This is a genomic window from Pantoea sp. JV6 (assembly GCF_025910055.1).
In the GTDB taxonomy this organism is placed as follows: Bacteria; Pseudomonadota; Gammaproteobacteria; order Enterobacterales; family Enterobacteriaceae; genus Pantoea; species Pantoea agglomerans.
In genome coordinates this window covers 57,442-115,112 of the sequence record NZ_JAPCIM010000018.1, presented here as the reverse complement: position 1 = coordinate 115,112, position 57,671 = coordinate 57,442, and the positions used below count along the sequence as shown (strand labels likewise).

The following is a 57,671-nucleotide window of genomic DNA, read 5'->3' as shown; positions in this document are numbered from 1 at the left end:
GCATGACCAGGTACCGGCGCTGATGATCGCGCACTCAACGGTATACGAACCGGTCAGCAAGAAAGTCTCCGGGTACAAAGTCGATCCGCTGGGCGGACACTACTTTGCTCAGGTAGACATTAAAGAATAATTGTCGCCTTTTCCGGGGCGGCTGCGCGTCGCCCCGGCTTTATCTCCCTGTTTTACTGGAAACGGTAGAGGCGCAGCCTGTCTGCGTCGCGGTCGGGCCTACCCGATCGTCAGATGTAAGCAATAACTACCCTCGCGGCGACGGTCGCGCGGACAAGAGAGAACCCGGATTATGCTGCAGTTCATACTCCGACGTCTGGGCCTTGTCATCCCAACGTTTATCGGTATTACATTACTCACCTTCGCATTTGTTCACATGATCCCCGGCGATCCGGTACTGATCATGGCGGGCGAACGCGGTATTTCTCCTGAACGCCATGCACAGTTAATGGCGCTGTTAGGTCTGGATCAGCCGCTGTGGAAACAGTACCTGAACTACATTAACGGCGTATTACATGGCGACCTGGGCATTTCACTCAAGAGCCGCATCCCGGTCTGGGATGAGTTTGTTCCGCGCTTCAAAGCGACGCTGGAACTCGGCTTCTGCGCCATGATATTTGCCGTGGCCATTGGTATCCCGGTTGGGGTCATGGCCGCCGTGAAGCGGGGGTCGATTTTCGATCACACCGCCGTGGGGATCTCACTGACCGGCTACTCCATGCCGATCTTCTGGTGGGGCATCATGCTGATCATGCTGGTCTCGGTACAGCTCAACCTGACACCGGTTTCCGGGCGGGTCGGCGACACCGTCTTCCTGGATGACACCATGCCGCTGACCGGCTTTATGCTGATCGATACCTTCTTCTGGGGTGAGCCGGGCGACTTCCACGATGCGGTGATGCACATGATTCTGCCTGCCATCGTGCTCGGCACCATTCCGCTGGCGGTGATTGTGCGAATGACGCGCTCGGCGATGCTCGAAGTGCTGGGTGAAGATTACATCCGTACTGCGCGTGCCAAAGGCCTGACGCGGATGCGCGTGATCGTAGTGCATGCGCTGCGAAACGCCATGCTGCCGGTGGTGACGGTGATCGGCCTGCAGGTCGGCACCTTGCTGGCCGGGGCGATTCTGACCGAAACCATCTTCTCGTGGCCGGGCCTGGGTCGCTGGCTGATTGAAGCGTTGCAGCGCCGTGACTATCCGGTGGTGCAGGGCGGGGTGCTGCTGACAGCAGTACTGATTATTGTGGTCAACCTGCTGGTTGATCTGCTGTATGGCGTGGTTAACCCGCGCATACGTCATAAGAAATAAGGGGGCATCATGTCTGTTGTTGATCCCGGCAGCGTTACCGTTGCACCCAAGCCGATGACCCCGTTTCAGGAATTCTGGCACTACTTTAAACGTAACAAGGGCGCCGTTGTGGGCCTGGTCTACATCATCATTGTGTTGCTGTGCGCCATTTTTGCCGATGTGCTGGCCCCGCATGCCCCTGCTGAGCAGTTCCGCGATGCGCTGCTGCATCCGCCGGTCTGGCAGGAAGGCGGCAGCTGGAGCTACATTCTGGGCACCGACGATGTAGGCCGCGATGTGCTGTCGCGTCTGATGTACGGCGCGCGCCTGTCGCTGCTGGTTGGCTGTCTGGTGGTGGTGCTGTCACTGATTTTCGGCGTGATATTTGGCCTGCTGGCCGGTTATCTCGGCGGTGTGGTCGATGCCATCATCATGCGTGTGGTCGATATCATGCTGGCGCTGCCCAGCCTGCTGCTGGCGCTGGTGCTGGTCGCCATCTTTGGCCCCTCGATCGTTAACGCCTCTATCGCGCTGACCTTTGTGGCGCTGCCGCACTATATCCGTCTGACCCGCGCGGCGGTGCTGGTGGAAGTGAACCGCGACTATGTGACCGCCTCCGGCGTGGCCGGTGCCGGTATGCTGCGCCAGATGTTTGTGAATATTCTGCCTAACTGCCTTGCACCACTGATCGTGCAGGCTTCATTAGGTTTCTCCAACGCCATTCTCGATATGGCGGCGCTGGGCTTTCTCGGTATGGGTGCGCAACCGCCAACGCCGGAGTGGGGCACGATGCTCTCCGACGTCCTGCAGTATGCGCAAAGTGCCTGGTGGGTAGTGACCTTCCCTGGATTGGTCATTCTGCTTACCGTGCTGGCATTTAACCTGATGGGCGATGGTTTGCGTGATGCACTCGACCCGAAACTCAAGCAGTAAAGAGGCACCGAGATGGCGTTATTAAATGTAGACAAACTATCGGTGCATTTCGGCGACGATAAAGCACCGTTCCGCGCGGTTGACCGCATCAGTTATCAGGTTGAGCAGGGCCAGGTCGTGGGTATCGTGGGCGAGTCCGGCTCCGGTAAATCGGTGAGTTCCCTGGCGATCATGGGGCTGATCGATTTCCCCGGCAAGGTGATGGCTGAGAAGCTGGAGTTCAACCAGCGCGACCTGCAGAACATCTCCGAACGTGAGCGCCGCCAGCTGGTGGGCGCCGAAGTGGCGATGATTTTTCAGGACCCGATGACCAGCCTGAATCCCTGCTACACCGTAGGTTTCCAGATCATGGAAGCGATCAAGGTGCATCAGGGCGGCAATAAACGCACCCGGCGTCAGCGGGCGATCGACCTGCTGAATCAGGTTGGTATTCCCGATCCCGCGTCACGGCTCGATGTCTATCCGCACCAGCTGTCGGGCGGCATGAGCCAGCGTGTGATGATTGCCATGGCGATCGCCTGTCGGCCTAAGCTGTTAATCGCCGATGAGCCGACCACGGCGCTCGACGTGACCATTCAGGCGCAGATCATCGAACTGCTGCTGGAGTTGCAGCGGCAGGAGAACATGGCGCTGATCCTGATTACTCACGATCTGGCGTTAGTGGCAGAAGCGGCGCACCACATTATCGTGATGTATGCCGGTCAGGTGGTGGAAAGCGGTAAAGCGACCGATATCTTTAAGGCGCCGCGCCATCCTTATACGCAGGCGCTGCTGCGTGCGCTGCCGGAGTTTGCGGCCGATAAAGCACGCCTGGCCTCGCTGCCTGGCGTGGTACCGGGCAAGTATGACCGCCCGATTGGCTGTCTGCTTAATCCACGCTGCCCCTATGCGACTGATCTTTGTCGTCAGGAAGAACCTGAACTGCGCACCATTCCAGGACGCCAGTCCAAGTGTCACTATCCGCTGGACGATGCCGGGAGACCAACTTATGAGTCATGAAACCACGAAAGATCAGTTCCTGCTGCAGGCGATTGATCTGAAGAAGCACTACCCGGTGAAGAAGGGGCTGTTTGGTCAGGAGCGTCTGGTCAAAGCGCTGGATGGCGTCTCTTTTAATCTGGAACGCGGCAAAACGCTGGCGGTGGTAGGCGAGTCAGGCTGTGGTAAATCCACGCTGGGCCGCCTGCTGACGATGATTGAAACCCCGACCGAAGGGCAGCTTTACTGGCACGGTCAGGATCTGCTGAAACATGATCCCCAGGCGCAGAAGCTGCGTCGCCAGAAAATCCAGATCGTGTTCCAGAACCCGTACGGCTCACTCAATCCGCGCAAAAAAGTAAGCCAGATTCTGGAAGAGCCGCTGGTGATTAATACCCAGCTGACCCGCGCGGAACGCCGCGAGAAGACGCTGGAGATGATGGCAAAAGTCGGCCTGAAAACCGAGCACTACGACCGCTACCCGCACATGTTCTCAGGCGGGCAGCGTCAGCGTATCGCCATCGCACGTGGGCTGATGCTCGATCCGGACGTCCTGATTGCCGATGAGCCGGTTTCGGCGCTCGACGTGTCGGTGCGTGCCCAGGTGCTTAACCTGATGATGGATCTGCAGCAGGATATGGGGCTTTCGTATGTCTTTATCTCGCACGATTTGTCGGTGGTGGAACATATTGCCGATGAGGTGATGGTGATGTATCTCGGCCGGTGCGTTGAGAAGGGCAGCAAAGAGGCGATTTTTGCCAACCCGCGCCATCCTTATACTCAGGCTTTGCTGTCAGCGACGCCGCGGCTTAATCCAGACGACCGTCGTGAGCGCATTAAGCTGACCGGCGAGCTGCCGAGCCCGCTCAATCCACCGCCGGGCTGCGCCTTTAATGCGCGCTGCCACCGACGTTTTGGCACCTGCGTGCAGTTGCAGCCGAAGCTGAAAAACTATGGCGGACAGGAGATTGCCTGCTTCGCGGTTGATCAGGATGAGAATCAACCGGTCGGCGTGGCAGAAAAGGTCAGCTGAGGATTGGCAGCGCATTCTGGTGTTTACAGACCGCACAAAATTGAAAGCGATGGGAGCACAGGCCTGTAGCAAAACATTGCGCCCTCCGGACAAAAACGCCGGGAGCGTTTTTGAACAACGCAACGCGTTGGCCCGGCTACGGGCGCCCCTCAGGGATGAGGTGCGTACTAAAAACGCCGGGAGCGTTTTTGAACAACGCAACGCGTTGGCCCGGCTACGGGCGCCCCTCAGGGATGAGGGGCGTAATCGCCCGCGCTGAGCCTGCCAGGGATGGCGTCTTTTGCGTCTTTGCGTAAGGCGTATGCCCTCTGAGCCTGTTCGCGATCTTAACTCCCCAGCCGAAGGCTCCTTTCTGGAGCCTTTTTTTATCTCAACTCAGCTGCAAGCCGCACTGCTGGCAGGTCAGCGAGCACTTTCTGGTTATTCCTCCTCTTTTTCCGTTATCAGTCTTAACCTGTTTTCCTTCTGGCGATATTTGCAGTGAAAAAAGATAAATAGCCTCAATCACTTATGGCAGAAATGCGATTTTTTTGCGCCTGCGGCAGCCTGAACGCTCTTTGAAAGGCTGTTTACAGGAGTCAGCCTGGCAGTGCCAGAGGTTGTAAGAGCGGTATTTTCAGAAAAATTATTAAAACAGTGCTAATGAATTTAACTTAAGTATTACTTATTAATTATCAGCGGCAATGACTCAGAAAAGGCTTTCTTCCGCCACTATTGAATCTTTATGATTAAACAATTTGATTGAAATTGCTTTTTTTGTAATCAGGTTTTTCTGACTGATATTAAAGGGATGTGTTATATTCCAGGAAAATTCCCACCTTGTTGCAGGCCATGGCCAATGAAGAATAATTACGATGATTTGCAGCGTTTTAAAGAGAAAACGCAAACGCTCGACATCGACTTTAAAGATATGTCTGGCCAGACGCAGGAAGCGGCGGAACACAGTAAATGGGCATTGATTCGCCAGCTGGCGAAAGAAGAACATCAGACACCGTTTGGCGGCGGCGAGCGTATTGACCTGCCGCAACCTCAGCCGCTGCGTGGTGATGAGTTTACGGCTCCACCGCCTGGGGCACCGGCACGACATGCCGCACTCACTGCGCAACCGGCAATGGCAGCTCGCACCTCGATTCTCGATAGCCTGTCAGGCAGTAACCTGCCAGCAACCAGCACGACTGAACGTGGCCCTTCATCACTCTTTCCGCCACCGCCGCCACTGCAAAAAGTGGCCGTGGCTGAGCCTGCGACCATGCTGCGTGCTGAGCCGGTCCGGCCTGCCACCGTGGCGGAGCTTCAGCCCGTCGTCGCACCCACCGCCACCCATTCTGAGCCAGGGCGATTTGGTGCGCTGTTCCGCTCGCGCGAGATTAATCTGCCGAAAGAAACCTTACTCAAACCGTTACTGGAGAAGATTGCGCTATGCCATTAGTTTGTGTGTGCTCGCCGAAGGGGGGCGTGGGGAAAACCACGCTGGCGGCGAATCTGGCCTGGAGTCTGGCGCGTTCCGGTAGCAAAGTTCTGGCGATTGATTTTGATGTGCAGAATGCAATGCGTCTTCACTTTGGCGTGCCGCTTCATGATGGCCGCGGATTTGTGGCGCGCTCAGAAGAGCAGGCGGACTGGAGCCAGTCGATTCTTACCACCGGCGGCAATATCTTTGTGCTGCCCTATGGCGACGTCACGGAGCCGCAGCGCGAACGGTTCGAAGAGAACCTGATGAAAGATCCCCACTTTATTAAGCGCGGTCTGGATACGGTGCTCAATTATCCCGGTCTGGTGATCGTGGCTGATTTCCCGCCAGGCCCAGGACCCGCCCTTAAAGCAATGACGACGCTGGCCGATATGCATTTAGTGGTGATGTTAGCCGATACCGCATCAGTATCGTTATTACCGCAGATTGAAGAGAACCGGATGATCGGTAAGCCGCTCAATAATAAGCAGGGTCACTATTTTATCCTTAACCAGTGTGACAACCGCCGGAATATCAATCGCGATGTCACCGCGTTTATGCAGCAGCGCCTGGGCGATAATTTACTGGGCGTGGTTCACCGTGATGAAAGTGTGGGTGAAGCCAATGCTTCGCAGCAGTCTGTTTACGATTTCAGTCCCGCCTCCGCAGCGGCATTTGATATTGAACTGATCGCGAAAAGGGTCAGCAGCATTCTGAATATCACCGTGGGTAATGGCGAAGTTCAGGCTCCCATCCGCACAAACCACTTTTAGTCGGCTTTCGCCAGGCGACTGACTTATACAGCTCTTCTCAGGGTGAATCATGAGTAAAATCGGGTTTTACCTGCTGCTGCTGGTGCTTGCACCCGTTGCCGCGGTGATCATCATTACGCCAATGGACAGCCAGAAACAGTATATTTTTGGTCTGATCAGCATCGGCATGATGTTTTTATTGGGTTTCAGCAAGAGCCGCAAAATAACGGTGGTGATGGTGGTTCTCTCTGCGCTGATGTCCAGCCGCTATATCTGGTGGCGGACCACTGAGACGCTGCACTTTAATTCCGAAGTTGAAGCTATCTTAGGCATTGGCTTATATCTGGCGGAGCTGTACGTCTGGCTGATCTTAATTCTTGGCTTCCTGCAAACCACCTGGCCATTAAAACGCACCATCGAACCCTTACCGGACGACACCAGCCTGTGGCCGACGGTCGATATTTATGTGCCTTCCTACAATGAAAGTCTTGATGTGGTGCGCGACACCGTACTCGCAGCGCAGTGTATCGACTACCCGCGTGACAAAATCAGGGTCTATCTGCTGGATGATGGCAAGCGCAGCGAGTTTGCCCGCTTTGCGGCGGATGTCGGCGTGGGTTATATCACCCGTGACGACAATAAACATGCCAAAGCCGGGAACCTCAACCATGCGATGAAAATCACCAAAGGTGAGCTGATTTGCATCTTCGACTGCGACCACGTGGCGACGCGCACCTTCCTGCAGGCGACGGTAGGACCGTTCCTGAAAGATCCAAAGCTGGCGCTGCTACAGACGCCGCACTACTTCTATTCTCCCGATCCCTTTGAGCGTAACCTGCGCGCCGCACGCAGCATTCCAAACGAAGGCTCGCTGTTTTATGGCCCGGTGCAGCAGGGTAACGATAACTGGAATGCCACTTTCTTCTGTGGCTCCTGTGCGGTTATCCGTCGTTCAGCGCTGGAAGAGATTGGCGGTTTTGCCGTTGAAACCGTGACCGAAGATGCACACACCGCCCTGAAAATGCAGCGACTGGGCTGGGGCTCAGCCTTTTTGTCGATCCCGCTGGCTGCCGGTCTGGCAACAGAACGTCTGGGCCTGCATATCATTCAGCGTACCCGCTGGGCGCGTGGCATGACACAGATTTTCCGCGTCGATAACCCGCTGTTTGGCCGTGGCCTGAAGTGGCAGCAGCGTCTTTGCTATCTCAACGCCATGCTGCATTTCCAGTTTGGCCTGCCACGCGTTGCCTTCCTGACCGCACCGCTGGCTTACCTGCTGTTTAACCTGAATATTATTCACTCATCGGCCTCGCTGATCTTTGCCTATGTGCTGCCCCATCTGGTGATGTCGCTCTACGTTAACTCACGAATGAATGGCCGTTTCCGTTACACCTTCTGGGGTGAAATTTATGAGACGGTGATGTGCTTCCATCTGGTTATCCCGACCATTCTGACCCTGTTGTCGCCAAAACATGGCAAGTTTAACGTGACCGATAAAGGCGGCGTGCTGGATCAGGGCTTCTTCGATTTCCACATCGTGCGTCCGCATGTGATTGTGGCGCTGCTGCTGGGCATTGGCATTGTAGCCGGCGTGGTGCGTGCCGTGATGCATGACTATTTTGGCGTCGATCCTTACGTTATCGCGCTCAACGTCGGCTGGGCGATCTTCAGCCTGATCATTCTGATGGCGGCAATTGCCGTGGCGCGCGAAACCAAGCAGGTGCGTAAAACCATCCGTGTTGAAGTGCAAATCCCGGCGATTATTCATTACGCCAGCGGCATTTCATCGCGCACCCAGACCAGCAACCTTTCGATGGGCGGCGCGCAGCTTGATGCACCCGATGGACGTCATGAAACTGATGAGATTGAAGAGATTGATCTGCTGCTGAAATCCGGCGCGATCACTATCCCGGTCAGTCAGATTTCCGGCGATGATGAGAGCATCCGTCTGCGCTTTGAGGCGATGCCGCTGGCGCGTCGTCGCGAACTGGTCCGTGTGGTGCTGGCTCGTGCTGATGCCTGGATTCAGCCGGAGTATAAGCAGGACAACCCGCTGATTTCGCTGGGCACTATTATCCGTACCGTCTTTGAGCTGTTCTGGCTGACCTGGAAAGGCCGCCACGATAAACGTAAAAATGTCGACCCGGTTGCCGCGGCGGCGAAAGAGGATGGGGCGGCATGAAGATCCTGACGCAAACTTTGCTGGTCAGTTCACTGACCGCAGCGTTATGGCTGACGCCCGCTGGCGCGGAAACGCCGGTTACTGCTGATAACAGCAGTGCTGCGCCGGTAAACAGTTCAGCCCCGACGCCGCCTGATGCTGCTTCCACCACGCAGCCTGCCAGTGCGCCGGTAAACAGTCCGGCTCCGATGTCGCCTGATGCTGCTTCCACCACGCAGCCTGCCAGTGCGCCGGTAAACAGTCCGGCTCCGACGCCGCCTGATGCTGCTTCCAGCACGCAGCCTGCCGATGCCACCGTCATTGCACCCGCGACAAATCAGGCTCCGGCCAGCGATGCGGCATCTGTGGTGCCCATGAATAATGGTTCCACCCAGACGGCAGGTTCAGACCAGGTAGCGGTCCCGGTCAGCGGTGGAGAGTCTGCAATGCCGTCAGTGTCACCAGCGGCAAATGCGCCATCTGCGACACCGTCCGCAGAATCTGCACCGGCATCGGCGCCACAGAGTGCATCACCCAATGCCATGGCACCCCCGGTGAACGCCTCTTACGCCCCAGGTAGCGAGGCGACATCACAAACTCAGCCATCTTCAGTGACCGGTGACGCGACCTCAACGCCTCAGACCGCGTCATCGACCGGTGAGGCGGCGGCTTCTGCCCAGACCACCGTGCCGATGGCCGCCACCGGCGCGGTGACCCAGGACAGCAGCGCGCTGTCCGCGGTGCCCCTGCCGCAGGGCCTGAGCAGTGCCGATCCCGCGCTGGAAGCGGCCGCCAGTGCGCTGCCCTACGCGCCAGGTCAGGTAGCTGCACCGGTTGCAGAAGCGCAGCCGCCGATCGCGGCTGCCATCAATCAGCCAATCAGTAGTGTTATTTCAGTGGCCCAGATGGGCCAGTCGCGCGGCATCACGCTGACCGGCGGCCAGCTTCAGTCGGGCATCACCTTTACCCTGCCCGGCGATGAAGTCATCACCAATGCGCGACTTAATCTGACGCTGCGCGTCTCAGCTGCGCTGGCGGCACGCAATACGTCGCTGCAACTGATGCTGAATGGTCAGCCGCTCGGCACGCTGCCGCTGGGTGCGACGGACAGCGATGTCAGCGACTATGAGCTGGATATTCCGGCGGCGATGGTGGTGTCGGCGAACAATCTGAGTTTTAAAATCAATGATGCGGACAAGTTGCTGTGTGAAAGAGAGAGCGCACAGCAGTATCAGGTCACCATTCTGCCGAACACATCGCTGCACCTTGAGGGTCAGAAGCTCAATATCGGCACCAGCCTGCGTAATTTCCCGCGCCCCTTCCTGGATCCTCAGCGGATGACGGCGTCCACCGTGACGGTGGGCTTTGCCAGTCATGTTTCAGCCGATGCTGTCAGCGCGGCGGCACTGGTGACATCCTGGCTTGGCATTCAGAGTGATTATCGCGGCATCCGTTTCCCGGTGGTGCGCGGCGAACTGCCGGAACACAACGGCATCCTGTTTGGTCATCCTGGTGACCGGATCGGCACCCTGACTTTCCCGGCCAGTAACGGTCCGATGTTGCAGGTGGTGGATAATCCCAATAATCCGGTTTACAAATTGCTGCTGGTCAGTGGCAACAATGAGGAGCAGTTGCGTCAGGCGGCGAACCGTCTGACGACGCAGCCACTGACGACGGATGAGAGTCATCTGCAGGTCCCCGCACAGACTATTGCAAACCGCAAACCTTACGATGCCCCGCGCTGGATTAACACTGACCGTCCGGTACGACTGAGCGAACTGCTGCGTAAAGATCAGAGTCTGACCAGTAGCGGCATCTGGCATGATGCGCTGCGTGTTAACTTCCGCGCCGCGCCTGATTTGTTCCTGTGGGATGGCGACACAGTGCCGGTCAATCTGCACTATCGCTTCCCGTCCGAAAGCTGGATCGATGAGGATAATTCCTTCCTTAACGTCATGCTTAACGGCACTTTTCTGCGCAATCTGACGGTGAACAAAGTCGGCCTGCTGGAGAACGCCTGGCACCGTCTGGGCGGTGATGCGCGTCAGGAGCAGTATCAGCTTAATCTCGAACCCTACCTGATCTATGGCGATAACCAGCTGGCGCTCTACTTCAATATCAAACCGCGGGCTGATGCGCCCTGCGGTGTGTTACTGAACAACAACATCAAGAGCCGGATTGAAGAGGATTCATGGATCGATCTGAGCCATACCCGTCACTTCAGCATGCTGCCGAACCTCTCTTACTTTGTGGGTGCCTCTTTCCCGTTCTCACGTCTGGCCGATTTCAGCCAGACCACGCTGCTGCTGCCGGAAACGCCCAGCGATGCTGAACTGTCAACGCTGCTGGATCTGGCGGCGCGGGCTGGTAAAGCCACCGGTCTGGCGCTGACACAGAATCAGGTACTGTTTGGCCTGCCGACTGGCGGAACCCATCTGGCGCGCATACAGCAGAGCGATCTGCTGGCGGTGAGCACCACCGGCAACAGCGCCTTTAATCAGGCGATGCTGGCGGCTTCCCCTTATGACGCCACCAGCAGCACTTTTGGGGTGAAAGAGCCTGACACGCTGGAAAAATTACGCGGCTGGCTGACCGGTGACTGGAGCCGTCAGCAGCTGGATGCCGATCGTTACTTCTCCTCCAACGAAGCGTGGCGAGGCTTCCTCAGCTACCGATCGCCATGGAACCGCGATCGGCTGGTGGTGATGACGGTGGCAACCAGCGACGATCAGCTGTTGCGACTGCATAACGATTTGAGTTCAGCGCAGATTAACGCCGGCATTCGTGGCGATACCGCGATTATTACCGATGAAAACAGCATTCGCAGTTTCCGCGTCGGCGCGCAGTTTCCCAGCGGTGAGTTGCCCTGGTACATGATGGTGGTGTGGTATGCCAACCAGCACTCGGTGCTGCTGGCGGTGGCGGCGATGCTGCTCTCCGCGCTGGTGGGCAGTGCGGCCTGGGTGATGCTGAAGCGTCATGCATGGCGGCGTCTGAACCCTAAGCAGGGCCGTGATTCCGGCAGGAAGTAAGGATAATAATAATGAAAAAAAATCTGTTAAGTGCCGGTATCCGTAAGGCGTTGCTGCTGGGCAGTGCGCTGGCCCTGTCACAGCCGCTGCTGGCGGCGGAAAGCGCCAATCCGGCGTTGCAGGCGCTGTTCGATCAGGCCTCTTACTGGCATCAGAAAGCGCATGACGACCTGGCGACAGCCTCACTGCAAAAGGTGCTGATGGTTGAACCCAACAACACTCAGGCGCTCTACCTGCTGGCGCTCTATTCACAGCAGGGTGGCGACACTGCGGCGGCGGCGCAGTATCGCGCCCGTCTGAGTCAGGTCTCCCCCAACGATCCGCATCTTGGCGAGCTGGATAACGCGCGCCAGATGCAGACCATTCCGCAGGCGCAGCTTGCGCTGGCGCGTCAGCAGGCGCGCAGCGGCAATATTCCGGCGGCGTTACAGACCTGGCGCAACACCTTCAGCGGCAATGCGCCACCACCCAGCGTCGCGGCAGAATATTATCTCACTATGGCGGGCGACCGTACGCTGCTGCCGCAGGCGGTTGAGGCACTGCGCCAGTTTGCGGCTCAGCATCCGCAGGACACCGGCGCACGGCTGGCGCTGGGTAAAGCGCTGACCTATCAGGAAACAACCCGTCGCGAAGGCATTGAGGTGCTGAGTTCGCTGGCGAGCGGTAATCAGGATGCCGACCGCTCACTGCGTCAGGCGCTGCTGTGGCTCGGTCCGCAGCCGTCAGATGCGGCGCTCTATCAGACCTGGCAGCAACGTCATCCGCAGGACTCCGCCGTCATCGACTACTACCGTAAAAACGTCGGCGGCGCAGAAAAAGGGGCCGGATTCAGCGCGCTGAACAGCGGTGACGTCGGCGGTGCGCAGTCCAGCTTTGAAAAAGTACTGGGTGCGAATCCGCAGGATGCCGATGCGTTAGCGGGCATGGGCTATGTGGCCCAGCGAGCCGGACGTTATCAGGAAGCGGCGGATTATCTGCAGCGGTCTGCTCAGCTCGGCGGCGATCAGGGTTCATCGCGTCAGCAGCAGGCTGACGATGCGCGTTTTTATGCACAGCTGGCCAGCGCCCAGCAGGCACTGAAAAGCGGAGACACGGCGCAGGCGCTGACATTAAGCGAACCGCTGGTGCAGGCTGACGGCGAAAAAGGGCTGGCCGCCAGACTGTTCCGCGCCGACGTGCTGCGCCGCACCAATCAGCCACAGCAGGCGGAGCAACTCTATCGCACTATTCTGCAAAGCGATGCGGATAACCGCAGCGCCAAAGAGGGACTGTTCTACGTTCTGCGTCAGCAGAATCGGGGCACCGAAGCTAACACGCTGCTGGGTGCATTGCCGGACAGCGTACGCCAGAGCGTCACGCCACGGGCCAATGAAGCCGATGCGCTGCGTCAGCAGGCGAAGCGTCAACTGGCGGCCGGTAACAATGCCGCTGCCATCGCGACGCTGCAGCAGGGTATTCAGCGTTATCCCACGGATGGCTGGCTGCGGCTCGATTTAGCCCGGCTCTATCGTCAGCAGGGCGACACGCTGCTGGCGGCCAACGTGATGCAGCCGGTGATGCGCAACGGGGCCAGCACCAGCGAACTGTATGCCGGTGCGCTTAACGCCAGCGAAAGCGGCGGCTGGCAGCAGGCCAGCACGTTGCTGTCGCGTATTCCCGCTAACGCGAAGACGGCGGCGATGCGTGAACTGGCGCAGCGGGTTAATTTCAATCTGCAGATGAGCACGGCCGACCAGTATCTGGCGCAGGGCGCGACGGCTGCCGCCGCCAATACCCTGAAGGCGCTCACGGTTAATCCACCCACCAACCCGGTTGATGCCGGAAACCTGGCGCAGAAGCTGGCGCAGGCGGGCGATCTCACCAGCGCCGTTTCGGTGGTGCGGACTAACCTGCAGCGTGGCGTGCAGGGCAATGCGGGCGATTATGCCGCGCAGATGACGGTACTGAATCAGGCGGGCCTCGGCAGTGAGGCGCAGCGCTTCCTCAGCAACCCGGAACTGCAGGCGCGCAGTACACCAACGCAACTGGCCGGTATTCGCAATGGCTATCTGATTAACGAAGTGGATCGTCTGCGGCAGCAGCGTCAGTACGCGGTGGCGTATGACAAGCTGATTGGTGCACTGCAGCAGGATCCGCAGAACCGCGATCTGATGTTCGCGATGGCCCGTCTCTACCAGGACGGCAAGATGAACCGGGATGCGGGCGTGGTCTATGACTACCTGATGACCCAGGATACGCCGACGCAGGATGCGCGCGTCGGGGCCATCAACGTCGCGCTGGCGCAGAACAATGTGCAGCGCGCTAATGAGCTGAGTCGCGGCCTTAACAGTACGACTCAGACACCGGATCGTCTGCTGCTGCTGGCGCGGGTCGCGGAAGCCAATGGCGAGCATTCTCAGGCGATGGCTTATCTGCGTTCAGCGCGCGGTCAGCTGATTGGCCTGCAGGGCGCGCAGCCTGGCAGCGTGCCGACCGTGGGCGGACTGGCGCTGGCGGATAATCCGTTTATCAACCGTGATACTTCGCCGGTGGGACGTTCACCATCCAGCTACGGCACCGTGCTGCCGTGGCAGGCGGCACCGGCGGGCGTTGCCGCTGGCGTGACAACGCAGGGCGAACCGGCCGCGGGCAGCGAAACCGTTGCTCAACAGTCACAGATTCTGCACGACGTCGACACCATGATGGATTCGCTGCAGGAAAAAACCGGCAGCTGGAGTCAGGGCATGGTGCAGGTGCGCGGGCGTGATGGCGAGTCGGGCCTGAGCAAGCTGACGGAAGCCAAAGCGCCGCTGACCTTCTCTACCGTGCCGTTTGAAACGGCGCGCCTCGACTTTACCGCCACGCCGGTCTCACTTACGGCGGGCAGTGGCGCAGCCGATGCCTGGCGCCGTTTTGGCACCAATGCGCTGAGTCAGGGCAGGGTGGTGGCTGCAGGCGGTGCAACGGTGAATGACCTGCCGAACGCCACCACCGATTCGCAAACCGCTTCGGGCGTGGAGCTGAATCTGGCGCTGAAGGGCGACAGCTATAAAGTGGATATCGGCAGTACGCCGCTGGGCCAGGATCTCAGTACTCTGGTCGGGGGCGTACAGTGGTCACCGAAACTCACCGACTTCCTGACGCTGATCCTGACCGGTGAACGCCGCGCGATTACCGACAGCCTGCTCTCTTACGTCGGCGCAGAAGATAAAGCCAGCGGCAAACGCTGGGGACGCGTCACCAAAAACGGCGCTAACGCCCTGTTAAGCTACGACAATGGCGATGCAGGCTTCTATGCTGGTGCAGGCGCGTACAGCTATCTCGGCGAGAATGTCGCCAGCAACAACAACCTGCAGGCGACGGCCGGTGCCTACGTTCGTCCGTTCCACACTGAGGATCGCGAGCTGAAAGTGGGCATGAGCCTGTCGTGGATGGACTTCTCGAAGAACCTCAGCTACTTCAGTTACGGACAGGGCGGCTACTTCAGCCCGCAGAACTACGCGTCGGTCTCCTTCCCGATAGAGTTCTCACGCAAGTTTGACGATTTAAAAGTCAATATTGGCGGTGCAGCCGGTTATCAGACCTACAGTCAGGATAAGAGCGCGTACTTCCCGTCGGATGCCAGCCTGCAGTCAGAGCTGGAATCCCTTGCCGCCAGCGGCAGCGTGAAAGACGCTTACTACTCCGGCGGCAGTAAAAACGGCATCGGCTACAACCTGCACGCCGGGGCGGACTACAAACTCAATAAAGATGTGACGATTGGCGGCCAGCTGGGTTATGACACCTTTGGTGACTACAACGAAAGCAGCGCACAGCTCTATGTCCGTTACCTGTTCGGAGAGAAGTAATGAGTGAGCATTCGGGGGTATCGCATCCGTATCAGCCGGGCTGGTTTGACCTGGTCAGCGTGCTGATTGACGGGATGATCGCCAACGCCGGTCAGCAGGAGGCGGAAGCCTTTCTCTATAAGATGGGGGAATCGCTGGCGACCCGCTATCCTTTGCCAGAGTCGCGTACCGTGCAGGATCTGGAGCGCGAGTGCAATCTGCAACTGGCGCGGTTTAACTGGGGCTTTGTGCAGCTTCAGCCGGAAGAGAAGGCGCTGCTGATTGCCTGTCACGCCTTACCGGCAGGCGACAACATCCACTCTCCGGCTGACTGGCAGGCGGCGTTTGGTGCGGTGATGGCCGGACTTTTTTCGGGCTGGTTGCAGGGCCAGGGCGGCAGCAGCATTGTGCCGGTTACGCTTGAACTCAACGATGGCAGCACGCTGCACTATCGATATCAATAGGATCGGAAATGAAACGTAATCCACTCTGGCGGGTCTGGCTCTGCTCTGTTTTACTGCTGGCCTGCAGCGCGCAGGCGAGTGCCAGCGGCTGGGAGACTTTTAAAAGTCGCTTTGTGACCTCAGAAGGGCGGATCACTGACACCGCCAATAACAACGTCAGTCATACCGAAGGCCAGGGTTATGGCATGTTGCTGGCGGTGGCCAACGACGATCGCGCCACCTTCGATCGGCTGTGGCAGTGGACGCGCAGCCAGCTGCGTAATCCGCAGACCGAGCTTTTTTACTGGCGCTACGTGCCGGGCAGTGACAACCCGGTCGCCGACAAGAATAACGCCGCGGATGGCGATGTGTTGCTGGCCTGGGCACTACAGCGTGCTGCACAGAAATGGCAGGTGGAGAGCTACCAGCAGGAATCTGACCGTATTCAGCGCGCCATTATCAGGCTGGATGTCACGAGCTTTGGCGGCCACACCGTAATGTTGCCGGGTGCGCAGGGCTTTAACAAAGTCAGTTATGTGGTGCTCAATCCCTCTTACTTCCTGTTTCAGGCATGGCGCGAGTTTGGTGAACACAGCCATCTTCAGGTCTGGGATAAGCTGATTAACGATGGCTTTGATCTGCTGGGTAAGCTGAGCTTTGGCAAAACCGGGCTGCCAATGGACTGGGTCGCACTGAATGCCGACGGTTCGGTTGCCCCGGCCGTCGGCTACTCGAACCGCTTCAGTTACGATGCGATTCGCGTGCCGCTGAACATCTGGTGGTATGACCCGCACAGTCTGGCACTGGTGCCGTTTCAGCGCGTCTGGCAGGGTTACAGCCGCATGCTGACACCCGCCTGGTTCGACGTGCTGGCGAATGCCCCAGCACCTTACCATCTTGAGGGCGGGCTGCTGGCGGTACGTGACCTGACGCTGAATGAAACCGGCTATCTGAGCGATAAGCTGGCTGCGGATCAGAACTACTTTTCTGCCAGTCTGCAGTTGCTGACCTGGCAGGCGTTTCAGGAGAAGCGCTGATAACTGGCAGAATGGCGGCACTGGCCGCTATTCTGCCATCGACAGCCACGCGCTCAACAGGGAGCAGGCGCCGCGCCTGACCCGCCTTTAACTGCCGGGTCACGGCTCTGCAACCCGGCGGTTACGCGTTACTGCGGATAGGCGACCCAGTCGCCGCCGTTCAGCCTGATCCAGGGTTTGCCCTGATACATCATCACCACTGCACCGTCATTTTCCGACACCACCGGCGTCTGTGGCAGCTTGTCAGTCAGCACCGACATATTCACATTCGGGGCATTAAATACCTGCCCATCTACGACGCGCGACACAATCTCTGACAAGGCCAGCAGGCTGGTCGGCGCATCAATGTTCAATGGCTGAGCCTGATGCGGCGCCTTCATTCCGACGAACTTAATGCCCACCGGTACGTGAGTAATATCCGGGCTGGGAATATCGCGCAGGCCGGACATCTGCATTTTGTCTCCCTGCAGCGCGGCACCGTGCTCGGGCACTACCAGTACCATGACGCGGCGGCCCGACTTCTCCAGCTGCGTCATAAAGGCATCAAGCTGATCGAATAGTAGTTGCGCGCGCGGTTTCCACGGTGCCGTTTTGGTGCTGCCGAGTTCACGGGTGCCGTCGTGCAGCGGGATCAGATTGTAGAAAGTGGCGCTTCGTGCATCGCTGCTTTGGCTGCGATCCTCAAGCCAGCGCTGCATCAGTTGCGCATCGTTGAATACCGGCGAGCCGTCGAATGATGTCAGTTCTGGTGCGATACCTGCCTGTGACATCAGCGGTGCCTGAATATCGCCGCCCTCGCGCACCTCCTTCAGGTAGTTACCGAATACGCCGGTGTGATCCATCATCAACTGCTCTTTAAAGCCCAGCTTCGCCAGATTGTCGAACAGATAGCAACGCGGATCGGCAGGTTTATAGAGATCGCTATGCGAAGTCTGGCCACAACTGGCACGCAGCAGTCGGATACCTGCCGGTCCGCTGTAGCTGGTCGCGGCGTTGTAATTGCTCAGCATGATGTCGAAATGCTGCCACAGCGGATGGTTACGCAGCTGAGAAGCATCCATATCAGACCAGGCGAGCGAACAGATATTGATTACCAGGATGTCGAAAGGCTGCGAATCGGCGGGCAGATTGTCGGGAAAATGCGTCACGCGCTGGCGTTCACTTTCATGAAAGCGGTTCAGCCAGGCGGTGAGATTCGCGCTGGTCGGCGGCGCAGACTGCTCCAGTCCATCCGGCGTGGCGGCTGGCTGGCCGCCGCTGGGTGTCTGATTCAATACGACCTGTGGCGTAGCCGTCCGGGTCGGCAGCAGCGACATCGCCGGGCCAGCAATCGTCAGCACGTTAAGCCAGATCAGCATCAGGGAAACCAGCACCGTGATGCGAATCCATTGTGAAACAAACAGATAGAGAACCAGCAGCACAAAGGCGGCTCCCACCATTTGCCAGTTAATAAAGCGATCGGCCAGGTCGAGCAGATAGGCCGCAGAGAAGCCCGCCAGCTGATCGCCCTGGCTGAGTATGCTGCTGAGTCCTGGCAGCCAGGTGTCGTGCCAGAACAGCGCGATGCCAACCGGAATCGAGATCAACTGGCGGATGCGATGCAGGCGCGCCGAGGGTAACGGAAAAAGCAGCCAGGCGAGAAACACCAGATTGCTCAGGGCGTGAAAATTGAGATAGCCATACCACAGCAGGCCGAACTTCAGTAAAAAGTAGAAATTCCAGCCGCCCAGTCCGCGCCAGGAGGACCAGAAGCGGGAAGAGGAGGCCGCCGCGGGTTGATCAGTATTCATTAATTTTTTCTATCCGTTTCAGAGGATTGACGCTGCCAGTGACCTTCCGATTTAAGCGCGCGCGCTGGCAACAAACGATTCATGATGCCGTTCCAGCGACGGGGTAGCCATTTTTGATATAACGGCTTTAAAAACAGCAGGATAACCAGAATAAGTAGCGCAATTTGTACCCAGTCCATCAGATTCATCAGGCTTTGTTCTCCGGCAGTAAAGTGATGGGCTGCGGTGCAGGGCGTTCATGTGTTTCAGGCCGGCTCTCAACGGCGGCGCGGGCCGTCTCTGATACCGGAGCCAGATCCTGAATTGCCATCGGCGTCAGTTTCTTAATATTGCTGACTTCCGCGAGGATCTGATTATCCTCAAACCAGACCATCCGGTTAGCAAACAGCTCGTCGTGAGGCAGGGAAAAGATATATTTCAATGCCTTATCAAGGTCGTTATAGCGGCAGGAAGAGAGGAAAAGGATGACACGATCTTCCAGCACCGTGACCAGGTCGCCAAAGCGGCGCGGTTTACAGAGCGTCAGGATTTGCTGAGGCTTAAGCTGTGGCACAGGCCGCAACGCGACCAGCAGGCCCTTATCATTTTCCGGCAGCAGGGTATTGCTGATCAACTGGCCGACTGACTGACAGAAGGCATCGAGACGCAGGTAGCCTTTCTCATGCAGAGGCTGCAACGAAGCGGTTAACGCCTCAAGACTGGCGGGAACGCGACGGTTAAACACCTGTCCCTGAAGGCCCTCCAGCGTGGTCAGAAAGCGCGACATTGTGGCGTTGGTCGGGACGATGGCGTTTACACCGCAGGCCAGCAGCAGACGTTCGTCGCTATAACGCAGGCTGGCACCCATCTCGCGCACCACAATTTTCAGGCCGTTGCCGCGTGTACGACGCAGGCTGTGCACCATCTTCGCCAGTTCGTTGATATATTCGCTGCGGGTCAGGCTGAAAATCACCGTTGCGGCATTGGCCTGCTGCGCCCGCAACCAGACCTGCTCATTATCCTCGAACAGTTGCCACTGGCGTGAAAGCGGCGGCGCGCCCTCGAGCACGATGTTGTCCGCAAGATAATGCTGCTCATCGTTGAGGCTCAGCGGTTCCTGCTTTTCATTTAAGGTAAAAAATCGCTCATTTTCACAGCCCAGACGTATTGCCCGATCGGCAAGCAGGCGTTCCGCGGCATACCACCAGTTAATTCGATACTGCCAGCTATCCTGCTGAAAGCTCAAATGCGCAACGCCATCCAGCTGACGAAAATAACGCTGAAGATGATTACTCAGATTTATTATTGTGGTGCCGGAGGTCACGATTAAAAGGGTGAGCTTTCTTTTATGCAGCGTCTGACGCATGCCCTTTATCCAGCGGGATAATTCTGCGTCATCAAGCTTATCCCATTGCGCTGCGTTGCTATTAAATATCACTAACCCATTTTTACTGCCGAGCGTGCGCAGAAAATCACTTTCCAGCTGCAACAAACTGCCTTTGCTTTTGGAAAGAGAAAACAGCGGAATACGATCGGGTCCGCCAAGTGGGTCGGGCGTCAGCAAATCACGCGGCGGCTGGTCAGCGCTGATCAGCGTTACGGCCTGCTGATGTGAAATTACCTGTCGAATAAAAGTGCGGGCGTCATCCTGCCGCGCACAGGTCACCCAATAACAGCCAGGCGTTTGCAATGCCGTTAATTCAGGCTGAACATGCAACAGCCCCAGCGAAAAAGAATTTTTCATATTGAATTCGTTATTTTTCCAGTCCAGGCTAGCTTATTATAGACAGGCCGGGATGTAACCTGAGAAATTTAAACATTGCTAATCACAGGCCGGCTCACATTGTTCTGCAATTGCCGCGTTTCTGGAAATATTTTTCAACTTTCCTTTACGCGTACGCGCAGTCGGTCATCCTGAGTGTGACGTTGTTTTATTTTTGGCGAACAGTAATGAAAAACCACAATCTCTATAACCCTGTTGCCGCTGATGGCGATCGTCAGGATGATATTAGTGCGTTGCGTGATGCGTTTTCTTTGCACTCTTTCCGCTATGTCGACATTGCGCGGGAAGAGCGCCTGAAAGCGATCGTGTCGCGCTGGCCGCTGTTAGCGGAAACCCTTGCCAGCCAGTCTGAGACCGATCGCTGATGCCGCAGATCGCGCTTCAGGGCGTACGGGGCGGCGTCGGCACGACTTCTCTTTGTGCCGGATTAGGCTGGGCGCTGGCGGCACTCGGCGAACGAGTATTGTTGATCGATGGCTCCCCGGTCAGCCAGCTCGGCGTGCATTTTAATCTGCCCGCTCAGCAGGATAATGGCTGGATGAAAGCCCTGTGCGAGGGCGGTGACTGGCAGCACAGCGGGTTTCGCTATCCCGATGGTCCTGATTTGCTGCCTCACGGGGTGCTTTCCCATCAGCATGCTTTGACTATTGCCAGACAGAATGAGGCGATCGCCGCGCCGCTGCTCCAGGCATTACCGGACCTGCGGGCGCGCTATCAGTGGATTATTTTCGATCTGCCTGCCGATACCCTGCCCTGGCATGAAACGCTCTATCCGTCGCTGGACAGCCTGTTGTGCGTCACTCAGCCAGACGCGAATTGCCATTTACGGCTTAGCCAGCGCCAGTTTCCGGCGCGCACTCGTTTTATTATCAATCAGTTTAATGCCAACAGTCGTCTGCAGCAGGATCTGCATCAGCTCTGGATGGCCTCGCTGAATCCGCTGATACCGCTGCTGATCCACCGGGATGAGGCGCTGGCAGAAGCGCTGATGATGAAGCAGCCGGTCGGTGAATACCGGCCACATGCGTTGGTCAGTGAAGAGATCATCACGCTGGCAAGCTGGCTGCTGCTCAATCTGAATGGAGTGAGCTCTTGAATCCGTTGTGCTGGCTGTTAACAGCGCCCGCCTGGCAATCGCTGCACAGGGGCTATACCACCGCGCGAGGCAATGGCGCGTCCCGCTTCGCCAGTGCACTCCATCTGTTCTGGTCGGTGCTGGGCCTGATGCTGCTTCGCTTCGAAACGCCGGGCTGGCAGCGGATTATTCAGCAGCGCCGCCGGCTCTATCCGCACATTTCGCCGGAGCGGCCGCGACCGCTGGATATCCTGCGTTATCTGATCCAGACGCTGTGGCTTTTGGTGATCCTGCCGCAGAGCGATCGCGCTCGTGGCGGTTTCCGTGGCCTCGGTGCGCTGTCTGGCTGGCGCCACCATGGCTACCACTGGCTGGACAAGGCCGTTGCCCACTCACAGACCCAGGGAATCGATGTGCGCATCGAACACTGGCTGAAGCGGCTGTCGCCGCTGGTGCGACGCAGCCTCTTCGCCGTCACTGCCCTGTTTGCCACGTTGCTGGCGCTGCTCTGTATCAGCCAGCCGTTTGGCCTGATGACGCAGTTTATCTTTGTGGTACTGCTCTGGAGTCTGGCGATGCTGGTACGACGCATCCCGGGGCGTTTCCCGACCATGATGCTGATTGTGCTGTCGCTGACCGTATCGTGCCGCTACCTCTGGTGGCGCTATACCTCGACGCTGAACTGGGACGATCCGCTGAGTCTGGTGTTTGGTCTGCTGCTTATTGCGGCAGAGACCTACGCCTGGGTGGTGCTGGTGCTGGGCTATTTTCAGACGCTCTGGCCGCTTAATCGTCAGCCAGTATCGATGCCTGTCGATCGGGATCAGTGGCCAGGCATCGATCTGCTGGTGCCAACCTACAACGAACCGCTCAGCGTGGTCAGACCCACCATCTACGCTGCCATGGGCATCGACTGGCCGAAAGACCGCCTGAATATCTATCTGCTCGACGACGGCGACCGGCCGGAATTCCGCGACTTTGCCGCCAGCGTGGGTATCAACTATGTCGTCCGTCCCACCCATGAGCACGCCAAGGCCGGCAATATCAATCACGCGCTGAAAAAGTACTGCCGCAGCGAATTTGTGGTGATTTTCGACTGTGACCATGTGCCGACGCGCGCCTTTTTGCAGATGACCATGGGCTGGTTTATTAAAGATCCCCGGCTGGCGATGATGCAGACGCCGCATCACTTCTTCTCGCCTGATCCGTTTGAGCGCAATCTCGGGCGGTTTCGTCGTACGCCCAATGAGGGTTCGCTCTTTTATGGGCTGGTGCAGGACGGTAATGATACCTGGGACGCCACCTTTTTCTGCGGCTCCTGCGCCGTGCTGCGCCGCAGCGCACTGGATGAAATTGGCGGTATTGCGGTGGAAACCGTTACCGAAGATGCCCATACCTCGCTGCGTCTGCACCGGCGCGGCTACACCTCGGCCTACATCCGCATTCCTCAGGCGGCCGGACTGGCGACCGAAAGTCTGTCAGCGCATATCGGACAGCGCATCCGCTGGGCACGCGGTATGGTGCAGATCTTCCGCCTTGATAACCCGCTATTTGGTAAGGGGCTGAAGTGGGTACAGCGGCTCTGTTATGCCAACGCCATGCTGCACTTTCTCTCTGGCATTCCGCGGCTGGTCTTCCTGCTGGCGCCGCTGGCGTTTTTGCTCTGTCATGCCTACATCATCTACGCGCCTGCGCTGGCGATCGCCATTTATGTTTTGCCCCATATGCTGCATACCAGCCTCACCAACTCGCGTATTCAGGGACGCTGGCGACACTCTTTCTGGAGCGAGGTCTACGAGACGGTGCTGGCCTGGTATATCGCCCGGCCTACCACCGTGGCGCTGTTCAATCCTCATAAAGGGAAGTTTAACGTCACCGCAAAAGGCGGGCTGGTAGAGGAGGAGCATCTGGACTGGGTGATAACCAAGCCCTATATGCTGCTGGTGCTGCTCAACCTCGCAGGGGTTTTGATGGCGTTCTGGCGCATGCAGCACGGTCCGGCCAATGAGGTACTGACGGTATGGGTGAGCCTGATTTGGGTGCTCTACAACATGATTATCCTTGGCGGTGCGGTAGCGGTTTCGGTTGAAGCACGGCAGATCCGTGAGGCGCACAGGGTGGAGATCGCCATGCCGGCCGCCATTGCACGCGAAGATGGTCATATGCTGCCCTGTACGCTGCGTGACTACTCTGACGGCGGCGTCGGGCTGGAGATGCGCGAGCCGGATGCGCTGCGGGAGAATGAAAAAGTGTGGCTGCTGCTGCGTCGTGGACAGCAGGAGTTCAGCTTCCCGTGCCAGGTGCAGCGGGTCTTTGGCCACCGGGCTGGCGTGCGTCTCCATCAACTGACCACTCAGCAGCATATTGAATTTATCCAGTGTACCTTCGCCCGCGCCGATACCTGGGCGCTGTGGCAGGACGGTTTTCCGGAAGATAAACCGGTCCAGAGCCTCGCCGATATCATGATCCTCGGTTTCAAAGGTTACCTGCGCCTGGCGGAATATGGCCCGCCGCAGTTACGTCGGCTGTTTAACCTGCTTACCGTTGGGGTGAGCTGGCTGGCTTCGCTGTTGCCGCAAGGCATCGGACGTGTGCCAGCTTCAAAAAACGCATTGAGTTGATGATATGACGATACCGAGAGTAAACAGGTGGTTTGCCGCTCTGCTGCTGGGCAGTGCAACGTTAAGCTGTGCCGCCGCGCAGGAGGACGCGCCCGCAAACATCAATGGTGTAACGCCTGTGCAATCTTTACCGCAGGATAACGGCGCACCGCTGCGGAACAGCCAGCTGAGCTTTGCCCAGCTGGCACCGCCGCCTGGCAGCATGACGCTGCGTGGCACCCGCACCACCGGACAGATTGAGTTCGGTGTGCGCAGCGATGAGGTGGTGACGCGCGCGTTGCTGAACCTCAGCTTTCGGCCTTCGCCCGCACTGCTGCCGACGCTGTCGCAGTTGAAGGTTTATCTCAATGATGAGCTGGTCGGTCTGATTACCCTGACGCCGGAACAGCTGGGTAAAGAGATCCAGACGCAGCTGTCGATCGATCCGCGTTACATCGCCGACTTTAACCGCGTGCGTTTCGAGCTGGTGGGCCACTACGCCAACGTCTGTGAAAATCCTGCCAATAGCGCAATCTGGCTGGATATCGGCAAACAGAGCGGCATCGATCTGACGCTGCAAAAACTGCCGCTGAAAAATGACCTCTCCCACTTCCCGGAACCCTTTTTTGATTCGCGGGATACGCGACCGCTGACCCTGCCGATGGTGTTCAGCGCCCAGCCGGATGTCACGCAGCAGCGGGCTGCCGCCATTCTTGCTTCCTGGTTTGGCAGCAAAACGGGCTGGCGCGGGCAGCGTTTCCCGGTGCTGTATAACCAGCTGCCGCAACAGCAGCATGCGGTGGTGTTTGCCACCAACGATGCGCGCCCGGATTTCCTGAAAGATCTGCCGCCGGTGACAAAACCCACAGTAGAGATTGTCAGCCAGCCCGATAATCCGTATGAAAAAATGCTGCTGATTCTGGGACGCAACGATGAGGACCTGCTGACGGCGGTTCAGGGTATCGCCCAGGGTGAGCTGCTGCTGCGCGGCGATACCTCAACCATCGACAGCGTGAAGCTGCTCTCCCCGCGCCAGGCTTATGACGCCCCTAACTGGGTGCGGACCGATCGCCGCACCACTTTCGCCGAACTGACGCAATATGAGAATCAGTTGCAGTCTGATGGGGTGCAGCCTAATCCCGTCAGCCTGACCCTCAATCTGCCGCCCGATCTCTTCCTGGTTCGCGCGCGCGGTATCGACATGGATCTGAGCTATCGCTATACCGCGCCTTTCCAGTCGGATGGCTCACGGCTGGCGGTCAACCTGAATAATCAGTTCATTCAGGATTATCCGCTGCCGCCGAAAAATACGACGGGTCAGCAGCTGCTGCATATTCCGCTGATTCAGGGAATGCTGGACAAGAGCCATGAGCTGCTGATTCCGGCGCTGCGCCTCGGGGTGGTGAATCAGCTGCGCTTTGATTTTGATTACGCCAACATCACCATCAGCGGCAACGCGGATGGACGCTGTGAAACCGCAACGCCGATAACGCATCATGTGGTGGTGGACGACAATTCCAGCATCGATTTTTCCGGCTATCGCCACTACATCGAAATGCCGTCGTTGCGCGCCTGGGCGAATGCGGGCTTTCCGTTCAGCCGCTACGCCGATCTGGCGCAAACCCTGGTACTGATGCCGCCAAAACCCGATGCAGAGCAGGTCAGCACGCTGCTGAATACGTTGGGCAATATGGGTGCGCAAACCGGCTATCCGGCGCTGCGCGTTCAGTTGACCGATGACTGGGCCACGGCGAAGAAGCAGGATGTGGATCTGCTGATGATCGGTGTCATCCCCAAAGATCTTCAGGATGACCAGCGGATCCCGGCGCTGGTCGACGCCACCGCCAGCTGGCTGAAAGAGCCTGTGCGACAAATCACTCCGGAAGTGAACCCGCAAAGTCAGCGCGAGCAGGCGGCAGAAAGCACGACGACTATCAGCTCCCGCGGCCCGCTGGCAACGGTGATTGGCTTCCAGTCACCTTTTTACGATCAGCGCAGCGTTGTCGCGTTGCTCGCCGATGGCACGCCGCGTAGCTGGCAGTTGCTCAACGAGGCGATGGGTGACAGCGGCAAGCGTGGCACGATGTCTGGCTCCACCGTGGTGATCCGCGAGTCAGGGGTTAACAGTCTGCGCGTGGGAGAGAGCTACTACGTTGGTCATCTGCCGTGGTGGGAGCGTCTCTGGTCGCTACTCTCCGTCCATCCCTTCTGGCTGGCACTCTGCGCACTCTTTGTAGTGGTGCTGTTTGCGCTGATGACCTGGCGTCTGATGCGAATTATTACCCGTCGTCGTTTACTGGATGAAGATGAATAACGCACAGGTGCTGCGGGCAGGCATGCTGCTCGGCGCACTGAGTGCGCTGCCGGGGCTGGCTGCACCGGTCGACGGATCGGAGGTGTCGCCGGTCGAATGGTTGCTGTCACAGGTACGCACCGGCGAGTCGACCAACAAATATGATCTGGTGCAGCAATCGCTCTACCGGCTTGAGAAGATCGATCCCGATAATCCGCAGGTGCTGGCGGCTCGCCTGCGGCTGGCGCTGCGTCAGGGCGATATCCCTAAAGCGCAGATGCTGCTGGAGCAGCTGAAAAAGGTTGCGCCCGACTCCGCCGCGACGCGTGAATCCGCCGTCGGCCTGACGCTGATGTCGTCGGATGGGCGGCAGCAGCTGCAGCAGGCGCGCCTGCTCGCCACCTCGGGGCGCCTGGCGGAGGCGAAAAGTGCTTACGACGCGTTGTTCGGAGGGGTTTTTCCGGATGCGAACACGGCGCTGGAATACTGGCGGCTGCTGGCACGCACTCCCGGTCAGGAGAGCGTCGCTTACCAGCAGCTGCAGGCGCTGGAGCAGCGCTACCCGGGCAATATCGGGGTTGAGCTGCAAATTGCACGCATGGCATTTGATCAACAGCAGCCGGAGCAGGCGATAGCGCAGTTGAAAAAGCTGGCAAACAGCAACGGCGGACGCGCCGCTGCCGCCGATCTCTGGCTGCAGCAGATCAACGATCAGCCGGTCAGCGACAGCAGCGTGGCGCAGTTAAACGCCTACCTGGCTGTTTTTACCGACGGCGACGCACACCAGCAGGGCGCGGATGTGCTGGCGAAGCAGCAGGCGCAGCTCGCCGATCCCGCCTATCGCGAGCGGATGCGTGGCCTGGCGCTGGTCGAGGCGGGCGATGTGAATAATGCGATGGCAGCGCTTAGCCGGGCACTGAAGGATAACCCCAACGACGCCGAACTGATGGGTGCAATGGGGCAGACTCAGGCACGCGCCGGCCATCGTGACGCGGCGGTGCTCTGGCTGGAACGCGCCGTTGAGGCGGGCAAGCAGAGCACGCTGATCGGCAAATGGCAGTCACTGCTGCAGACTAACCGTTACTGGCTGGCGGTCGAACAGGGCGATAAGGCGCTGGCGCAACATGACGTTGAGGGGGCCGAACGCGCTTATCGCGCCGCACAGAAAATTGATAGCACCGACAGCTATGCCCTGATTGGCCTGGGCGATGTGGCGATAGCGCGTAAAGATAGGGCGGCGGCTGAACAGTACTGGCAAAAGGCGCGACGTCTGGATGGCACGAATATCACCGCTGTGCGACGACTGGCGGGACTTTACCAAACGGTTTCGGCCGCCCGCGAGTTGGAATTTATTAATACGCTACCCGCCGGGCAGCAGCGCCAGATGGCGGGAACGTTGCGCGCGTTGCGCAGTGACAGCCTGCGCGCCGAGGCCGATGCGCTCGCCCGGCAGAATAAATGGCCGCAGGCGGCAGAGAAGTATCGGGCGGCGCTGGCGCTGCAGCCGGATGACGTCTGGCTCAGTTATCGGCTGGCGAGCGCGCTACGCGACGGTGGGGCCACCCAACAGGCGGATGCGCAGATCGCGACGCTGCAACGGCAGCATCCCGGCGATGCGACCGCGCTCTACGCCGCCGCGCTCTATCTTTCCAGCCGGGATAATGATGACGCCGCACTGGCAACGCTGCATCGCCTGCCTGAAACGCAGTGGAACAGCAATATGCATGAGCTGGCTGACCGGCTCGTGCAGGATAAAATTTTTGCCAGCGCCGAAGCGCTTCGTGCGGCAGGGCAGGAGCGGGCAGCGGTGACGCTGCTTTACCAGCAGCCGGTTTCCAGCCGACGCGACCTGACGCTGGCCGACTGGGCGCTGGCTCGCGGGGACGCGCAGCAGGCACTGGAGACCTATCAGCAGGTGCTGTCAGGTGAAGCTGACAACAGCGATGCGGCGCTGGGACGAATCGAAGCGCTGGTCGCGCTCCAGCGCAACAGCGAAGCACGACAGGCACTTGAGCAGCAGCCAGCCCAGCCCAACACTCTTAATGCCGATCGCCGCGCCGCGCTGGCATGGCAGGCGGTGGGCGAAACCACGCAGGCTGCCGTGCGCTTTGCCAGCCTGAAGCAGCGCGCTGCGTCACTGCCGCCTTCGCAGGATAAGGCACTGGTGTTTCGTGATGCGGCACGGCTGGAGCGCGCACAGCAGCAGCCAGAGATCGCGCTGGCGGATTATCGTCAGGCGATGACGGCCAGCGGTATCGGCAGCGGCGAAAGTATCAGCCGCGCGACACGTTCTCAGGAACAGGATGACTGGCTGAAGCGCAGTATTCGCAGCGACACCGCAGATCTCTATCGTCAGCGTGAGACCACGCTGACGGTGCAGCAGGACTATTCACGTAATAAGGGTACGGCTGGGGTCTCCGACTTTACTGCCCATACCACCATGCTGCAGGCGGAAAGTCCGTTTGCCGACGGACGCGGCTTTTTCCGTCTCGACCGGGTGGACGTCTCGGCAGGGAGTTTTACCACCCGTAACGGCAGCTTCGACGAGCAGTTTGGTAGCTGCGACGACGCCAGTTCCGGCGGATGCAGCCGCGATGCCAGTCAGCGCGCCGAGGGCACTGCGCTGGGCGTCGGCTGGCATAATGACCGCTGGTCAGCGGATCTGGGTACCACGCCGCTGGGCTTTGAGGTGACCAACTGGACCGGCGGCCTGAGCTGGAAAACTGACGTCAGGGATCTTGGCGTGACGCTGACCGCCTCGCGACGGCCGATCGCCAGTTCGCTGCTTTCCTATGCGGGCGCGCGCGATCCATCAGCCAACGGTGGAAAAAGCTGGGGCGGCGTAGTGGCAACGGGTGGCAGCATCGGGCTGAGTTACGATCAGGGCGGCGCACACGGTGTCTGGGGCGACATCAGCGCGCATCAGATCACCGGTAAAAACGTTGCGGATAACAGTCGCGAGCGCTTAATGGCCGGCTACTACTACAAGCTCATTAATAGCGATAATCGCCGGGCCACCGTCGGACTTAACAGTATGCTCTGGCACTATCAGAAGGATCTCAGCGATTACACCTTCGGTCAGGGCGGCTACTACAGTCCGCAGCAGTATCTCTCCTTTTCCGTGCCGGTCACCTGGCGACAGCGGACAGAAAACTGGTCGTTCGACCTGGGCGGCTCGGTTTCCTGGTCACATTCGAAAACCGATGCGCAGCAGCGCTATCCGGTCAATCCCGGCTTTACCCTGGCCAGCAATCCCGTTTCCGCCAGCAGCACCGGCAGCGGCACGGGGTATACGCTGCAGGGCGTGGTTGAACGTCGTATCACGCCCGACTGGTTTATCGGGGTGGGCGTCGATATTCAACAGGCGAAAGACTATACCCCAAGTCACGGGCTTATCTACGTGCGTTACTCTGCCGCAGGCTGGGAAGGGGATCTGGATATGCCGCCACAGCCGCTGACCCCTTACGCAGATTTCAAATAATCCCGGCCGGGAAAAAGCTGGACTTTTCAGACGGTAAAAAAGTCAGTTTATGGGATATACTGGCGGGCATTGTACTGTCTGCTATCTGGGCTTTTTTCATCGTCAGGAGAATATTTTTGCGCGTAAGCCGTTCACTTACGATAAAGCAGATGGCGACAGTTTCGCTGGTTGCGGTTATCACCATCAGCATCTTTATCGTCATCCAACTGTTTCATTTTGTGCAGCAGCGCAGGATTGACTACGCCCAGCAGATGGAGAATATCGCACACACCGTCCGCCAGCCGCTGTCGGAAGCGGTACTGCGCGCCGATATTTCTCAGGCCGAACGCATTCTCCATTCACTGAAACCTGCCGGTATTTTATCGCGCGCCGATGTGGTGCTGCCGAATGCGTTTCAGGCTCTGCATGCCGACTTCGAAACGGAGAAACCGGTGCCGCGTCTGGTGGCGCGACTGTTTGAGCTGCCGGTGCAGATTACCCTGCCGCTCTACTCAGTGGAAAATACCGGGATGCCGAAACCGCTGGCCTATCTGGTGTTGCAGGCTAACTCGACGCGCGTCTACCAGTTTATTCTCAGCACGCTCTCGACCATGATTATCACCTATCTGCTGCTGGCACTGATCCTGTCAGTGGCGATCAGCTGGTGTATCAACCGGCTGGTGGTGCATCCGCTGCGCAATCTCTCGCGCGAGCTGCAGGAGCTGCCGCCGCAGTCGATTCTGACGCATAAGCTGTCACTGCCGCAGAGCCACCGCGATGATGAAATCGGCATGCTGATCCGCAGCTACAACCGCAATCAGCAGGTGCTGGAGTCGATACATGATGAGATGAGCCGGCTGACCACCCATTTTCCCGTGACCGATCTGCCCAACCGTACCCTGTTTCTGGCGCTGGTCGAGCAGTTCATGAGCAGCCCGGAACAGCCGCTGGGGCTGATGGTGATCCGCATTGAAACCCTGCAGGAAGCCAACGGCGTATTGAGCGATGAGCAGCGCGATACGCTGATGCTTACGCTGGTGGAGAAGATCCGTAATACGCTGGATGACCATACTCTGCTGGCGCAGACCGGGACCAGCGACTTTGTTCTGTTAATGAAGCGTGCCAGCAATCCGTTCCGCGCCCTGCGTCTGGCCCGTAACCTGATGATTCGCCTTAATCAGCCGGTCAACCTGTATCAGCTGCAGCTGCGTCCTAACGTCAGCATTGGTCTGGCGCTGCGCGATGATCAGCCGCTGAGCGCCAGTGATCTGCTTGGCCGCGCGACCTCAGCGATGATGTCGGCCCGTCATCAGGGCAAAAATCAGATTCTGTTCTTTGACGCCGCGTTAACCGAGCGCGCGCAAAAACGTCTGACCCAGGAGCATGACATTCTGCAGGGGCTGCACAATGAGCAGTTCGCCCTCTATCTGCAACCGCAGGTCGATATGCGCACCGGCACGTTAGTCGGCGCGGAAGCGCTGCTGCGTATGCGCCAGCCAGACGGCAGCTACGGTCTGACCGAAGAGTTTATTGCCAGTGCCGAAGAGATTGGTGTGATTAGCGCGATTGGCCGCTGGGTGTTTGAAGAGGCGTGCCGCATTCTGGCAGGCTGGCAGCGACAGGGCATTATGCTGCCGCTGAGTGTGAATATTTCCGCTGTGCAACTGCGTGACACGGGCGTAGTCTCTCATCTGCAATCCCTGCTGACGCGCCACCGCATCGCACCTGGCACCTTCGTGCTGGAAGTGACAGAGACGGCTCAGCTTGATGATGCTGAACAGGCGATATCGATGCTGCGGATGTTGCAGCAGACCGGCGTAGCCGTGGCTCTGGACGATTTCGGCATGGGCTACTCCAACCTTAACTACCTCCATCAGCTGAAAGCGTTGCCGGTTAACAAGCTGAAGATGGATCGCAGCTTCGTGGCGGCGCTGCCGCATGACGACACCATGGTCTGCATCGTGGCGGCCATCGCCGAGATTATCCATCTGGAGGTGATTGCCGAAGGCGTGGAGACAGCGGAACAACGTGACTGGCTGCTGGCGCGCGGCATCTCTATCGGACAGGGCTATCTGTATGCTGAAGCGCTGCCTCTGACCCGATTCAATCAGGCATGGATCGAAAACTCCTCACTACCGCAATAATTGCCTGATTCATTGATTTTGCGAGAATTTTAGTTACAAAACCCCCTGCTGAAGCGTTTCAGTTCAGAATTACGATCCCCGGGTTTCCTGGGCGTTTGTCACCCTGTATTAATCACGTAAACAGAGTGTTATTTTCGGGTTACTGTCAGGCGCCACCTCTGTTGCCCGCCAGTCACAATAACGAATCCGACAACATCACCTCACGGCGTTAGTGGACACCTGTTTATGAAAACCTCACTTTTTAAAAGCCTTTATTTCCAGGTGCTGATGGCGATTGGCATCGGCGTTTTGTTAGGCCATTTTTACCCGGAGTTAGGGACCCAGATGAAGCCGCTGGGAGATGGCTTTGTTAAGTTAATCAAGATGATTATCGCCCCGGTGATTTTCTGTACCGTGGTGACCGGCATCGCTGGCATGGAAAGCATGAAAGCGGTAGGACGGACCGGCGCGGTTGCACTGCTCTATTTTGAAATTGTCAGCACCATCGCGCTGATTATCGGCCTGATCGTGGTTAACGTGGTGCAGCCAGGTGCCGGGATGAACGTTGATCCTGCCACGCTGGATGCCAAAGCCGTGGCGATTTACGCGCAGCAGGCAGAACAGCAGGGCATCGTCGCTTTCCTGCTGGATGTCATCCCCAACAGCGTGATTGGCGCCTTTGCCAGCGGCAATATTCTGCAGGTGCTGCTGTTTGCCATTCTGTTTGGTTTTGCCCTGCATCGTCTGGGTAATACCGGCACGCTGATTTTCAACGTGATTGAAAGCTTCTCAAAAGTGATTTTCGGCATCATCAACATGATCATGCGTCTGGCACCGATAGGGGCATTTGGCGCGATGGCGTTCACTATCGGCAAGTATGGCGTGGGCTCACTGGTGCAGCTCGGCCAGCTGATTATCTGCTTCTACATCACCTGTATTCTGTTTGTGGTGATCGTGCTGGGGCTGATTGCACGCCTGTTCGCCGGATTCAGCATCTTTAAGTTCATCGCCTATATCAAAGAAGAGCTGCTGATTGTGCTGGGCACTTCCTCTTCCGAGTCTGCGCTGCCGCGCATGCTGGATAAGATGGAGAAGCTGGGCTGCAAGAAATCGGTAGTAGGGCTGGTGATCCCCACCGGTTACTCCTTTAACCTGGACGGCACCTCGATTTACCTGACCATGGCGGCAGTATTTATCGCTCAGGCGACCAATGCGCACATGGACATTTTCCATCAGATTACGCTGCTGGTGGTGCTGCTGCTCTCCTCCAAAGGCGCGGCGGGGGTAACCGGGAGCGGATTTATCGTGCTGGCGGCGACGCTCTCTGCGGTGGGACATCTGCCGGTGGCGGGTCTGGCGCTGATTCTTGGTATCGACCGCTTTATGTCCGAAGCCCGTGCGCTGACCAACCTGATCGGTAACGGTGTGGCGACCGTGGTGGTGGCGAAGTGGGTCGATCAGCTGGATCATAAACAGCTGACCGACACGCTGGCAGGCCGGAATAAGGAGAATAAAGCGTCTGAATCTTCAATTTAATCATTGAATTTCACTTAAATCCCCACAAATGCCCGCTGTCGCTTGCCCTGACAGCGGGCATTTGCATAATAAACCCCACTTGTTTTTTTTGACGTTTTTCACTTCGTTACGCGACATCCTGAGCTTCCTGTGGTCAAACACTTTGTTGTTGGATAACAGCGCGATTCGGCGTCAGCCGAATCGTTAATAACAGCGGCAATATGCGCCAGTGATAACGATATTTGAATTATTTGAGTAGGGGTTCACATGCAGGGCACCAGAATTCGGCTTTTGGTTGGTGGATTAGTGCTGGCAAGCAGCTTTGGTCTCCAGGCAGAAACGCTGCAACCGGATCCGGCCTGGCAGGAAGGCAAGCTGGATAATGGATTTAACTGGCAGTTACTGGCCACACCGCAACGCCCCAGTGACCGTATTGAACTGCGGCTGGTGGTGAATACCGGCTCGCTGGTAGAGAGTGCGCAACAGGCCGGCTTCAGCCATCTGCTGCCGCGTCTGGCGATGGTGCACAACACCGCGCTTGATAACCATCAGCAGCGCGCGCTATGGCAACAGGCGATGGATCCTCAGCATCCGCTGCCACCTGTGATCACCTCCTATGATTCCACCCAATATAATCTGAGCCTGCCGAATAACCGCCCCGAGTTGCTGAAAGAAGCGCTGAACTGGCTGGCGGCCACGGCGGGCAATATGGCCATCACCGAACAGGTGGTTAATACCGCGCTGGCGGCATCGGATCCGGTGGCGACCTGGCCGAAAGATACCCAGGATGTCTGGTGGCGCTACCGCCTGAAAGGCTCCGCGCTGCTGGCGCATGACCCCGCAGCGCAACCACGCGCGCCGGTTGATTTAACCCAGCTCAATGATTTTTATCATCAGTGGTACACCCCGGATGCGATGACGCTCTACGTGGTGGGGAATGTTGACAGCCGCAACCTCTCTGAGCAGATCAATAAAACCTTCTCGGCGTTAACCGGTAAACGTGAAACGCCTGCGCCACTGCCCACCCTGTCGCCGCTGCCGCACGAGCCGGTAAATCTGGTCAGCAGCAACATGACGCAGGATCGCCTCTCGCTGGTGTGGGATACGCCGTGGCAACCGATTCGTGACTCCCAGAATCTGCAGCGTTACTGGCAGGGCGATCTGGCACGTGAAGCGCTGTTCTGGCATGTCCAGCGTGCGCTCAGTGACAGCAAGGCACAGGGCATACAGGTGGGATTTGATTGCCGTGTGCTTTATCAGCGTGCGCAGTGCTCCATCAACCTGGATGGACGCAACGAAAATCTGGCGCAGAATATGAATCTGGTGGCGCGTGAGCTGGCAAACGTGCGTGACAAAGGCTTGCCGCAGGAGGAGTTTGATGCGCTGATGGCGCAGAAGCTGCTGGAGCTGAACAAGCTGTTTACCACCTATGCCCGCACCGATACGGATGTGCTGATGAGCCAGCGCCTGCGCTCCCAGCAGAACGCCGTAGTCGATATCGCACCTGAGCAGTATCAGAAGCTGCGTCAGACTTTCCTGGCCGGCCTGACCCGCGAACAGTTAAACCAGGAGCTGCGTCAGCAGCTGACGCAGGAACTGATGATGGTACTGATTCAGCCGGAAGGCGAAGCGGAAACCAACGTGAAGAGCCTGCAAAACAACTGGGACAAAGTGATGGCACCGCCAGCGGCACCGGCGACCAGCAATGAAGCCAGTCCGCCGGATAGCAACGTCAAAGACGTTCCGCCAGCCGCATAAAGTCAGGTTTTTGCCCTGAGCCACTCGGTCACTAACATCGGCCAGCTGGCGAGGGGCAAATCTGCCACGCCGCGGATACCAAATCCGTGCCCGCCTTTCTGATAGAAATGCACCTCTGCCGGGACCTTATGCTCACGCAGCGCGCCAAAAAACGCCATGCTGTGATTCACTGATACATCATCATCGTCGGCTGCGTGGATCAACAGCGTTGGCGGCACCAGCGGATGAACCCGGGTTTCCATTGAATAAGCGTCAATGGTTTTCTGATCGGGCCAGGCACCCAGCAGGCGGGTTCTGGCTCCTTCATGGGCGATGCCGTCCCGCATGCTGATTACCGGATAGACCAGTACCATCGCATCCGGACGCGGCGAGAAGTTTTCTGCGCCATCCTGCACCGGATAGAGTTTCTCTGCGAAACGCGTACCCAGACTGGCAGCCACGTGGCCACCCGCCGAAAAGCCCATCATGACGATATATTTACCATTCAGGCCGCGCTGCGCGCGTTCACGCAGGACGCGTACCGCGCGCTGAGCATCGGCCAGCGGCGCGTCGGGCCCTTCGTGATGTCCATCATAGGGCAGGCGATAAGTCATCACCGCCAGGGTGTAACCCATTGAGGTAAAGAATGTCGCCAGGGCGCTGCCTTCACGATCGATCATCACGCGCTGATAGCCACCGCCCGGTGCGACCAGCAGGGTAATCCCGTTTGATTCGACCGGATGCCAGATCGCCATCTCCGGGCAACGCACGCCGGTAGCGGCCCGATCGTAAGGCTCATACTCTTTTGCCATGTCGACAATCTGCGGCTGTGCGCGCGAATCGCTGGCGCCTGGCGCATCACCGTGTGGCCAGATATTAATAATTTCTGTGTGCATAAATAGATCCTGATGCGGGGAATATTTTAATTGTTTTGTTCGCGGCCGGAGAGAACAGCGTCCTGCTGTCTTTTGATTAAAAGATGGTCTTTTTTCAGGCAGTCGTCCATCCGAAAAGGGGGGATCTGACCAGATTCGGACTATGCCTGGTGGTGGATCTGTTTGTTTAACTTATTAATTTTAATCAATAAATTATAAGAGAGATTGAAGGGGGAGACCGCAGGGGATCTGTTATTAACCACAATTTTTCCGCTTAAGGTAAATAGCTGGCACGGCCCGCTTTATTAGCCGCAATTTACCGGATATCACGCTGTGCGTTCTTAAGGCGACATAATGATTTTAGCGTCAGGATCACACCGCCACGCTGCAGGGGCTAACGTGCCAGTCTCATCTGGGAACGGATAGCATCGGTTACAGTCACGCAGCCAGACGTTACCAGCAGCCTAAAAAAATGCGCCCTCGGGCGCATTTTCTGGCATCGGCACGAGCAGTGCCTGTATCAACGACGCTGGCTAGCGCTCTGTCAGTCAGGCATCGCCTCTGCCGGAATAATCGCGCCGCGATGCTGAATCACGGTGCTGGCAGTCAGGTGTCCGCGCTGCGCGGCGACCTCTGCAGAGGCGCCGGTCAGACGGCGAGCCAGATAACCGGCACTGAACGAATCACCGGCTGCGGTGGTATCGATCACTTTCTCTTTCGCCAGACGTACCGCAGGCACATCAATCAGCGGCGCATCGCCGGTGACCACCAGGCAGGAGTCTGCACCGCGCTTAATCACGATTTCGCTGGCACCCGCCTGACGGGTACGCGCGATAACGTCATCCAGCGGCTCTTCGCCCCAGAGCAGATGTTCATCATCCAGTGTCAGGAAGGCGATATCGGTGCAGTTGAGCATGGCGCGATAAGCGGCCTGCGTGCTGGCCCGATCGGCCCATAAACGCGGGCGGTAGTTGTTATCAAAAATCACCTTGCCGCCATTAGCCCGGCAGCGCGCCAGCAGCACCATCAGCTTTTCACGACTGGCAGGCGACAGAATCGCCAGGCTGATGCCGCTGAGGTAGAGATAATCGTAGTGCGACAGCTGTTCAGCTATCTCTGCTGATTGCGGGCTGTCGAGCCAGTAACGCGCGGCGGCATCACTGCGCCAGTACCAGAAGGTGCGCTCACCGTCGGCATCGGTTTCAATGAAATACAGGCCCGGCATTTTATTATCGAGCCGCTGAATCAGGTCGGTATTGACCTTCTCCTGCTGCCAGGCCGCGATCATTTGATCGCTGAACGAATCCGTACCCAGCGCAGTGACATAATCGACCCGTAACTGCTGCTCATCAACCTGGCGGGCGAGATAAACGGCCGTATTGAGCGTATCGCCGCCAAAGCCACGTTTAATGTTCTCACCCTTTTCGGACAGCTCAATCATGCATTCGCCGATGATGGCGATTTTTTTCTGCGTCATGGTTTCAGACCTGTAGTGAAATATCGTCTTAGTCTCGCGTCTGGTATGGCAGACGTCAATGGTTTTAAAACGGTGTTTTAATTTACCTTTAAAGGCGGCCATTAGCCCTGGTCTCGGGGATAACCGCCGGGAATGTCGGCTTTTTTTACCGCTTATGCTAACGAAATGGCTGAGAAACCCCTTTTTCTGAATTGAATCATCTTACTATCCCGCTTCCCTGATGCTGTTGCCCGCGGTCTCGACTATCTTTAACGCAGACCGTGAATGTGCAAGGAGAAAGCGTAATGTCGCGTACCGGGAAAATAGTCAGCTGGGTAGCAGGAATTCTGGTGTTGTTGATCGTGGTGATTATCGTCGTCATCGCGACCTTTGACTGGAATCGCCTGAAGCCCACCATCAATCAAAAAGTTTCAACCGAGTTAAACCGCCCCTTTGCGATACGCGGGGATCTGGGTATCGACTGGGCACGGAATCGCGACGAGGCAGGCTGGCGGCGCTGGGTGCCGTGGCCGCAGATCCATGCGGAAGATATCATGCTGGGGAATCCGCCTGACATTGCTGACGTCACCATGGTACATCTGCAGCGGGTCGATGCCACATTGTCACCGCTGTCGCTGCTGCACAAAGAACTGTTCATCCCGTGGATTAAATTGCAGCGGCCGGATGCGCGTCTGATCCAGACCGCGGATAAAAAGAACAACTGGACCTTTACCCTTGCCAATAGCGGCAAGGATGAGAAGAGTGCTGCGCCATCGGCCTGGTCATTCCGTCTGGATAATATTCTGTTCGATCAGGGCCAGATTCGTTATCGCGATGCCATTAACCGCGCAGATGTCACGGTGCAGGTTAATCCGCTGGGTAAACCGGTGCCGTATACGCAGATTGCCGGAGGCAATGACCAGCAGAAGGGCGCAGGCGACTTCGTCTTTGGCTGGCAGGCGAAGGGCACTTATAACAATGAGTCACTCAGCGGCGACGGTAAGATTGGCGGCATGCTGTCACTGCGCAGTCAGAACACCCCGTTCCCGATTCAGGCCGATCTGCGCAACGGCACCACCCGCGTTCAGGTGACCGGCGGTCTGCAGGATCCGATGAACCTCGGCGGGCTTAACGTGCGACTGCGCTTCTCGGGCGATACGCTGGCCAATCTCTATGGCCTGACCGGCGTCCTGCTGCCTGACACGCCACCTTATGAAACCGACGGCCATCTGATTGCTAAATTCAGCGGCGAAAAGGGCGCGGTCTACCGCTATGAGAAATTCAACGGACATATTGGCGACAGCGATATTCATGGGTCGCTGATCTACAGTCAGGTTAAACCCCGCCCGACACTCAGCGGCGAGCTGACCTCTGAGCAACTGCGCATGGCCGATCTGGGGCCGCTGATTGGCGTCGACTCTGGCAAAGGCAGTGAAAAAACTGCGCAGGCCAAAGCCCGGCGCGGGGAGAAATCGAATCAGCCCGCAGACCGCGTGCTACCACACGATAAATTCGAAACCAAAAACTGGGACGTGATGGATGCCGACGTGAAGTTCAGCGGCAAACGGATCGAACACAGCAATTCACTGCCGTTAAGCGATCTCTATACCCATTTACAGCTGAAAAACGGTGATCTGCTGCTGGACCCGCTGCGCTTTGGTGTGGCGGGCGGCAATCTCAACAGCACTATCCGGCTGGAGGGCGATCACTCGCCGATGCGTGGCCGGGTTGATCTTCATGTCCGTAAGCTGCAGCTGCGTCAGCTCTTCCCGAATGTGGAGGCGATGAAGAACAGCCGTGGCCAGCTCAATGGCGATGCCAGCTTTACTGGCACCGGTAACTCCGTAGCCGATCTGCTGGCGACCAGCAACGGGCAACTTAAGCTGCTGATGAATGATGGTCTGATCAGCCGCAGCCTGATGGAAATTGCCGGACTCAACGTCGGTAACTACGTGGTGGGCAAACTGTTTGGCGATGACCAGGTGCGCATCAACTGCGCCGCCACCGATCTCAAACTGCAGAATGGTGTGGCGACGCCTAACCTGTTTGTGTTTGATACCGAGAACGCGATTATCAATGTGTCAGGCAACGCGAACTTCGCCAGTGAGCGGCTGGATCTGTCGGTGAATCCGGAGAGTAAGGGCGTCCGCATCGTAACGCTGCGCTCCCCGCTCTATGTGCGTGGTACCTTTAAAAATCCTGATGCGGGCGTGAAAACGGGGCCACTGCTGGCACGTGGTGCCGCTGCAGTGGCTCTGGGCGCAGTAGTGGGCCCGGCGGCGGCGCTGCTGGCACTGATCTCTCCTAGTGATAACGAAGACAACCAGTGCAGCACCGTCCTGCAGCAGATGAAGCAGAAGAAGTAACTAGTTGCGATAGAGTACTTTGATAATGTGATAACCAAAGCCGGTCTTTACCGGCCCGTAAGGCGTCAGCAGCGGGCAGGTAAAGACCGCTTTATCAAAGGCCGGCACCATCTGTCCCTGCCGGAACTCGCCCAGATCGCCGCCATTCCGGCCGGAAGGACAGGTTGAGTGCTTCTTTGCCAGCTGTTGGAAATTGCCACCCTTCGCCAGTTTCGCCAGAATCTCTTTTGCCAGCGCTTCCTCTTTGACGAGGATGTGTAAAGCCGCCGCGGTTTTCGCCATGTTGGTATCTCGGTTGTGTATAATTGCCGCCCAGTATAAACCCCTTTCTTTTGATTCAATCAGGCGATTTCTCCTATGCGTTTAAACCCCAGCCAACAACGTGCCGTCGAATTTGTTACCGGTCCCTGTCTGGTGCTGGCGGGCGCGGGATCGGGCAAAACCCGCGTGATTACCAATAAAATCGCCCATCTGATCCGTGAATGCGGCTATCAGGCGCGCCACATCGCCGCGGTGACCTTTACCAATAAAGCCTCGCGCGAAATGAAAGAGCGTGTGGCGCAGACGCTGGGCCGCAAAGAGGCGCGCGGCCTGCTGATCTCCACCTTCCATACGCTGGGGCTGGAGATCATCAAACGCGAAACTGCGGCGCTGGGCATGAAGTCAAACTTCTCGCTGTTCGACGATCAGGATCAGCTCGCCCTGCTGAAAGAGCTGACAAAAGAGTGGCTGGAAGAGGATAAGACGCTGCTACAGCAGCTCATCTCCACCATCTCGAACTGGAAAAATGATCTGATCGACCCGCAGGGCGCCGCCGCGCTGGCGCGATCACAGCAGGATAATATTTTTGCTCACTGCTACGCCCTCTACAGCCAGCATCTTAAGTCGTGCAACGTGCTCGATTTCGACGATTTGATTCTGCTGCCGACGCTGCTGCTGCAGCGTAATCAGGAGGTGCGTGAACGCTGGCAGCAGCGTATCCGCTATCTGCTGGTGGATGAGTATCAGGATACCAACACCAGCCAGTATGAACTGGTTAAGCTGCTGGTGGGCGCTCGGGCGCGCTTCACGGTGGTGGGCGATGATGATCAGTCTATCTACTCCTGGCGCGGCGCACGCCCGCAGAATCTGGTGCTGCTGAATCAGGATTTCCCGGCGCTGGAGGTGGTGAAGCTGGAGCAGAACTACCGCTCTTCGCAGCGCATACTGAAAGCGGCAAATATCCTGATTGCCAATAACCCGCACGTCTTTGAGAAGCGGCTCTTTTCGGAGCTGGGGCAGGGCAGCGAGCTGAAGGTGCTTACTGCCAACAGCGAAGAGCATGAAGCGGAGCGGGTCACTGGCGAGCTCATCGCGCATCACTTTATCAACAGGACGCAGTACAAAGATTACGCGATTCTTTATCGTGGTAACCATCAGTCCCGGACCTTTGAAAAGTTTCTGATGCAGAACCGCATCCCTTATCGCATCTCTGGCGGTACTTCGTTCTTCTCACGGCCCGAGATCAAAGATCTGCTCGCCTATCTGCGCGTGCTGACCAATCCTGAGGATGACAGCGCGTTTCTGCGCATCGTCAATACGCCGCGCCGTGAGATTGGCCCGGCCACGCTGCAGAAGCTCGGTGAGTGGGCCAACCTGCGCAGCAAGAGCCTGTTTAACGCCAGTTTTGATGTCGGTCTGGGGCAGACGCTGAGTGGTCGCGGTCTGGAGCATCTGCAGCGGTTTACGCACTGGCTGAATGAGATTATCCAGCTGACCGAACGTGAGCCGGTAAACGCAGTGCGTGATTTGATTCGCGGCATCGACTACGAAAGCTGGCTGTTCGAAACCTCCGGCAGCCCGAAAGCCGCAGAGATGCGGATGAAGAACGTCAACACGCTGTTTCAGTGGATGACAGAAATGCTGGAGGGCAGCGATATTGATGAGCCGATGACGCTGGCGCAGGTGGTGACGCGCTTTACCCTGCGCGACATGATGGAGCGCGGTGAAAGCGATGAAGAGCTGGATCAGGTGCAGCTGATGACGCTGCACGCCTCCAAAGGGCTGGAGTTCCCCTATGTATTCCTGGTGGGCATGGAGGAGGGGCTGTTACCGCATCAGAGCAGCATCGATGAGAATAATATCGAAGAGGAGCGTCGCCTGGCCTACGTGGGGATCACACGGGCGCAGAAAGAGCTGACCTTTACCCTGTGTCGCGAACGCCGGCAATATGGCGAATTAATCCGGCCGGAGCCGAGCCGTTTTCTGCTGGAACTGCCGCAGGACGATCTGCAATGGGAGACCGAGCGCAAAGTGGTCAGTGCGGAGGAGCGGATGAAAACTGGTCAGAGCCGGGTGGCCGGTCTGAGAGCGATGCTGGATAAGGCGAAAAAGAGTTAAACCAGTGCAGGAGGCGAAGGAGATTCGCCTCACGCGACGGCAATTACGACAGGGTTAATAACCAGTGGACGTAAGACTGATAATGGCTTTCCTGCTCCAGCAGCTCACTGCGCAACGGATGGGCCTCCAGCCAGCCCGCGGGCAGGGTCAGATGCAGGGCATCATCGTCTGCCTGTAGCCGCACCGCAGGCAGGGTGTCATCGCGACGGCGGGTGGAGAAAATAATCGCCAGCCGCAGCAGACGGCACATCCGTTCCGCCAGCCGCGGCGGCAGGGCGTTCTGCTGAGTCAGCAAAGCCAGATCGATGCTGCCGCTCTGGTTTTGCAGTAAACAGGCCAGTAGCTTCTTCTGTGCCGGTGTGAAACCAGGAAGATCGAGGTGACGCACCAGATACGCCGCATGCTGCGGCGCATGACGGAAGTCAACGCTCAGGCCGATTTCGTGGATCGCGCAGGCGCTGAGCAGCAACTCACGACAGCGCTGATCCAGCTTCCACAACGTGGAAACCTGACGGAAAAAGCTCTCCGCCAGCTGACGCACGCGATCCGCCTGCTCAACATCAATGCTGAAACGGCGCTGGACGTTATGCAGTGTACGGGTTCGGATATCCCGGTCGATGGGCAGATGCAGCATGCCGTAGACCAGTCCTTCACGCAGTGCGCCGCCCGCCAGCGTCATGCTATCGATACTGAGCTCCTGGAAGATGGCGATCAGAATCGACAGGCCGCTGGGGAACACCAGCGCCCGCTCCAGCGTCAGCCCTTCGATTTCCAGCTCTTCCAGTTTGCCGCACTGAATGGCGCGCTGCTTCAGCTGCTGCAGCTTATTCAGCGTGATGCGCTCATCCATGCCCTGCGCCACCATGATCTCCTGCAGCGCCTGAACCGTGCCAGAGGCACCAACACAGGCCTGCCAGCCCTGCTCACGCAGTTGCGCTGCAATGGGCTGGATCATTTCACGCGCCGCCAGCTCGGCCTGGTCAAAGTTCTCTTTTGCCAGATGACGATCGCTGAAGAAGCGCTCCAGCCACGTCACACAGCCCATCGACAGACTGAACAACACCGACGCGTGCGATCCGTCGCCAGTGGCCAGCTCGGTGCTGCCGCCGCCGATATCGACCACTAAACGCTGGTCGGAACCGCCGGTGGTGTGGGCCACGCCCTGATAAATCAGGCGCGCCTCTTCTTCACCGCTGATGACGTTGATGGTACAGCCAAGGATCTGTTGGGCGGTGTCGAGGAAGGTCTGCGCATTGGCAGCCAGACGCAGCGTGGCGGTCGCCACCACGCGGATCTGATCGGGGGGAATATCCTGTAGTTGTTCAGAGAACAGTCTGAGGCATTGCCAGCCTCGCGACATCGCGTCGGCTGACAACAGGTTATTTTTATCCAGACCGGCAGCAAGGCGAACCTTGCGCTTAATTTTTGCAACGGTCTGGATACTGCCAGAAACCTCGCGCACCACCAACATATGAAAGCTGTTAGACCCTAAATCAATCGCTGCATAAAGTGACGATGCGCTTAGCATGGTGGCCTTAACCTGAACGTTTACGGTTGTTGTTGCGTGGAGCACCGCGACGATTGGCGTTATTCCCTCCGCGACGCGGGCCATTGCCGGAACGGCTGCGTTGCAGACGCTTAGGCGGCGGTAAATCCGTTAACAACGCTTCGCTGCTGTACTTGCTGACCGGGATGCTGTGGCCGATGTACTCTTCAATCGAAGGCAGATTCAGCGCATACTCTTCACAGGCCAGGCTGATTGAATGACCGCTGGCGCCTGCACGACCGGTACGGCCAATACGGTGAACGTAGTCTTCACAGTCGTCTGGCAGATCGTAGTTAAAGACGTGGGTAACAGCCGGGATGTGCAGACCGCGAGCAGCCACGTCAGTGGCGACCAGAATATCCACATCACCTTTGGTGAAGTCATCCAGAATGCGCAGGCGCTTCTTCTGAGCAACGTCGCCGGTCAGCAGGCCGACACGATGTCCATCGGCAGCCAGGTGGCCCCAGATATCTTCACAGCGGTGCTTGGTGTTGGCGAAAATAATGGCGCGATCGGGCCACTCTTCTTCCAGCAGGGTCTGCAACAGGCGCATTTTCTCTTCGTTAGACGGATAGAAAAGCTCTTCCTGAATGCGATGGCCGGTTTTCTGTTCCGGTTCCACTTCCACATATTCAGCACTGTTCATGTGCTCAAACGCCAGTTCACGGACGCGGTAGGAGAGGGTCGCCGAGAACAGCATGCTCAGACGCTGAGTCGCCGGCGGCATGCGACGGAACAGCCAGCGAATATCTTTAATAAAGCCGAGATCAAACATGCGATCGGCTTCGTCCAGCACCATGACCTGAATAGCACCGAGGTTGACGTGATTCTGTTTCGCGTAGTCGATCAGGCGACCGGTGGTAGCCACCAGAATATCAACGCCCTGCTCCAGCACTTTCAGCTGTTTGTCATAACCGTCTCCGCCATAGGCGAGACCCAGTTTCAGGCCGGTTGAGGCGGTAAGGGGTTCTGCATCAGCATGAATCTGCACAGCAAGTTCACGCGTCGGCGCAAGAATTAATGCCCGTGGCTGGTTAACCTGACGACCTTCCGCCGCAGGATGAGAGAGAAGATGATGAAACGTTGACGTCAGAAACGCCATCGTTTTGCCGGTACCGGTTTGCGCCTGGCCTGCAACATCACGCCCTGAAAGCGTAAAAGGCAGAGCTAACGCCTGAATCGGCGTGCAGTATTGAAAGCCTTTAGTATCAAGGGCTTCCACCACTTTTGGGTGCAGGGCGAAGTCGGAAAACTTCTGTTCAGTTAAGTGTGTTTTGCTCATAGTGTGGTAGAATATCAGCTTACTATCGCTTTACGAAAGCGTATCCGATGAAATAAAGTCAACCAACATTGGTATATTTTACGCCAATTCGCCAGGCATAATCTTGTGGAGTAAAACATGAGCAGCGATAAAATCGTTCATCTGACTGATGACAGTTTCGACACCGACGTGCTGAAAGCCGACGGCGTTACACTGGTAGATTTCTGGGCTGAATGGTGCGGTCCTTGCAAAATGATCGCGCCAATCCTTGATGAAGTTGCAGAAGAGTATGATGGCAAGCTGACCATCGCTAAGCTGAATATTGATGATAACCCAGGCACGGCACCGAAGTATGGCATTCGTGGTATCCCGACGCTGCTGCTGTTTAAAAATGGCGAAGTCGCCGCGACCAAAGTAGGCGCGCTGTCTAAAGGCCAGCTGAAAGAGTTCCTGAACGCCAATCTGGCGTAATTCAGGGCTGAATGTCCGGCAGTGGTGAATTTATCTCCTGCTGCTGGACGTTCGCTTTCAGGCGTGCTAATTTACCAGCACTGCATTACGAACTTACCTTGTAGTTAGCATCTAAAAGTTTTCCCTTGTTGAACCCTGTCGCCCTGTACCTTATAAAGATAGAACGGTTCAGCAATCTTACGGTTAGCTCCAACTCTGGCATCACATTCGGACATCTCCCTGCATACCGATCGCCATTCCATACGATGATCGTCAGGAAGAGCCGAAAAGAGCCATTAACGGCATGGATTAGTTGCCATACCATTCACGACAAACATTCCGAGTATTACCCCGAGTTTAAGAACCCATCACTATGAATCTTACCGAATTAAAGAATACGCCGGTTGCTGAGCTGGTTACTCTCGGCGAAAATATGGGACTGGAAAACCAGGCTCGTATGCGCAAGCAGGACATTATCTTTTCAATCCTGAAGCAGCACGCGAAAAGCGGCGAAGACATCTTCGGTGATGGCGTGCTGGAGATCCTTCAGGATGGATTTGGATTCCTCCGTTCCGGAGACAGCTCCTACCTCGCCGGCCCTGATGATATCTACGTTTCCCCTAGTCAAATCCGCCGCTTCAACCTCCGCACTGGTGACACCATCTCTGGCAAAATCCGTCCACCGAAAGAGGGTGAACGTTATTTTGCGCTGCTGAAAGTTAACGAAGTTAACTACGACAAGCCGGAAAATGCGCGTAATAAGATTCTGTTCGAAAACCTCACGCCGCTGCACGCAAATAAACGTCTGCGTATGGAGCGGGGTAATGGCTCAACGGAAGATTTAACCGCTCGCGTACTGGATCTGGCATCGCCAATTGGTCGTGGCCAGCGTGGTCTGATTGTTGCACCACCGAAAGCCGGTAAAACCATGCTGCTGCAGAACATCGCGCAGAGCCTGGCGCACAACTATCCGGACTGTACCCTGATGGTACTGCTGATCGATGAGCGCCCGGAAGAAGTCACCGAGATGCAGCGTCTGGTGAAAGGCGAAGTTATCGCCTCAACCTTCGATGAGCCAGCTTCACGCCACGTTCAGGTTGCTGAAATGGTGATCGAGAAGGCCAAGCGTCTGGTTGAACACAAGAAAGATGTCATCATCCTGCTCGACTCCATTACACGTCTGGCACGTGCTTACAACACCGTGGTTCCTGCTTCAGGTAAAGTCCTGACCGGTGGTGTGGATGCCAACGCCCTGCATCGTCCAAAGCGTTTCTTTGGTGCTGCACGTAACGTGGAAGAGGGCGGTAGCCTGACCATCATCGCGACCGCGCTGGTTGATACCGGTTCGAAGATGGATGAAGTAATTTACGAAGAGTTTAAAGGTACCGGTAACATGGAACTGCATCTCGCCCGTAAAATCGCTGAAAAACGCGTCTTCCCGGCGATTGATTACAACCGCTCTGGTACGCGTAAAGAAGAGCTGCTCACCTCTCAGGAAGAGCTGCAGAAGATGTGGATCCTGCGTAAGATTATTCACCCGATGGGCGAAATCGACGCAATGGAATTCCTCATCAACAAGCTGGCGATGACCAAAACTAATGATGAATTCTTCGATATGATGAAGCGTTCTTAATCCGATACTGCCTGGCCGAACCACAGATTCGGCTTTTTTAGTCCAGATGCGCAGAAAATCGACCTCACGCCACGTCTCAACGTGGCGTTTTTCATTTGTGAGCTATAGGATTGAACACTGGCAGGAGCATTTATAATGACTGTGGTAGCGATGGCGAACTTTTGACCGTTCGTCTGTCTCTTTATGCAGAATTCGGAATCCGACACAGCGATAGGCGCGTTTTTTCGCGTATTGTTGTGCGGGATGTTAGCTGAGAGCGTTTAACGTGAATTTACTCACTATGAGTACTGAGCTTGGTTTAATTTTTCTCTTTTCCCTGGCTTTCCTCTTTTTTGCTCGAAAAGCAGCTAAAAAAATTGGTTTAGTTGATAAGCCTAACTCACGTAAACGCCATCATGGCGCGATTCCGTTGGTGGGCGGCATTTCTGTGTTCGCAGGTATCTGCTTTACGTTTGCCATTACCAACTACTATCTGCCTCACGCGCTGCTCTATCTGGGCTGCGCCGGTGTTCTGGTGCTGGTTGGCGCACTGGATGACCGTTTCGATATCAGCGTCAAGATCCGCGCGGTGGTGCAGGCGATTGTCGCACTGGTGATGATGTTTGGCGCAAAACTCTATCTGCTTAGCCTGGGCTTTATCGTCGGCCCGTTCGAGCTTATCGTGGGGCCCTTCGGCTATGTGCTGACGCTGTTTGCCGTCTGGGCCGCGATCAACGCCTTTAATATGGTGGATGGGATCGACGGTCTGCTGGGCGGACTCTCCTCGGTCACTTTTGCCGCCATGGGGATCATCCTCTACTTCGACGGCCAGACCAGCCTCGCGATGTGGTGTTTTGCGATGATTGCCGCCACGCTGCCCTATATCCTGCTTAACCTCGGCTTCCTTGGCCGTCGCTTCAAAGTCTTTATGGGCGATGCCGGCAGCACCATGATCGGGTTCACCATTATCTGGATTCTGCTGGAAACGACGCAGGGTCTGAGCCATCCCATCACGCCCGTTACCGCACTGTGGCTTATTGCCATTCCTCTGATGGATATGGTGGCGATTATGTATCGTCGCCTGCGTAAAGGCATGAGTCCATTCTCGGCTGACCGTCAGCACATCCATCATCTGATTATGCGTGCCGGCTTTACCTCCCGTCAGGCCTTTGTACTGATTACCGTTGCGGCGGCCATTCTCGCCGGTATCGGTGTGCTGGGTGAATATCTGGCATTTATCCCGGAGTGGGTGATGCTGCTGCTATTCCTGGGCGCGTTTATGGTTTACGGCTACTGCCTCAAACATGCATGGCGCGTGGCGCGACGTGTCCGCCGCATTAAGCGCCGTCTGAGCCATCATCGCGAAGCAAAAAACAAATTACCCTGAAAAGAGCTGATAAAGGATACCTCTGCCATGCCTTCTGACGTTGTGGACAACGAACTGGATATTCGCAGCTTTTGCTGCCGTTTATGGCGTGGCAAGCGCTGGATTATCGGGCTGGCGCTGCTGTTTGCTCTGGTCGCCTGGCTGGCCACGCTGCTGCTGAAACAGGTCTGGAGCACCACGGCGATCACCGATCGTCCGACGGTGAACATGCTGGGTTCTTACTATGCGCAGCAGCAATTCCTGACCAATCTGGATGTGCGCAACAACGCCTTAACCCTGGCCGCCCCTTCACCTACGGTGATGGATCAGGTTTATCAGGAGTTCACCATGCAACTCGCCTCCTGGGATACGCGTCGTGAGTTCTGGCAGCAAACGGATTATTACAAGAGTCGTAAAACCGGTAATGCGCATAATGATGCCGCGCTGCTCGACGATATGATCGGCAATATCCTGTTCACGCCCGCTGACGCGGCACATAACCTGCCCGATAACGTCAAACTGAAAGCGGAAACCGCTGGCGACGCCAATAATCTGCTGCGTCAGTACATCGCCTATGCCAGTGAGCGCGCCGCGCGTCATCTGAATGATGAGCTAAAAGGTGCCTGGCGGGCGCGTACCGACCAGTTGCAGGCGCAGGTGAAACGTCAGGAAGATGTGGCTAACGCGGTGTTTCAGCGCCAGCAGCATCGACTGGAGCAGGCGCTGAAGATCGCCAGCCAGCAGGGCATTAATGAGAAACAGACGCGTGAAGCGGGTGAAAATCTGGCAGACAGCGACCTGTTCCTGCTGGGCCAGCCCGTTTTACAGGGACAGCTGGATACGCTGCGCGCTACCGGTCCGGAGTTTGATATCAGCTATGATCAGAACAGAGCAATGCTGACCACGCTGCAGACCGGGCCAAAACTGAACAGCCAGTTCCAGACCTACCGTTATCTGCGTACGCCGGAAGAGCCGGTATCACGTGACAGTCCGCGACGTCTGTTCATGATGATTATGTGGGGTGCCATTGGGGCATTAACAGGCGCGGGAGTGGCGCTGGCACGTCGTCCGCGTCTGATGTCAGACACGCATGAGTGAGAGAAACAGTGTGAAAGTTCTGACGGTATTTGGTACTCGTCCCGAAGCGATCAAAATGGCACCGCTGGTTCAGGCGCTGGCGCAGGATCCCGCTTTCGAATCGCGACTGTGCGTCACCGCACAGCATCGCGAAATGCTCGATCAGGTGCTGCGCCTGTTCAAGCTGCAGCCGGACTATGATCTCAATATTATGCGTCCCGAGCAGGGGCTGACCGAGATCACCTGCCGCATTTTAGAGGGCATGAAAACCGTCCTGCTCGACTTCAAACCGGACATCGTGCTGGTGCATGGTGACACCACCACCACACTGGCGGCGAGCCTGGCGGCATTTTATCATCAGATTCCGGTCGGGCATGTGGAGGCCGGTCTGCGTACCGGCGATCTCGCCTCGCCATGGCCGGAAGAGGGTAACCGTAAACTTACCGGTCATCTTGCCCATCTGCATTTCACCCCCACCTCCCGATCGCGTCAGAATCTGTTGCAGGAAAATCTGCCCGATGCGCGCATTATCGTGACCGGCAATACGGTCATTGATGCGCTGCTGTGGGTTCGCGACAGGGTGCTGGATGACAGCAATCTGAATGCACAACTGGCGGCGCGCTATCCGTTTCTCGACCCGGATAAGAAACTGGTGCTGGTCACCGGACATCGTCGCGAAAGCTTTGGTGGCGGCTTTGAACGTATCTGCAGCGCGCTGGCGCAGATTGCCCGCCAGCATCCCGAGGCGCAGATTGTCTATCCGGTGCACCTTAATCCCAATGTCAGCGAGCCGGTAAACCGGATTCTCAGCGGCATTGAGAATATCATTCTGATTGAACCGCAGGAGTATCTGCCTTTTGTCTGGCTGATGAACCGCGCCTGGCTCATCCTCACTGACTCCGGTGGCATTCAGGAGGAAGCGCCTTCGCTGGGTAAACCGGTGCTGGTGATGCGTGACACCACCGAGCGGCCTGAAGCGGTCGACGCCGGCACCGTCAAACTGGTGGGGACCGATATCGCCCGAATCGTGGCGGAGGTCAGCAGCTTGCTGACTGACGACGCTGCCTGGCAGGCGATGAGCCACGCCCATAATCCGTATGGCGATGGCAAAGCCTGCGGTCGTATTTTACAAGCCTTAAAAGATAACCGAGCCGAATTATGAGTTTTGAAACCATCTCCGTGATTGGACTGGGATACATTGGGCTGCCGACGGCAGCCGTTTTTGCCTCAAAGGGAAAAAAAGTGGTGGGCGTGGATATCAACGCGCGCGCCGTTGAAACCATTAATCGTGGCGCGATCCATATCGTGGAACCCGATTTAGATCAGGTGGTGCATGCGGCCGTTACGCGTGGCGATCTGCGCGCCACCACGCAGCCGGAAGCCGCCGACGCTTTTCTTATCGCCGTACCGACCCCTTTTAAAGATGAGCATCAGCCCGATCTGCGCTTTGTGAAAGCCGCGGCGGAGTCGATTGCGCCGGTACTGAAAAAGGGCGACCTGGTGATTCTGGAGTCGACCTCACCGGTGGGCAGCACCGAACAGATGGCCGACTGGCTGGCGGCGGCGCGTCCCGACCTGCGCTTTCCTCAGCACGGTGATACGCCCGATATTTTTGTGGCCTACTGTCCGGAGCGCGTGCTGCCTGGTCAGGTGATGGTTGAGCTGATTAACAACGACCGGGTGATTGGCGGCATGACGCCAGCCTGTTCCGCCCGCGCCAGCGAGCTTTATCGGCTGTTTTTAAAAGGCGAATGCGTTGAAACCAACGCCCGAACCGCCGAGATGTGTAAGCTGACAGAAAACAGCTTCCGTGACGTGAATATCGCCTTTGCCAATGAGCTGTCGCTGATTTGTGCCGATCAGGGTATTAACGTCTGGGAGCTGATTGCGCTGGCGAATCGCCATCCGCGCGTCAACATTCTGCAGCCGGGCCCAGGCGTCGGCGGTCACTGTATCGCCGTCGATCCCTGGTTCATCGTGGCGCAGAATCCTGAATTAGCCCGCCTGATCCGCACCGCGCGCGAGGTCAATGACGCCAAGCCGCAGTGGGTGCTGGACCAGGTGAAAACCGCGCTGGCGGACTGCCTGACACAGACCGGCAAGCGCGCCAGCGATATCACCATCGCCTGCTTTGGCCTGGCCTTTAAACCCAATATTGACGACCTGCGCGAAAGCCCGGCGGTGGGCGTGGCACAGAAAATTGCAGAGTGGCACAGCGGCACCACCTGGGTGGTTGAACCCCATATTGAGCAGCTTGCTGACGCACTGGCCGACAAAGCCGTGCTGGTCTCTGCCGGGCAGGCGCTGGAACAGGCCGATATTCTGGTGATGCTGGTCGATCACCGCGCCTTCCGCGCCATTGATGGTGCCAGCGTTCAGCAGAACTGGATTGTCGACACCAAAGGTGTGTGGCGATGAGGCGTTTTCTGATCACGGGCGGTGCCGGTTTTATCGGTTCCGCACTGGTGCGCTTTCTGATCGCAGAAACCGAACATCAGGTGGTGGTGGTCGATAAACTCAGCTACGCCGGAAATCTGGCGTCACTCGCCAGCGTTGCCGACTCGTCCCGCTTTCATTTTGAGCAGGTCGATATCTGCGATCGCCCGGCACTTGATCAGGTGTTTGCCCGTCATCAGCCAGACTGTGTGATGCATCTTGCGGCTGAAAGCCATGTGGATCGTTCAATTGACGGGCCGTTGGCCTTTATCGAGACCAATATTGTCGGGACTTATCAGTTGCTGGAAGCCGCGCGTTTTTACTGGCAAAACCTGGATGACGCGCGCAAAACCGCCTTTCTGTTCCACCATATCTCGACCGATGAAGTCTTTGGCGATCTGCATGACAGCCAGGCTTACTTCACCGAAACCACACCTTATGCGCCAAGCAGTCCTTACGCCGCCAGCAAGGCCAGTAGCGACCATTTAGTGCGGGCCTGGCTGCGAACTTACGGTCTGCCCACGCTGGTCACCAACTGTTCAAATAACTACGGCCCCTGCCATTTCCCGGAGAAGCTGATCCCGCTGACCATCATCAATGCGCTGGCCGGGAAAGCCTTGCCGGTTTACGGCAACGGACAGCAGATTCGTGACTGGCTCTACGTCGAAGATCACGCCCGCGCACTCTATCAGGTGGTCAGCCATGGCAAGCCAGGCGAAACTTATAATATTGGCGGCCATAACGAGCGACGCAATATTGAGGTGGTTGAAACTATCTGCAGCCTGCTTGAAGAGCTGGCCGCAGAGCAGAAACCTGCCGGGCTGGCGCATTACCGCGACCTGATTACCTATGTCACTGACCGCCCCGGTCACGATCAGCGCTATGCCATTGATGCCAGTAAAATCGCGCATGAACTTGGCTGGGTACCGCAGGAAACCTTTGAAAGCGGCATGCGTAAAACCGTGGCATGGTATCTGGCCAATCCCACCTGGTGGCAGGCTATTCTGGATGGCCGCTATCAGGGCGAACGCCTTGGCTTATCGCAATAAACCCGCGTAAGGAGCAGCGATGAAAGGCATCATTTTAGCGGGAGGGTCGGGCACGCGGTTACACCCGATAACCCGTGCAGTATCAAAGCAACTTCTGCCGGTTTACGACAAACCGATGATCTACTATCCGCTCTCCGTGCTGATGCTGGCGGGTATTCGCGACATCCTGTTAATTACCACGCCGGAAGATCGGGCGCAGTTTGAACGGCTGCTGGGCGATGGCAGTGAATTTGGGATACGCCTCAGCTATGCGGTGCAGCCAAGTCCCGATGGGCTGGCGCAGGCCTTTATCATCGGCGAATCCTTTATCGGCGAGGATAATTGCTGCCTGGTTCTGGGTGATAACCTCTATTTTGGCCAGGGCTTCAGCCCCAAGCTCCGGAAAGTTGTTGAACAGAATCGTGGCGCAACGGTGTTCGGCTATCAGGTCATGGACCCGGAACGTTTCGGCGTGGTGGAGTTTGACGATAACTTCAAGGCGATCTCGATTGAAGAGAAACCACAGCAGCCGAAATCGCGCTGGGCAGTAACCGGGCTCTATTTTTATGACAATCAGGTTATTGAATTCGCGAAACAGGTGAAACCCTCAGCGCGGGGCGAGCTGGAAATCACGGCCATTAACCAGATGTATCTGGAGCGTGGTGAGCTGACGGTCGAACTGCTGGGACGAGGTTTTGCCTGGCTGGATACCGGCACACACGACAGCCTGGTGGAAGCCAGCATGTTTGTGCAGACGGTGGAAAAACGTCAGGGCTTCAAAATTGCCTGCCTGGAAGAGATTGCCTGGCGTAACAGCTGGCTGAGTGATGACCAGCTGCGGGCCGCGGGTGAAGCGCTGACAAAAACCGGCTACGGCCAATACCTGCTGGATTTATTACATGCCCGTCCACGTCAATATTAATCCCCTTAGCTGGGAGAGCGCATTCTTCGGTGTGAATACCGTGCGGCTGGAGCCGCAAGGTGACATTCCGCTGGAACAGGCGCTGCGTCATCCCTGTGCGCTGATGCAGATAAAAGTTGCTGCCAGCGAGACGGCGCTGATTGATACGCTGCAGCAGCATCAGTTCCGGCTGGCAGAAGGCGAGGCAGATCTGACGCTGGCGGTGAAACAGACTGAACGGCAGACGGGAATTCGCATCGCGCGCGAAGCCCAGATTCCGCTACTGCGCGATGCTGCCTCACAGCTCTTTAGCCAGAGTCGTTTTCGCGCGCCCTGGTATGCGCCGGACGCCAGCGGACGCTTTTATGCGCAGTGGATTGAAAATGCGGTGCGCGGGGCGTTTGACGATCAGTGTCTGGTGGCAAGCGATGCCGCGGGTCAGCTGCAGGGATTTGTTTCGCTGCGCGCGGTGGATGGCGATGCCCGCATTGGCCTGCTGGGCGTACTGCCCGACGCGCAGGGCCAGGGGCTGGGTCAGCGACTGATGCTGGCAGCAGCAGACTGGGCGCGGGTACGACAGCTGACTCAGCTTCGGGTTGCTACCCAGCTCAGCAATCTTACGGCGATGCGCCTCTATTTACGCAGCGGTGCCCGGCTCGACAGCACCGCGTACTGGTTTTACAGGAAAGGTCATGATTCCATTTAATGCGCCCCCGATTGTGGGCACAGAAATTGAGTATATGCAGTCGGCGATGAACAGCGGCAAGCTGTGCGGCGACGGTGGATTTACCCGTCGCTGTCAGCAGTGGATGGAGCAGCGGTTTGGCAGCAAAAAAGTGCTGCTGACCCCCTCCTGTACCGCTTCGCTGGAGATGGCGGCGCTGTTAATCGATCTGCAGCCCGGCGATGAAGTGATTATGCCGAGCTACACCTTTGTCTCTACCGCCAACGCCTTTGTACTGCGCGGCGCCCGCATTGTGTTTGTCGATGTGCGCCCGGACACCATGAACATTGATGAAACGCTGATCGAAGCGGCCATCACTGAAAAAACCCGCGCCATTGTGCCGGTCCATTACGCAGGCGTGGCCTGTGAAATGGACACCATTATGGCGCTGGCGGCAAAGCATAAGCTGTTTGTGATTGAAGATGCGGCGCAGGGCGTGATGTCACGCTACAAAGGTCGTGCGCTCGGCACCATCGGTCATATTGGCTGCTTCAGTTTCCACGAAACCAAGAACTACACCGCCGGCGGCGAAGGTGGCGCGACGCTCATTAACGACGCCAGCCTGGTCGAGCGCGCCGAGATCGTGCGGGAAAAAGGCACCAACCGCAGTCAGTTCTTCAGGGGTCAGGTCGATAAATACACCTGGCGCGATATGGGATCGAGCTATCTGATGGCCGATCTGCAGGCAGCCTATCTCTGGGCGCAGCTGGAAGCCGCTGAACGTATCAACCAGCAGCGGTTACGCATCTGGCAGCGTTATTACGATGCGCTGCAGCCGCTGGCGGCTCAGGGACGCATCAGCCTGCCGGTGATCCCCGCCAGCTGTGAACACAATGCGCACATGTTCTATATCAAACTGCGCGATCAGGACGATCGTCAGGCGCTGATAAACTGGATGAAAGAAGCCGAGATACTGACGGTGTTTCACTATATTCCGCTGCACAGCTCGCCCGCCGGTGAGCGGTTCTCGCAGTTTGTCGGGGACGATCGCTTTACCACCCGGGAAAGTGAGCGCCTGCTGCGTCTGCCGCTGTTTTATAACCTGTCGGATAACAATCAGAGCACGATTATCAGCTCACTGCTGAGCTTCTTTTCCTGATGTCATTAGCCAGAGCCTCAGTGTGGACCGCGTCGTCCACGCTGGTAAAAATTGTGGCCGGCCTGCTGGTCGTCAAACTGCTGGCGGTCAGCTTCGGACCCGAGGGTGTCGGCCAGGCGGGGAACTTCCGTCAGTTGATCACCGTGCTGGGCGTGCTGGCGGGCGCAGGCATCTTTAATGGCGTCACCACCTATGTGGCGCAGTATCAGCAGCAGCCCGAGCAATTGCGGGCGATGGTGGGCACGGCATCAACCATGGTACTGGGCTTTTCCGGTGTGCTGGCGCTGCTGTTTCTGCTGGCGGCGGCACCCATCAGTATCGCGCTGTTTGGTCACGACCGCTATCAGGGCGTCATCCGCGTGGTGGCCTTTCTTCAGCTCGGCATCGCCTGGGCCAACTTTACCCTGGCGCTGCTGAAGGGCTATCGCGACGCGCGCGGTAATGCGCTGGCGCTGATTCTCGGCAGCCTGATTGGCGTGGCAGGCTATCTGCTCTGCTGGTGGCTGGGCGGCTATCAGGGCGCGCTGACGGGTCTGGCGCTGGTGCCGGCTTTGCTGCTGCTGCCTGCACTCCTGATGCTGAAACGCCGTGCGCCGCTGCCGCTTAGCTGGCTGCGACCGCAATGGCATCCTGAGCTGGCCCGTAATCTGGCAAAATATACGCTGATGGCGCTGATCACCGCCGTGACCCTGCCGGTCGCCTGGGTGCTGATGCGTAATCTGCTGGCGGCGCAGCAGGGCTGGGCACAGGTCGGATTATGGCAGGGCGTCACCAGCATTTCCGATGCCTATCTGCAATTTATTACCGCGACGTTTAGCGTCTGGCTGCTGCCGACGCTGGCGCGGCTGGATAACAAACGCGACATCGCGCGCGAGATTGGCCGTGCACTGCGCTTTGTCCTGCCCGCCGTGGCGGTTGCCAGCCTGGGTGTCTGGGTACTGCGCGATTTCGCCATCAGCCTGCTGTTCTCTGAAGCGTTTCGCGGGATGCGCGATCTCTTTGTCTGGCAGCTGTGCGGCGATGTTTTTAAGGTCGGCGCCTATGTTTTCGGATATCTGGTTATCGCCAAAGCCTCGCTGCGCTTTTATGTTCTGACTGAGATCAGCCAGTTCCTGTTGCTGACCCTGTTTTCACGCTGGTTGATCCCGTTACATGGCGCGACGGGTGCGGCGCAGGCCTATATGTTTACCTATATGGCTTACTTTGCCCTGTGTTGTGGCGCTTTTATTGTTTACTGCCGGAAAAAATGACTTTAATTCACGTTTTGGGATCGGACATTCCCCACCACAATCTTACGGTGCTGCGCTTTTTCAACGACGTACTCAGCGTTGAGCAGCCTGCGGCTGCGCCACGTCATTTTATGGTGGTGACGCAGCAGCCTGAGAGCCTGGCGCCGTTCAGTGCGTTGCAGATCGAGTACTTTACCAGCAAGAAAGTGCTGGCGCAGGCGGTACTGCAGCGGGCCAGAAATCGTCAGCAGCGTTTTTTCTGCCACGGACAGTTTAACCCGTGGATCTGGCTGGCGTTACTCAGCGGTAAGCTGCGTCGTTCACAGCTCTTCTGGCACGTCTGGGGTGCCGATCTTTATGAAGATTCGCGCAGCCTGAAGTTCCGTCTGTTCTATCTGGTCCGCCGGATAGCGCAGGGGCGGGTTGCACAGGTTTTTGCCACCCGGGGCGACCTGCATCACTATCAGCAGCGCCATCGGCGCGTACCCGGTTCACTGCTCTATTTTCCCACCAGAATGCCCGCCGCAGCCGTTGAATCTGTCCCGTCGGAGCCTTTTACGCTGTTGCTGGGCAACTCGGGCGATCC

The 57,671-nt window shown here is 57.4% G+C and carries 42 protein-coding genes (2 of these 42 only partly in view); 34 read left to right on the top strand and 8 right to left on the bottom strand.

Annotated features, from left to right (window positions below):
* The 12 genes from dppA to OK412_RS17310 form a co-directional block, all read left to right on the top strand.
* Positions 1-130, top strand: partial view of a dipeptide ABC transporter periplasmic-binding protein DppA gene (gene dppA / locus OK412_RS17365; RefSeq protein WP_010671642.1) — the 3' end only. Its footprint begins 1,481 nt before the window's first position; 130 of the gene's 1,611 nt are visible here — the last part of the coding sequence; its start codon lies off the left edge, out of view; its stop codon occupies positions 128-130.
* Positions 131-301: 171 nt separating this feature from the next.
* A complete protein-coding gene (dppB, locus tag OK412_RS17360) occupies positions 302-1,321 on the top strand; it encodes a dipeptide ABC transporter permease DppB (protein ID WP_022624833.1) in 1,020 nt (339 codons plus the stop codon).
* A 9-nt stretch (positions 1,322-1,330) separates the two neighbouring features.
* Positions 1,331-2,233, top strand: coding sequence for a dipeptide ABC transporter permease DppC (dppC, locus tag OK412_RS17355; protein ID WP_010671643.1), 903 nt, complete (start codon positions 1,331-1,333; stop codon positions 2,231-2,233).
* Between the two features lie 12 nt (positions 2,234-2,245).
* Positions 2,246-3,232 (top strand): dipeptide ABC transporter ATP-binding protein, encoded by a 987-nt coding sequence (dppD, locus tag OK412_RS17350; RefSeq protein WP_010257423.1) that lies wholly within the window; start codon positions 2,246-2,248, stop codon positions 3,230-3,232.
* A complete protein-coding gene (dppF, locus tag OK412_RS17345) occupies positions 3,222-4,244 on the top strand; it encodes a dipeptide ABC transporter ATP-binding subunit DppF (RefSeq protein WP_010671644.1) in 1,023 nt (340 codons plus the stop codon). Before dppD ends, dppF begins: the two co-directional genes overlap by 11 nt.
* A gap of 838 nt (positions 4,245-5,082) precedes the next feature.
* Positions 5,083-5,673 (top strand): cellulose biosynthesis protein BcsO, encoded by a 591-nt coding sequence (gene bcsO, locus OK412_RS17340; RefSeq protein WP_163850927.1) that lies wholly within the window; start codon positions 5,083-5,085, stop codon positions 5,671-5,673.
* Positions 5,664-6,467 (top strand): cellulose biosynthesis protein BcsQ, encoded by an 804-nt coding sequence (bcsQ, locus tag OK412_RS17335; protein WP_172608408.1) that lies wholly within the window; start codon positions 5,664-5,666, stop codon positions 6,465-6,467. The genes bcsO and bcsQ (OK412_RS17335) overlap by 10 nt, the downstream gene beginning before the upstream one ends.
* A 49-nt stretch (positions 6,468-6,516) precedes the next feature.
* Positions 6,517-8,628, top strand: a complete 2,112-nt coding sequence (gene bcsA / locus OK412_RS17330) for a UDP-forming cellulose synthase catalytic subunit (protein ID WP_010671648.1) — start codon at positions 6,517-6,519, stop codon at positions 8,626-8,628.
* A complete protein-coding gene (bcsB, locus tag OK412_RS17325) occupies positions 8,625-11,639 on the top strand; it encodes a cellulose biosynthesis cyclic di-GMP-binding regulatory protein BcsB (RefSeq protein ID WP_264353391.1) in 3,015 nt (1,004 codons plus the stop codon). The genes bcsA (OK412_RS17330) and bcsB (OK412_RS17325) overlap by 4 nt, the downstream gene beginning before the upstream one ends.
* 11 nt (positions 11,640-11,650) lie before the next feature.
* Positions 11,651-15,466 carry a cellulose biosynthesis protein BcsC gene (locus tag OK412_RS17320; protein ID WP_264353390.1) on the top strand — a complete coding sequence of 1,272 codons (3,816 nt, stop codon included), beginning with the start codon at positions 11,651-11,653 and terminating at the stop codon, positions 15,464-15,466.
* Positions 15,466-15,909: a cellulose biosynthesis protein BcsD gene (gene bcsD / locus OK412_RS17315; RefSeq protein WP_033767602.1), complete on the top strand. Its 444-nt coding sequence runs from the start codon at positions 15,466-15,468 to the stop codon at positions 15,907-15,909. Before OK412_RS17320 ends, bcsD begins: the two co-directional genes overlap by 1 nt.
* A gap of 8 nt (positions 15,910-15,917) precedes the next feature.
* A complete protein-coding gene (locus tag OK412_RS17310) occupies positions 15,918-16,925 on the top strand; it encodes a glycosyl hydrolase family 8 (protein ID WP_031590334.1) in 1,008 nt (335 codons plus the stop codon).
* A gap of 128 nt (positions 16,926-17,053) precedes the next feature.
* Here OK412_RS17310 and bcsG read toward each other — a convergent pair whose 3' ends face one another.
* Genes bcsG through bcsE form a run of 3 tightly spaced genes read right to left on the bottom strand, consistent with a single transcriptional unit; the run spans position 17,054 to position 20,438 of the window.
* Positions 17,054-18,715: a cellulose biosynthesis protein BcsG gene (gene bcsG, locus OK412_RS17305; RefSeq protein WP_264353389.1), complete on the bottom strand. Its 1,662-nt coding sequence runs from the start codon at positions 18,713-18,715 to the stop codon at positions 17,054-17,056.
* Positions 18,715-18,903, bottom strand: coding sequence for a cellulose biosynthesis protein BcsF (bcsF, locus tag OK412_RS17300; RefSeq protein ID WP_010257418.1), 189 nt, complete (start codon positions 18,901-18,903; stop codon positions 18,715-18,717). The genes bcsG and bcsF overlap by 1 nt, the downstream gene beginning before the upstream one ends.
* On the bottom strand, positions 18,903-20,438 hold the full coding sequence (gene bcsE, locus OK412_RS17295) for a cellulose biosynthesis protein BcsE (RefSeq protein ID WP_264353388.1): 1,536 nt from the start codon (positions 20,436-20,438) through the stop codon (positions 18,903-18,905). Before bcsE ends, bcsF begins: the two co-directional genes overlap by 1 nt.
* Positions 20,439-20,644: 206 nt before the next feature.
* Between bcsE and bcsR the strand changes: the two genes are divergently transcribed.
* The 8 genes from bcsR to OK412_RS17255 all read left to right on the top strand — a co-directional run bounded on the left by bcsR (position 20,645) and on the right by OK412_RS17255 (position 35,301).
* The gene (gene bcsR, locus OK412_RS17290) at positions 20,645-20,842 is read left to right on the top strand and encodes a cellulose biosynthesis protein BcsR (RefSeq protein ID WP_010257416.1); all 198 of its coding nucleotides are present in this window, start codon (positions 20,645-20,647) and stop codon (positions 20,840-20,842) included.
* Positions 20,842-21,573, top strand: a complete 732-nt coding sequence (gene bcsQ / locus OK412_RS17285; RefSeq protein ID WP_050680411.1) for a cellulose biosynthesis protein BcsQ — start codon at positions 20,842-20,844, stop codon at positions 21,571-21,573. Before bcsR ends, bcsQ (OK412_RS17285) begins: the two co-directional genes overlap by 1 nt.
* Positions 21,570-24,173: a UDP-forming cellulose synthase catalytic subunit gene (gene bcsA, locus OK412_RS17280; RefSeq protein WP_264353387.1), complete on the top strand. Its 2,604-nt coding sequence runs from the start codon at positions 21,570-21,572 to the stop codon at positions 24,171-24,173. Before bcsQ (OK412_RS17285) ends, bcsA (OK412_RS17280) begins: the two co-directional genes overlap by 4 nt.
* Positions 24,174-24,177: 4 nt before the next feature.
* The gene (gene bcsB / locus OK412_RS17275; protein ID WP_191917611.1) at positions 24,178-26,466 is read left to right on the top strand and encodes a cellulose biosynthesis cyclic di-GMP-binding regulatory protein BcsB; all 2,289 of its coding nucleotides are present in this window, start codon (positions 24,178-24,180) and stop codon (positions 26,464-26,466) included.
* A complete protein-coding gene (gene bcsC, locus OK412_RS17270; RefSeq protein WP_264353386.1) occupies positions 26,459-29,926 on the top strand; it encodes a cellulose synthase complex outer membrane protein BcsC in 3,468 nt (1,155 codons plus the stop codon). Before bcsB (OK412_RS17275) ends, bcsC begins: the two co-directional genes overlap by 8 nt.
* A 116-nt stretch (positions 29,927-30,042) precedes the next feature.
* Entirely contained in the window at positions 30,043-32,049 is a 2,007-nt protein-coding gene (gene hmsP / locus OK412_RS17265) for a biofilm formation regulator HmsP (protein WP_031292605.1), read from the top strand.
* 225 nt (positions 32,050-32,274) lie between these two features.
* On the top strand, positions 32,275-33,564 hold the full coding sequence (locus tag OK412_RS17260; RefSeq protein WP_010257403.1) for a dicarboxylate/amino acid:cation symporter: 1,290 nt from the start codon (positions 32,275-32,277) through the stop codon (positions 33,562-33,564).
* Positions 33,565-33,810: 246 nt separating this feature from the next.
* Positions 33,811-35,301 carry a M16 family metallopeptidase gene (locus OK412_RS17255; RefSeq protein WP_010257399.1) on the top strand — a complete coding sequence of 497 codons (1,491 nt, stop codon included), beginning with the start codon at positions 33,811-33,813 and terminating at the stop codon, positions 35,299-35,301.
* A 2-nt stretch (positions 35,302-35,303) separates the two neighbouring features.
* Here OK412_RS17255 and OK412_RS17250 read toward each other — a convergent pair whose 3' ends face one another.
* Together OK412_RS17250 and OK412_RS17245 are read right to left on the bottom strand one after the other, a co-directional pair.
* A complete protein-coding gene (locus OK412_RS17250) occupies positions 35,304-36,176 on the bottom strand; it encodes an alpha/beta hydrolase (protein ID WP_010671660.1) in 873 nt (290 codons plus the stop codon).
* 523 nt (positions 36,177-36,699) lie between these two features.
* The gene (locus OK412_RS17245; protein ID WP_263054513.1) at positions 36,700-37,632 is read right to left on the bottom strand and encodes a sugar kinase; all 933 of its coding nucleotides are present in this window, start codon (positions 37,630-37,632) and stop codon (positions 36,700-36,702) included.
* 284 nt (positions 37,633-37,916) lie between these two features.
* Here OK412_RS17245 and OK412_RS17240 point away from each other — a divergent pair, with 284 nt between their 5' ends.
* The gene (locus OK412_RS17240; protein ID WP_045140898.1) at positions 37,917-39,977 is read left to right on the top strand and encodes an AsmA family protein; all 2,061 of its coding nucleotides are present in this window, start codon (positions 37,917-37,919) and stop codon (positions 39,975-39,977) included.
* Here the strand turns inward: OK412_RS17240 and ppiC are convergent, their stop codons facing one another.
* A complete protein-coding gene (ppiC, locus tag OK412_RS17235; protein ID WP_010257386.1) occupies positions 39,978-40,259 on the bottom strand; it encodes a peptidylprolyl isomerase PpiC in 282 nt (93 codons plus the stop codon). It abuts the gene before it with no gap.
* Between the two features lie 75 nt (positions 40,260-40,334).
* Between ppiC and rep the strand changes: the two genes are divergently transcribed.
* Positions 40,335-42,356: a DNA helicase Rep gene (rep, locus tag OK412_RS17230; protein ID WP_010257384.1), complete on the top strand. Its 2,022-nt coding sequence runs from the start codon at positions 40,335-40,337 to the stop codon at positions 42,354-42,356.
* A gap of 43 nt (positions 42,357-42,399) precedes the next feature.
* Here the strand turns inward: rep and gppA are convergent, their stop codons facing one another.
* Entirely contained in the window at positions 42,400-43,884 is a 1,485-nt protein-coding gene (gene gppA / locus OK412_RS17225) for a guanosine-5'-triphosphate,3'-diphosphate diphosphatase (protein WP_010671664.1), read from the bottom strand.
* Positions 43,885-43,891: 7 nt separating this feature from the next.
* Positions 43,892-45,184: an ATP-dependent RNA helicase RhlB gene (rhlB, locus tag OK412_RS17220; RefSeq protein WP_022624852.1), complete on the bottom strand. Its 1,293-nt coding sequence runs from the start codon at positions 45,182-45,184 to the stop codon at positions 43,892-43,894.
* Positions 45,185-45,301: 117 nt separating this feature from the next.
* Between rhlB and trxA the strand changes: the two genes are divergently transcribed.
* From trxA to OK412_RS17160, 12 genes are all read left to right on the top strand, one after another.
* Entirely contained in the window at positions 45,302-45,634 is a 333-nt protein-coding gene (gene trxA, locus OK412_RS17215; RefSeq protein ID WP_003851963.1) for a thioredoxin TrxA, read from the top strand.
* A gap of 352 nt (positions 45,635-45,986) precedes the next feature.
* A complete protein-coding gene (gene rho, locus OK412_RS17210) occupies positions 45,987-47,246 on the top strand; it encodes a transcription termination factor Rho (RefSeq protein WP_010257369.1) in 1,260 nt (419 codons plus the stop codon).
* A 280-nt stretch (positions 47,247-47,526) separates the two neighbouring features.
* Positions 47,527-48,612: a UDP-N-acetylglucosamine--undecaprenyl-phosphate N-acetylglucosaminephosphotransferase gene (gene wecA / locus OK412_RS17205; RefSeq protein ID WP_022624853.1), complete on the top strand. Its 1,086-nt coding sequence runs from the start codon at positions 47,527-47,529 to the stop codon at positions 48,610-48,612.
* Positions 48,613-48,639: 27 nt separating this feature from the next.
* Positions 48,640-49,689, top strand: a complete 1,050-nt coding sequence (wzzE, locus tag OK412_RS17200) for an ECA polysaccharide chain length modulation protein (RefSeq protein ID WP_010257365.1) — start codon at positions 48,640-48,642, stop codon at positions 49,687-49,689.
* A gap of 10 nt (positions 49,690-49,699) precedes the next feature.
* Positions 49,700-50,830, top strand: coding sequence for a non-hydrolyzing UDP-N-acetylglucosamine 2-epimerase (gene wecB, locus OK412_RS17195; RefSeq protein WP_010257363.1), 1,131 nt, complete (start codon positions 49,700-49,702; stop codon positions 50,828-50,830).
* Positions 50,827-52,086, top strand: coding sequence for a UDP-N-acetyl-D-mannosamine dehydrogenase (gene wecC / locus OK412_RS17190; protein ID WP_010257361.1), 1,260 nt, complete (start codon positions 50,827-50,829; stop codon positions 52,084-52,086). The genes wecB and wecC overlap by 4 nt, the downstream gene beginning before the upstream one ends.
* A complete protein-coding gene (gene rffG / locus OK412_RS17185) occupies positions 52,083-53,153 on the top strand; it encodes a dTDP-glucose 4,6-dehydratase (protein ID WP_033780850.1) in 1,071 nt (356 codons plus the stop codon). The genes wecC and rffG overlap by 4 nt, the downstream gene beginning before the upstream one ends.
* Positions 53,154-53,172: 19 nt before the next feature.
* On the top strand, positions 53,173-54,054 hold the full coding sequence (gene rfbA / locus OK412_RS17180) for a glucose-1-phosphate thymidylyltransferase RfbA (protein WP_010257356.1): 882 nt from the start codon (positions 53,173-53,175) through the stop codon (positions 54,052-54,054).
* Positions 54,032-54,739: a dTDP-4-amino-4,6-dideoxy-D-galactose acyltransferase gene (rffC, locus tag OK412_RS17175; RefSeq protein ID WP_264353385.1), complete on the top strand. Its 708-nt coding sequence runs from the start codon at positions 54,032-54,034 to the stop codon at positions 54,737-54,739. Before rfbA ends, rffC begins: the two co-directional genes overlap by 23 nt.
* Positions 54,726-55,856: a dTDP-4-amino-4,6-dideoxygalactose transaminase gene (rffA, locus tag OK412_RS17170; RefSeq protein ID WP_111534680.1), complete on the top strand. Its 1,131-nt coding sequence runs from the start codon at positions 54,726-54,728 to the stop codon at positions 55,854-55,856. Before rffC ends, rffA begins: the two co-directional genes overlap by 14 nt.
* Complete coding sequence (gene wzxE, locus OK412_RS17165) at positions 55,856-57,106, top strand: lipid III flippase WzxE (protein WP_062759456.1); 1,251 nt, start codon at positions 55,856-55,858, stop codon at positions 57,104-57,106. Before rffA ends, wzxE begins: the two co-directional genes overlap by 1 nt.
* Positions 57,103-57,671 carry the 5' portion of a TDP-N-acetylfucosamine:lipid II N-acetylfucosaminyltransferase gene (locus OK412_RS17160; protein WP_264353384.1) on the top strand. 499 nt of this gene lie beyond the right edge of the window, so the window shows 569 of its 1,068 coding nt (coding positions 1-569); it begins with the start codon at positions 57,103-57,105; its stop codon lies off the right edge, out of view. The genes wzxE and OK412_RS17160 overlap by 4 nt, the downstream gene beginning before the upstream one ends.

Excerpts from the sequence above, each read along its gene's own strand:
- dppB (WP_022624833.1), top strand. The coding sequence starts at position 302 with ATGCTGCAGTTCATACTCCGACGTCTGGGCCTTGTCATCCCAACGTTT.
- dppC (WP_010671643.1), top strand. The coding sequence starts at position 1,331 with ATGTCTGTTGTTGATCCCGGCAGCGTTACCGTTGCACCCAAGCCGATG.
- dppD (WP_010257423.1), top strand. The coding sequence starts at position 2,246 with ATGGCGTTATTAAATGTAGACAAACTATCGGTGCATTTCGGCGACGAT.
- dppF (WP_010671644.1), top strand. The coding sequence starts at position 3,222 with ATGAGTCATGAAACCACGAAAGATCAGTTCCTGCTGCAGGCGATTGAT.
- bcsO (WP_163850927.1), top strand. The coding sequence starts at position 5,083 with ATGAAGAATAATTACGATGATTTGCAGCGTTTTAAAGAGAAAACGCAA.
- bcsQ (WP_172608408.1), top strand. The coding sequence starts at position 5,664 with ATGCCATTAGTTTGTGTGTGCTCGCCGAAGGGGGGCGTGGGGAAAACC.
- bcsA (WP_010671648.1), top strand. The coding sequence starts at position 6,517 with ATGAGTAAAATCGGGTTTTACCTGCTGCTGCTGGTGCTTGCACCCGTT.
- bcsB (WP_264353391.1), top strand. The coding sequence starts at position 8,625 with ATGAAGATCCTGACGCAAACTTTGCTGGTCAGTTCACTGACCGCAGCG.
- OK412_RS17320 (WP_264353390.1), top strand. The coding sequence starts at position 11,651 with ATGAAAAAAAATCTGTTAAGTGCCGGTATCCGTAAGGCGTTGCTGCTG.
- bcsD (WP_033767602.1), top strand. The coding sequence starts at position 15,466 with ATGAGTGAGCATTCGGGGGTATCGCATCCGTATCAGCCGGGCTGGTTT.
- OK412_RS17310 (WP_031590334.1), top strand. The coding sequence starts at position 15,918 with ATGAAACGTAATCCACTCTGGCGGGTCTGGCTCTGCTCTGTTTTACTG.
- bcsG (WP_264353389.1), bottom strand. The coding sequence starts at position 18,715 with ATGAATACTGATCAACCCGCGGCGGCCTCCTCTTCCCGCTTCTGGTCC.
- bcsF (WP_010257418.1), bottom strand. The coding sequence starts at position 18,903 with ATGAATCTGATGGACTGGGTACAAATTGCGCTACTTATTCTGGTTATC.
- bcsE (WP_264353388.1), bottom strand. The coding sequence starts at position 20,438 with ATGAAAAATTCTTTTTCGCTGGGGCTGTTGCATGTTCAGCCTGAATTA.
- bcsR (WP_010257416.1), top strand. The coding sequence starts at position 20,645 with ATGAAAAACCACAATCTCTATAACCCTGTTGCCGCTGATGGCGATCGT.
- bcsQ (WP_050680411.1), top strand. The coding sequence starts at position 20,842 with ATGCCGCAGATCGCGCTTCAGGGCGTACGGGGCGGCGTCGGCACGACT.
- bcsB (WP_191917611.1), top strand. The coding sequence starts at position 24,178 with ATGACGATACCGAGAGTAAACAGGTGGTTTGCCGCTCTGCTGCTGGGC.
- bcsC (WP_264353386.1), top strand. The coding sequence starts at position 26,459 with ATGAATAACGCACAGGTGCTGCGGGCAGGCATGCTGCTCGGCGCACTG.
- OK412_RS17260 (WP_010257403.1), top strand. The coding sequence starts at position 32,275 with ATGAAAACCTCACTTTTTAAAAGCCTTTATTTCCAGGTGCTGATGGCG.
- OK412_RS17255 (WP_010257399.1), top strand. The coding sequence starts at position 33,811 with ATGCAGGGCACCAGAATTCGGCTTTTGGTTGGTGGATTAGTGCTGGCA.
- OK412_RS17250 (WP_010671660.1), bottom strand. The coding sequence starts at position 36,176 with ATGCACACAGAAATTATTAATATCTGGCCACACGGTGATGCGCCAGGC.
- OK412_RS17245 (WP_263054513.1), bottom strand. The coding sequence starts at position 37,632 with ATGACGCAGAAAAAAATCGCCATCATCGGCGAATGCATGATTGAGCTG.
- OK412_RS17240 (WP_045140898.1), top strand. The coding sequence starts at position 37,917 with ATGTCGCGTACCGGGAAAATAGTCAGCTGGGTAGCAGGAATTCTGGTG.
- ppiC (WP_010257386.1), bottom strand. The coding sequence starts at position 40,259 with ATGGCGAAAACCGCGGCGGCTTTACACATCCTCGTCAAAGAGGAAGCG.
- rep (WP_010257384.1), top strand. The coding sequence starts at position 40,335 with ATGCGTTTAAACCCCAGCCAACAACGTGCCGTCGAATTTGTTACCGGT.
- gppA (WP_010671664.1), bottom strand. The coding sequence starts at position 43,884 with ATGCTAAGCGCATCGTCACTTTATGCAGCGATTGATTTAGGGTCTAAC.
- rhlB (WP_022624852.1), bottom strand. The coding sequence starts at position 45,184 with ATGAGCAAAACACACTTAACTGAACAGAAGTTTTCCGACTTCGCCCTG.
- trxA (WP_003851963.1), top strand. The coding sequence starts at position 45,302 with ATGAGCAGCGATAAAATCGTTCATCTGACTGATGACAGTTTCGACACC.
- rho (WP_010257369.1), top strand. The coding sequence starts at position 45,987 with ATGAATCTTACCGAATTAAAGAATACGCCGGTTGCTGAGCTGGTTACT.
- wecA (WP_022624853.1), top strand. The coding sequence starts at position 47,527 with ATGAGTACTGAGCTTGGTTTAATTTTTCTCTTTTCCCTGGCTTTCCTC.
- wzzE (WP_010257365.1), top strand. The coding sequence starts at position 48,640 with ATGCCTTCTGACGTTGTGGACAACGAACTGGATATTCGCAGCTTTTGC.
- wecC (WP_010257361.1), top strand. The coding sequence starts at position 50,827 with ATGAGTTTTGAAACCATCTCCGTGATTGGACTGGGATACATTGGGCTG.
- rffG (WP_033780850.1), top strand. The coding sequence starts at position 52,083 with ATGAGGCGTTTTCTGATCACGGGCGGTGCCGGTTTTATCGGTTCCGCA.
- rfbA (WP_010257356.1), top strand. The coding sequence starts at position 53,173 with ATGAAAGGCATCATTTTAGCGGGAGGGTCGGGCACGCGGTTACACCCG.
- rffC (WP_264353385.1), top strand. The coding sequence starts at position 54,032 with ATGCCCGTCCACGTCAATATTAATCCCCTTAGCTGGGAGAGCGCATTC.
- rffA (WP_111534680.1), top strand. The coding sequence starts at position 54,726 with ATGATTCCATTTAATGCGCCCCCGATTGTGGGCACAGAAATTGAGTAT.
- wzxE (WP_062759456.1), top strand. The coding sequence starts at position 55,856 with ATGTCATTAGCCAGAGCCTCAGTGTGGACCGCGTCGTCCACGCTGGTA.